General features: G+C 60.1%; 48 protein-coding genes, 2 tRNA genes, 1 pseudogene and 1 riboswitch (1 of these 52 running past the window's edge). Of the genes and pseudogenes, 19 read left to right on the forward strand and 32 right to left on the reverse strand.

Annotated features, from left to right (window positions below):
* From AC1RT4_RS14065 to ltaE, 6 genes are all read right to left on the reverse strand, one after another.
* Positions 1 to 73: transfer RNA gene (locus tag AC1RT4_RS14065), tRNA-Arg, on the reverse strand.
* A gap of 107 nt (positions 74 to 180) precedes the next feature.
* Positions 181 to 271 (reverse strand) — tRNA-Ser (locus tag AC1RT4_RS14070).
* A 62-nt stretch (positions 272 to 333) separates the two neighbouring features.
* Entirely contained in the window at positions 334 to 522 is a 189-nt protein-coding gene (csrA, locus tag AC1RT4_RS14075) for a carbon storage regulator CsrA (RefSeq protein ID WP_002554426.1), read from the reverse strand.
* Between the two features lie 187 nt (positions 523 to 709).
* On the reverse strand, positions 710 to 1,951 hold the full coding sequence (locus tag AC1RT4_RS14080) for an aspartate kinase (RefSeq protein ID WP_007951048.1): 1,242 nt from the start codon (positions 1,949 to 1,951) through the stop codon (positions 710 to 712).
* 90 nt (positions 1,952 to 2,041) lie between these two features.
* Positions 2,042 to 4,660 carry an alanine--tRNA ligase gene (alaS, locus tag AC1RT4_RS14085; RefSeq protein WP_493085789.1) on the reverse strand — a complete coding sequence of 873 codons (2,619 nt, stop codon included), beginning with the start codon at positions 4,658 to 4,660 and terminating at the stop codon, positions 2,042 to 2,044.
* Positions 4,661 to 4,806: 146 nt separating this feature from the next.
* Positions 4,807 to 5,811 (reverse strand): low-specificity L-threonine aldolase, encoded by a 1,005-nt coding sequence (gene ltaE, locus AC1RT4_RS14090; protein ID WP_493085791.1) that lies wholly within the window; start codon positions 5,809 to 5,811, stop codon positions 4,807 to 4,809.
* A gap of 198 nt (positions 5,812 to 6,009) precedes the next feature.
* Positions 6,010 to 6,181: riboswitch (FMN riboswitch) on the forward strand.
* A gap of 102 nt (positions 6,182 to 6,283) precedes the next feature.
* On the opposite strand from ltaE, the gene AC1RT4_RS14095 reads away from it, so the two are divergent.
* Positions 6,284 to 6,793 carry a 6,7-dimethyl-8-ribityllumazine synthase gene (locus tag AC1RT4_RS14095; protein WP_011335530.1) on the forward strand — a complete coding sequence of 170 codons (510 nt, stop codon included), beginning with the start codon at positions 6,284 to 6,286 and terminating at the stop codon, positions 6,791 to 6,793.
* Between the two features lie 45 nt (positions 6,794 to 6,838).
* Here the strand turns inward: AC1RT4_RS14095 and astE are convergent, their stop codons facing one another.
* From astE to AC1RT4_RS14130, 7 genes are all read right to left on the reverse strand, one after another.
* Positions 6,839 to 7,849 (reverse strand): succinylglutamate desuccinylase, encoded by a 1,011-nt coding sequence (gene astE / locus AC1RT4_RS14100; protein WP_007951052.1) that lies wholly within the window; start codon positions 7,847 to 7,849, stop codon positions 6,839 to 6,841.
* A gap of 12 nt (positions 7,850 to 7,861) precedes the next feature.
* Positions 7,862 to 8,152 carry a hypothetical protein gene (locus AC1RT4_RS14105; RefSeq protein ID WP_011335531.1) on the reverse strand — a complete coding sequence of 97 codons (291 nt, stop codon included), beginning with the start codon at positions 8,150 to 8,152 and terminating at the stop codon, positions 7,862 to 7,864.
* 59 nt (positions 8,153 to 8,211) lie between these two features.
* Entirely contained in the window at positions 8,212 to 9,558 is a 1,347-nt protein-coding gene (gene astB, locus AC1RT4_RS14110) for an N-succinylarginine dihydrolase (protein ID WP_085607454.1), read from the reverse strand.
* A gap of 73 nt (positions 9,559 to 9,631) precedes the next feature.
* The gene (gene astD, locus AC1RT4_RS14115; protein WP_173940195.1) at positions 9,632 to 11,101 is read right to left on the reverse strand and encodes a succinylglutamate-semialdehyde dehydrogenase; all 1,470 of its coding nucleotides are present in this window, start codon (positions 11,099 to 11,101) and stop codon (positions 9,632 to 9,634) included.
* Positions 11,098 to 12,123: an arginine N-succinyltransferase gene (gene astA, locus AC1RT4_RS14120; protein ID WP_493085794.1), complete on the reverse strand. Its 1,026-nt coding sequence runs from the start codon at positions 12,121 to 12,123 to the stop codon at positions 11,098 to 11,100. Before astA ends, astD begins: the two co-directional genes overlap by 4 nt.
* A 51-nt stretch (positions 12,124 to 12,174) precedes the next feature.
* Positions 12,175 to 13,194 (reverse strand): arginine/ornithine succinyltransferase subunit alpha, encoded by a 1,020-nt coding sequence (aruF, locus tag AC1RT4_RS14125; RefSeq protein ID WP_007951057.1) that lies wholly within the window; start codon positions 13,192 to 13,194, stop codon positions 12,175 to 12,177.
* Between the two features lie 131 nt (positions 13,195 to 13,325).
* Positions 13,326 to 14,546 carry an aspartate aminotransferase family protein gene (locus tag AC1RT4_RS14130; RefSeq protein ID WP_064598809.1) on the reverse strand — a complete coding sequence of 407 codons (1,221 nt, stop codon included), beginning with the start codon at positions 14,544 to 14,546 and terminating at the stop codon, positions 13,326 to 13,328.
* A 306-nt stretch (positions 14,547 to 14,852) separates the two neighbouring features.
* On the opposite strand from AC1RT4_RS14130, the gene AC1RT4_RS14135 reads away from it, so the two are divergent.
* Entirely contained in the window at positions 14,853 to 22,589 is a 7,737-nt protein-coding gene (locus AC1RT4_RS14135; protein ID WP_493085797.1) for a dermonecrotic toxin domain-containing protein, read from the forward strand.
* Positions 22,590 to 22,628: 39 nt separating this feature from the next.
* Here AC1RT4_RS14135 and argR read toward each other — a convergent pair whose 3' ends face one another.
* The 7 genes from argR to acs form a co-directional block, all read right to left on the reverse strand.
* A complete protein-coding gene (gene argR / locus AC1RT4_RS14140) occupies positions 22,629 to 23,609 on the reverse strand; it encodes a transcriptional regulator ArgR (RefSeq protein ID WP_493085799.1) in 981 nt (326 codons plus the stop codon).
* Positions 23,610 to 23,720: 111 nt separating this feature from the next.
* A complete protein-coding gene (locus AC1RT4_RS14145; RefSeq protein WP_003227281.1) occupies positions 23,721 to 24,485 on the reverse strand; it encodes an ABC transporter ATP-binding protein in 765 nt (254 codons plus the stop codon).
* A 23-nt stretch (positions 24,486 to 24,508) separates the two neighbouring features.
* On the reverse strand, positions 24,509 to 25,621 hold the full coding sequence (locus AC1RT4_RS14150; protein ID WP_493085801.1) for a succinylglutamate desuccinylase/aspartoacylase family protein: 1,113 nt from the start codon (positions 25,619 to 25,621) through the stop codon (positions 24,509 to 24,511).
* A gap of 1 nt (position 25,622) precedes the next feature.
* Positions 25,623 to 26,321: an ABC transporter permease gene (locus AC1RT4_RS14155; RefSeq protein ID WP_249482422.1), complete on the reverse strand. Its 699-nt coding sequence runs from the start codon at positions 26,319 to 26,321 to the stop codon at positions 25,623 to 25,625.
* A complete protein-coding gene (locus AC1RT4_RS14160; protein WP_007951063.1) occupies positions 26,318 to 27,007 on the reverse strand; it encodes an ABC transporter permease in 690 nt (229 codons plus the stop codon). Before AC1RT4_RS14160 ends, AC1RT4_RS14155 begins: the two co-directional genes overlap by 4 nt.
* A gap of 91 nt (positions 27,008 to 27,098) precedes the next feature.
* Positions 27,099 to 27,872: an ABC transporter substrate-binding protein gene (locus AC1RT4_RS14165; protein ID WP_011335541.1), complete on the reverse strand. Its 774-nt coding sequence runs from the start codon at positions 27,870 to 27,872 to the stop codon at positions 27,099 to 27,101.
* Between the two features lie 561 nt (positions 27,873 to 28,433).
* The gene (gene acs, locus AC1RT4_RS14170; RefSeq protein WP_207983697.1) at positions 28,434 to 30,389 is read right to left on the reverse strand and encodes an acetate--CoA ligase; all 1,956 of its coding nucleotides are present in this window, start codon (positions 30,387 to 30,389) and stop codon (positions 28,434 to 28,436) included.
* A 404-nt stretch (positions 30,390 to 30,793) separates the two neighbouring features.
* Here acs and AC1RT4_RS14175 point away from each other — a divergent pair, with 404 nt between their 5' ends.
* The 5 genes from AC1RT4_RS14175 (at position 30,794) to AC1RT4_RS14195 (ending at position 35,719) form a co-directional block, all read left to right on the forward strand.
* A complete protein-coding gene (locus AC1RT4_RS14175; protein WP_085709715.1) occupies positions 30,794 to 31,054 on the forward strand; it encodes a DUF2790 domain-containing protein in 261 nt (86 codons plus the stop codon).
* 553 nt (positions 31,055 to 31,607) lie between these two features.
* On the forward strand, positions 31,608 to 32,858 hold the full coding sequence (locus tag AC1RT4_RS14180; RefSeq protein WP_007951068.1) for a ribonucleotide-diphosphate reductase subunit beta: 1,251 nt from the start codon (positions 31,608 to 31,610) through the stop codon (positions 32,856 to 32,858).
* 347 nt (positions 32,859 to 33,205) lie between these two features.
* Positions 33,206 to 33,736, forward strand: coding sequence for a BRO-N domain-containing protein (locus AC1RT4_RS14185; protein ID WP_493086359.1), 531 nt, complete (start codon positions 33,206 to 33,208; stop codon positions 33,734 to 33,736).
* 114 nt (positions 33,737 to 33,850) lie between these two features.
* The gene (locus AC1RT4_RS14190; RefSeq protein ID WP_493085805.1) at positions 33,851 to 34,564 is read left to right on the forward strand and encodes an HNH endonuclease; all 714 of its coding nucleotides are present in this window, start codon (positions 33,851 to 33,853) and stop codon (positions 34,562 to 34,564) included.
* Between the two features lie 168 nt (positions 34,565 to 34,732).
* Entirely contained in the window at positions 34,733 to 35,719 is a 987-nt protein-coding gene (locus AC1RT4_RS14195) for a hypothetical protein (RefSeq protein ID WP_493086361.1), read from the forward strand.
* 3 nt (positions 35,720 to 35,722) lie between these two features.
* On the opposite strand, the gene AC1RT4_RS14200 is transcribed toward AC1RT4_RS14195, so the two are convergent.
* Entirely contained in the window at positions 35,723 to 36,919 is a 1,197-nt protein-coding gene (locus AC1RT4_RS14200) for a hypothetical protein (RefSeq protein WP_493085807.1), read from the reverse strand.
* Positions 36,920 to 36,982: 63 nt separating this feature from the next.
* Complete coding sequence (locus AC1RT4_RS14205) at positions 36,983 to 37,798, reverse strand: sulfite exporter TauE/SafE family protein (RefSeq protein WP_493085809.1); 816 nt, start codon at positions 37,796 to 37,798, stop codon at positions 36,983 to 36,985.
* Positions 37,799 to 37,910: 112 nt separating this feature from the next.
* On the opposite strand from AC1RT4_RS14205, the gene AC1RT4_RS14210 reads away from it, so the two are divergent.
* Positions 37,911 to 38,678: an AraC family transcriptional regulator gene (locus tag AC1RT4_RS14210; RefSeq protein ID WP_493085811.1), complete on the forward strand. Its 768-nt coding sequence runs from the start codon at positions 37,911 to 37,913 to the stop codon at positions 38,676 to 38,678.
* A 93-nt stretch (positions 38,679 to 38,771) separates the two neighbouring features.
* On the forward strand, positions 38,772 to 39,086 hold the full coding sequence (locus tag AC1RT4_RS14215; RefSeq protein ID WP_493085814.1) for a helix-turn-helix domain-containing protein: 315 nt from the start codon (positions 38,772 to 38,774) through the stop codon (positions 39,084 to 39,086).
* A 92-nt stretch (positions 39,087 to 39,178) separates the two neighbouring features.
* Here the strand turns inward: AC1RT4_RS14215 and AC1RT4_RS14220 are convergent, their stop codons facing one another.
* Together AC1RT4_RS14220 and AC1RT4_RS14225 are read right to left on the reverse strand one after the other, a co-directional pair.
* Entirely contained in the window at positions 39,179 to 40,696 is a 1,518-nt protein-coding gene (locus AC1RT4_RS14220; protein WP_493085816.1) for an amidase family protein, read from the reverse strand.
* Between the two features lie 112 nt (positions 40,697 to 40,808).
* Entirely contained in the window at positions 40,809 to 41,882 is a 1,074-nt protein-coding gene (locus tag AC1RT4_RS14225; RefSeq protein WP_493085818.1) for an MBL fold metallo-hydrolase, read from the reverse strand.
* A gap of 214 nt (positions 41,883 to 42,096) precedes the next feature.
* Between AC1RT4_RS14225 and AC1RT4_RS14230 the strand changes: the two genes are divergently transcribed.
* Positions 42,097 to 42,705, forward strand: coding sequence for a TetR/AcrR family transcriptional regulator (locus tag AC1RT4_RS14230; RefSeq protein WP_493085820.1), 609 nt, complete (start codon positions 42,097 to 42,099; stop codon positions 42,703 to 42,705).
* Positions 42,706 to 42,851: 146 nt separating this feature from the next.
* Positions 42,852 to 43,904, forward strand: a complete 1,053-nt coding sequence (locus tag AC1RT4_RS14235) for a diguanylate cyclase (protein WP_493086363.1) — start codon at positions 42,852 to 42,854, stop codon at positions 43,902 to 43,904.
* Between the two features lie 7 nt (positions 43,905 to 43,911).
* Here AC1RT4_RS14235 and AC1RT4_RS14240 read toward each other — a convergent pair whose 3' ends face one another.
* Positions 43,912 to 44,853: a LysR family transcriptional regulator gene (locus tag AC1RT4_RS14240; protein ID WP_493085822.1), complete on the reverse strand. Its 942-nt coding sequence runs from the start codon at positions 44,851 to 44,853 to the stop codon at positions 43,912 to 43,914.
* A 15-nt stretch (positions 44,854 to 44,868) separates the two neighbouring features.
* On the opposite strand from AC1RT4_RS14240, the gene AC1RT4_RS14245 reads away from it, so the two are divergent.
* The gene (locus tag AC1RT4_RS14245; protein ID WP_493085824.1) at positions 44,869 to 45,576 is read left to right on the forward strand and encodes a CTP synthase C-terminal region-related (seleno)protein; all 708 of its coding nucleotides are present in this window, start codon (positions 44,869 to 44,871) and stop codon (positions 45,574 to 45,576) included.
* Positions 45,573 to 45,893: an antibiotic biosynthesis monooxygenase family protein gene (locus AC1RT4_RS14250; protein ID WP_493085826.1), complete on the forward strand. Its 321-nt coding sequence runs from the start codon at positions 45,573 to 45,575 to the stop codon at positions 45,891 to 45,893. The genes AC1RT4_RS14245 and AC1RT4_RS14250 overlap by 4 nt, the downstream gene beginning before the upstream one ends.
* Here the strand turns inward: AC1RT4_RS14250 and AC1RT4_RS14255 are convergent, their stop codons facing one another.
* A complete protein-coding gene (locus AC1RT4_RS14255) occupies positions 45,894 to 46,220 on the reverse strand; it encodes a DUF2025 family protein (protein WP_493085828.1) in 327 nt (108 codons plus the stop codon).
* A 215-nt stretch (positions 46,221 to 46,435) separates the two neighbouring features.
* Between AC1RT4_RS14255 and AC1RT4_RS14260 the strand changes: the two genes are divergently transcribed.
* Both AC1RT4_RS14260 and AC1RT4_RS14265 read left to right on the forward strand, forming a co-directional pair.
* Positions 46,436 to 47,563: a glycerophosphodiester phosphodiesterase gene (locus tag AC1RT4_RS14260; RefSeq protein ID WP_493085830.1), complete on the forward strand. Its 1,128-nt coding sequence runs from the start codon at positions 46,436 to 46,438 to the stop codon at positions 47,561 to 47,563.
* Positions 47,563 to 48,246: a helix-turn-helix transcriptional regulator gene (locus AC1RT4_RS14265; RefSeq protein WP_493085832.1), complete on the forward strand. Its 684-nt coding sequence runs from the start codon at positions 47,563 to 47,565 to the stop codon at positions 48,244 to 48,246. Before AC1RT4_RS14260 ends, AC1RT4_RS14265 begins: the two co-directional genes overlap by 1 nt.
* A gap of 1 nt (position 48,247) precedes the next feature.
* On the opposite strand, the gene AC1RT4_RS14270 is transcribed toward AC1RT4_RS14265, so the two are convergent.
* Positions 48,248 to 49,126 (reverse strand): sterol desaturase family protein, encoded by an 879-nt coding sequence (locus AC1RT4_RS14270; RefSeq protein WP_493085833.1) that lies wholly within the window; start codon positions 49,124 to 49,126, stop codon positions 48,248 to 48,250.
* A 152-nt stretch (positions 49,127 to 49,278) separates the two neighbouring features.
* On the opposite strand from AC1RT4_RS14270, the gene AC1RT4_RS14275 reads away from it, so the two are divergent.
* Positions 49,279 to 49,584, forward strand: a complete 306-nt coding sequence (locus AC1RT4_RS14275; RefSeq protein WP_007951089.1) for a PepSY domain-containing protein — start codon at positions 49,279 to 49,281, stop codon at positions 49,582 to 49,584.
* Positions 49,585 to 49,644: 60 nt separating this feature from the next.
* Here the strand turns inward: AC1RT4_RS14275 and AC1RT4_RS14280 are convergent, their stop codons facing one another.
* The 3 genes and pseudogenes from AC1RT4_RS14280 to AC1RT4_RS14290 all read right to left on the reverse strand — a co-directional run.
* Positions 49,645 to 50,088, reverse strand: a complete 444-nt coding sequence (locus AC1RT4_RS14280) for a hypothetical protein (protein ID WP_493085835.1) — start codon at positions 50,086 to 50,088, stop codon at positions 49,645 to 49,647.
* A 112-nt stretch (positions 50,089 to 50,200) separates the two neighbouring features.
* Positions 50,201 to 50,968, reverse strand: coding sequence for a methyl-accepting chemotaxis protein (locus AC1RT4_RS14285; RefSeq protein ID WP_371924007.1), 768 nt, complete (start codon positions 50,966 to 50,968; stop codon positions 50,201 to 50,203).
* Between the two features lie 165 nt (positions 50,969 to 51,133).
* Positions 51,134 to 51,823, reverse strand: a pseudogene (locus AC1RT4_RS14290) (methyl-accepting chemotaxis protein); the annotation flags it as partial.
* A 275-nt stretch (positions 51,824 to 52,098) separates the two neighbouring features.
* On the opposite strand from AC1RT4_RS14290, the gene AC1RT4_RS14295 reads away from it, so the two are divergent.
* Positions 52,099 to 53,121, forward strand: coding sequence for a transporter (locus AC1RT4_RS14295; RefSeq protein ID WP_085606510.1), 1,023 nt, complete (start codon positions 52,099 to 52,101; stop codon positions 53,119 to 53,121).
* Between the two features lie 108 nt (positions 53,122 to 53,229).
* Positions 53,230 to 54,843, forward strand: a complete 1,614-nt coding sequence (locus AC1RT4_RS14300; RefSeq protein WP_258712217.1) for an inorganic phosphate transporter — start codon at positions 53,230 to 53,232, stop codon at positions 54,841 to 54,843.
* Positions 54,844 to 54,896: 53 nt separating this feature from the next.
* Here AC1RT4_RS14300 and AC1RT4_RS14305 read toward each other — a convergent pair whose 3' ends face one another.
* Complete coding sequence (locus AC1RT4_RS14305) at positions 54,897 to 55,793, reverse strand: LysR family transcriptional regulator (protein ID WP_493085838.1); 897 nt, start codon at positions 55,791 to 55,793, stop codon at positions 54,897 to 54,899.
* A 120-nt stretch (positions 55,794 to 55,913) separates the two neighbouring features.
* Between AC1RT4_RS14305 and AC1RT4_RS14310 the strand changes: the two genes are divergently transcribed.
* Positions 55,914 to 56,669, forward strand: coding sequence for an SDR family NAD(P)-dependent oxidoreductase (locus tag AC1RT4_RS14310; protein WP_493085840.1), 756 nt, complete (start codon positions 55,914 to 55,916; stop codon positions 56,667 to 56,669).
* A gap of 61 nt (positions 56,670 to 56,730) precedes the next feature.
* Here the strand turns inward: AC1RT4_RS14310 and AC1RT4_RS14315 are convergent, their stop codons facing one another.
* A protein-coding gene (locus AC1RT4_RS14315; protein WP_011335569.1) for a multidrug/biocide efflux PACE transporter crosses the window boundary here: on the reverse strand, positions 56,731 to 57,129 show its 3' portion. The gene runs 39 nt beyond the window's last position; only the last 399 of its 438 coding nucleotides appear in the window; the start codon falls outside the window, past its right edge; the stop codon is at positions 56,731 to 56,733.

The raw sequence follows: 57,129 nt of genomic DNA on the forward strand, positions 1-57,129 counted from the left end.
GCACTCGACAGGATTCGAACCTGTGACCGCTCGGTTCGTAGCCGAGTACTCTATCCAGCTGAGCTACGAGTGCATTTGTTGCGCCGCATTATAGCCCGTCTAATCTCTATTCCAACCACTTTTTCTATAAATTTCAACAACTTACAGAAAAAGCCAGATTACAACGTACTAAGCAAATAATGGCGGAGAACGGGGGATTCGAACCCCCGACACCCTTTTGAGGTGTACTCCCTTAGCAGGGGAGCGCCTTCGGCCACTCGGCCAGCTCTCCGCAACACGGGGCGTATATTAACCACCTTCTTCCCCGTTTGCAAACATAAAAATCGATAAAAATTAATGGCTTGGTTCTTCGTCCTTCTCTTTCTTTATACGCAGATAGATTTCTTCACGGTGCACGGCCACCTCTTTCGGGGCGTTGACGCCGATACGCACTTGATTTCCTTTAACGCCGAGCACGGTCACGGTGATTTCGCCATCACCGATAATCAGGCTTTCTGCGCACCGACGAGTCAGAATCAGCATACCTTTCTCCTCACGCGAATCATTTCAGGGACAACAGTCTGCAAAAAAAAGGCACCCGACCTACAACCGGAGCGATCGTAGCCCTACATGCCTGAGTATTGACCAGCGCGAGCAAAAGAACAGTTCAGGGCTCGCGCCATTCAAAAAATAAAGGGCGCGGTCAGACCGCGCCCTTCATTGACCAGGATTACTCGCCCTGACGGGCCGGAGCGTCCAGTTCGAAAGCCGTGTGCAGGGCGCGCACGGCCAGTTCCAGGTACTTCTCTTCGATCACCACGGAAACCTTGATTTCCGAGGTCGAGATCATCTGGATGTTGATGCTTTCTTTCGCCAGGGATTCGAACATGCGGCTGGCCACGCCCGCGTGGGAGCGCATGCCGACGCCGACGATCGAAACCTTGGCAATCTTGGTGTCGCCAACCACTTCACGGGCACCGATCTCGCGAGCGGTGTTTTCCAGCACGGTTTGCGCGGACTGGTAGTCGTTGCGGTGCACGGTGAAGGTGAAGTCGGTGGTGTTATCGTGCGCGACGTTCTGCACGATCATGTCGACTTCGATGTTCGCGGCACTGATCGGGCCGAGAATCTTGAACGCCACGCCCGGGGTGTCTGGCACGCCACGGATGGTCAGCTTGGCTTCATCGCGGTTGAAAGCGATGCCGGAAATGATCGGCTGTTCCATGGTTTCCTCTTCATCAATAGTAATGAGGGTGCCCGGACCCTCCTTGAAGCTGTGCAGTACGCGCAGCGGAACGTTGTACTTGCCGGCGAACTCCACCGCGCGGATCTGCAGCACCTTGGAACCGAGGCTGGCCATTTCCAGCATCTCTTCGAAGGTGATCTTGTCCAGACGCTGAGCAACCGATACCACACGCGGGTCAGTGGTGTAGACACCATCGACGTCGGTGTAGATCTGGCATTCGTCAGCCTTCAGCGCAGCGGCCAGCGCCACACCAGTGGTGTCGGAACCGCCACGACCCAGGGTCGTGATGTTGCCGTGCTCGTCGACGCCCTGGAAACCGGCGACCACAACCACGCGACCTGCTTTCAGGTCACCGCGAATCTTCTGGTCATCAATCTGCAAGATACGCGCTTTATTGTGCGCGCTGTCCGTCAGGATCCGCACCTGGTTGCCGGTGTACGACACCGCCGGCACACCGCGCTTGATCAGCGCCATGGCCAACAGGGCGATCGTCACCTGCTCACCGGTGGAAACGATCACGTCCAGTTCACGCGGAACCGGTTGATCTTCGCCACTGATTTGCTTGGCCAGATCGATCAGACGGTTGGTTTCGCCGCTCATTGCAGACAGCACAACCACCAGGTCATCGCCGGCATCGCGGAATTTCTTAACCTTGTCGGCGACCTGCTCGATTCTCTCGACAGTGCCGACCGAGGTGCCTCCAAATTTCTGTACGATCAAAGCCATTTCAAAGCCGCCTCTGCCCATGAAGGGCGCCCAATAATCACTCAAACAGCCGCCGGGCCCGCCACTAGACTGCGGGCCCGACGGGCCGTCTTATAAACCCTGCTCGACGAATGGAACGGTCAGCGCCAGTGCGCCATCCAGTGCGCCGGCGTCGACACCGCCGCCCTGCGCCATGTCCGGACGACCACCGCCCTTCCCGCCCACTGCCGCAGCAGCCTGTTTCATCAAATCACCGGCTTTGAGTTGGCCAGTCAGGTCCTTGGTTACGCCTGCAACCAGTACGACCTTTTCCTCATGGACACTGCCGAGCAGGATCACTGCGCGGCCGAGTTTGTTTTTCAGCTGATCGACCAGCGCCAGCAGCGCCTTGCCGTCCTGACCATCCAGACGCACGGCCAGCACTTTCACGCCCTTGACGTCCACGGCCGAGGCCGACAGATCGTCGCCTGCGGCAGCAGCGGCCTTGGCCTGCAACTGCTCGAGCTGCTTTTCAAGCGCACGGTTGCGCTCCAGCACAGCCGACAGCTTGTCGATCAGGTTGTCGCGGCTGCCCTTGACCAGGCTGGCCGCTTCCTTGAGTTGTTCTTCAGCAGCGTTCAAGTAGGCCAGCGCCGCAGCGCCGGTGACCGCTTCGATACGACGCACACCCGATGCCACACCGCCTTCGCTGATGATTTTCAGCAGGCCGATGTCGCCGGTACGGTTGGCGTGGATACCGCCGCACAGCTCGACGGAGAAATCACCGCCCATGCTCAGCACGCGCACGTTGTCGCCGTACTTCTCGCCAAACAGCGCCATCGCGCCCTTCTGCTTGGCGGTTTCGATGTCTGTTTCTTCGGTTTCAACGGCGGAGTTCTTGCGAATCTCGGCGTTGACGATGTCTTCCAGCGCCTTGATCTGCTCAGGCTTGATCGCTTCAAAGTGGCTGAAGTCGAAACGCAGACGCTGGCTATCAACCAACGAACCCTTCTGTTGAACATGCTCACCCAGCACCTGACGCAATGCAGCGTGCAGCAAGTGGGTGGCCGAGTGATTCAACGAAGTCGCATGACGCACTTCAGCATCGACATGCGTTTCAACCGGTGCAGCAATAGTCAGGCTGCCGGACGCCAGCACGCCGTGGTGCAGGAACGCGCCGCCGGTCTTGGTGGTGTCGCGCACGTCGAAACGGCTGTTGCCGGCCTGCAGGTAACCGCAGTCGCCCACCTGGCCGCCGGATTCAGCGTAGAACGGCGTCTGATTCAGAACGATCACCGCCTCTTCGCCTTCATTCAAGACGTCGACCGACTGGCCATCTTTATAGATAGCGACAATTTTCGCCGAACCGCTGGTGTCGGTGTAACCGGTGAACTCGGTGGCCACATCAACCTTGACCAGCGTGTTGTAGTCCAGACCGAACGAACTGGCCGAACGTGCACGAACACGCTGGGCTTCCATCTCGCGTTCGAAACCGACTTCGTCGATGGTCAGGCTGCGCTCGCGGGCGATGTCCGCGGTCAGGTCCATCGGGAAACCGTAGGTGTCGTAGAGTTTGAACACCACGTCGCCTGGCACCACGGTGCCTTTGAGTTCCAGCAGATCCTGCTCGAGGATCTTCAGGCCGTGATCCAGGGTCTTGGAGAATTGTTCCTCTTCGGCCTTGAGCACGCGCTCGATGTTGGATTGCTGCTTCTTCAGTTCCGGGAACGCTTCGCCCATCTCGGCGACCAGTGCCGCAACGATCTTGTAGAAGAAGCTGCCGGTGGCGCCCAGCTTGTTACCGTGACGGCAGGCACGACGGATGATCCGGCGCAGCACGTAGCCACGGCCTTCGTTGGACGGCAGCACGCCGTCGGCGATCAGGAAACCGCACGAACGGATGTGGTCGGATACCACTTTCAGGGACGACTGATCGCCATTTTCGCAGCCGATTGCATCAGCCGAAGCTTTCAGCAAGTTCTTGAACAGGTCGATGTCGTAGTTGGAGTTGACGTGTTGCATCACCGCACTGATCCGCTCCAGGCCCATGCCGGTATCCACCGACGGCGCTGGCAACGGATGCAACACGCCGTCGGCGGTGCGGTTGAACTGCATGAACACGTTGTTCCAGATCTCGATGTAACGGTCGCCGTCTTCTTCCGGCGAACCCGGAGGGCCGCCCCAGATGTGGTCGCCGTGATCGTAGAAAATCTCGGTGCATGGGCCGCACGGGCCGGTATCGCCCATGGTCCAGAAGTTGTCGGACGCGTAAGGCGCGCCTTTGTTGTCGCCGATGCGGATCATGCGCTCGACCGGCACACCGACTTGTTGGGTCCAGATGTCATACGCTTCGTCGTCGGAGGCGTAGACGGTGACCCAGAGCTTTTCCTTCGGCAGCTTCAGGACACCGGTCAGGAACGTCCAGGCGAAGGTAATCGCGTCGTGCTTGAAATAGTCACCGAAGCTGAAGTTGCCCAGCATTTCGAAGAAGGTGTGGTGACGGGCGGTATAACCGACGTTTTCCAGGTCGCTGTTCTTGCCACCGGCACGCACGCATTTCTGGCTGCTGGTCGCACGGGTGTACGCGCGCTTTTCCTGGCCCAGGAAGCAGTCCTTGAACTGGTTCATCCCCGCGTTGGTGAACAGCAGGGTGGGGTCGTTGCCCGGAATCAAAGAGCTGGAGGCTACACGGGTGTGGCCTTGCTCTTCGAAGAAGCGAAGGAAGGCTTCACGGATTTCTGCGCTTTTCATTAGGTTCTTCCACGGAGGCTGCGGCCAAAGGCCTGTACGAAACGTCAACAGACGAAACGACGGCAAAGGGCCGCATTATATCGGCCCTGCGCGCGGGGTACAGCGTGTTTATACGATAGAAACGGTCAATTGGGTGGCTAACGCTGTCACTTGCGCGAAAACTCGACGAATGTCGCGACCACTTGCTCGATTTGCGAGCGATTGACGTCCATGTGCGTGACCATCCGCAGGCGGGCGGCAGCGCTCAATTTGATCCCGCGCTCGGCAGCGAAAGCCTTGATCGCCTCGGCGCGGTCGCCCATCTGCACGTAAACCATGTTGGTCTGCACCGGCTCGACACTGAAACCGGCCTCGCGCAGGCCCTCGGCCAGCAACTGCGCATTGACATGGTCATCCGCCAGGCGCTCGACGTTGTGATCCAGCGCATACAGCCCCGCCGCCGCCAGCAATCCGGCCTGACGCATGCCGCCACCGACCATTTTGCGCAGGCGCCGGGCCTTTGCAATCAACGCCGACGAACCGCACAGCACCGAACCGACCGGCGCGCCGAGGCCTTTGGACAGGCACACCGAGACCGAATCGAAATATTGGGTGATTTCCCGGGCATCGACCCCGAGCTTGACTGCCGCGTTGTACAGCCGCGCGCCGTCCAGATGCAGCTGAAGGCCGTTGTTCTGTGTGAACTGACGAGCCCGGGCCAGATACTCCAGCGGCAGCACTTTGCCCTGCATGGTGTTTTCCAGCGCCAGCAGACGGGTACGGGCGAAGTGGAAATCGTCAGGCTTGATCGCTGCTGCCACCTGATCCAGGTCCAGCGAGCCATCGGCCTGCACTTCCAGCGGCTGTGGCTGAATCGAACCGAGTACCGCTGCGCCACCGCCCTCGTACTTATAGGTGTGAGCCTGTTGACCGACGATGTACTCGTCACCACGCTCGCAGTGCGCCATCAGGCCCAGCAGGTTGCTCATGGTGCCTGTCGGGACGAACAGCGCGGCAGAGAAACCCAGCCGTTTTGCCAGTTCGGCCTCCAGACGATTGACCGTCGGATCTTCGCCATATACGTCATCGCCTGTGTCGGCGCGGGTCATCGCGTCGAGCATGGCGGGAGTCGGTTGAGTGACGGTGTCGCTGCGAAGATCGATAACGCTCATGAACCTGGCCTCAAGTCAGCAGGGGAAATCCCTTTACGAAGAGGAATTACTGCGGGCATGACGCGGATTAATCAACCCTCGCGCAAGGAAAAGTCGTTTCCTGTGCTTCGAAAAATCCGATGGCAATCATCACAAAGGCGCAATGCACAGTCCGGCAATCTGTGTTAAAAACGCTGCGCCGCCCGATAAAGGGCGGCGAAACGTTCTCAGGGCGGGGTGCAATTCCCCACCGGCGGTAATTGCGCGCAATGCGCATAGCCCGCGAGCGCTTGGTGACGAACACGGCAAAAAACGTGAGCGGCGGCAAGGTCAGCAGACCCGGTGTGATTCCGGGGCCGACGGTCATAGTCCGGATGAAGAGAGAACGGGATTGACGCCAAAGGGCCGTCCGCCGTGTTCGCGCGAGCGTGCGTACCCTTGAATCCCTTTCGATTCATAACGCCCTGTTTTTCACACAAACAGGAGTCAGAACATGCAACCCACCGCTATCGACAGCAAAAGCAAACACACCCACGGCGAGCGCGTCGCGTTCATCCAGGCCTGCTGGCACAAGGAAATCGTCGACCAGAGCCGTAAAGGCTTCCTCGCCGAAATGATCGCTCAGGGTTATCAGGAATCGGACATCGATTTCTTCGAAGTCGGCGGCGCCTTTGAAATGCCTCTGCACGCCAAGCTGCTGGCCAAGACCGGCCGTTATGCCGGTATCGTTGCCGCCGCCCTGGTGGTGGACGGCGGGATCTACCGTCACGAATTCGTCGCCCAGTCGGTCGTCAGCGGCCTGATGCAGGTTCAGCTGGAAACCGAAGTGCCGGTGTTCTCGGTGTCGCTGACCCCGCACCACTTCCATGCCGGCGAAGAACACCAGAAGTTCTTCTTCGAGCATTTCGTGCACAAGGGTCAGGAAGCGGCGAAGACCTGCGCCGATACGTTGCAGAAAGTGCGTGCGTTGCGCCGCACCGAGCCGCGTGCTGTAGCGGTCTGATGCAATAACGATCTCCCCCGCGCGCGGCGTGGGGGAGGTTCAGATTCAGGCGAGATTTTCGTCAGTGGTCGGCACGATCAGAATGCCCGCCCGAAGGCCGTTCTTGACCTTGGGATTGGGGAAGATGATCCGCGCGCCCTGCTCTTCGATGATCCAGCGGGTATTGGCCAGGTCTTCGGCCAGCACATAACCCACATCCAGTTCCGAAAAGTTTTCGATGTCCGCCGGCAGGTTCAGGCGGAACGCATCGCTGTGCTTGATGATTTCCCGGGCCACGCTGAACAGTTGCAGACCGTCCAGGCCCTGCTCGGCCATCTCTGGCTCGGTGCCTTCGATGATCTGCTTCAGACGGGTTTCCAGCAGCGACACATTGACCCCGGCGTTTTGCCCGAACGGCCGCGCCTTGCCCAGTTCCAGGGTGAAGGACTCGGCCCCCAGCTTGTCGTAGGTGTAGGAGCTGAACACGATCGACGGTTTGTTCTGCAACAGCACCGCTTCCATGCCGGCGGCGCGCAGGCGGGCCAGTTCAAGACGGGAATGCTGGCGACCTTCCTTCCACGGATACAAAGCGAACTGCTCGATCTTCGAACCGCGAATCGCGGTGTGCAGGTCGTAGTGCAGGCGCTGACGATCAGGAAGACTGAAGAAACTTGCCGCCAGACGTTCCAGCTCGCAGGCGCGCAGGGCTTCGGAGCCACTGCTTTGTTCGTGACGGCCGTTGAACAGCCGATTGACGTCCTGCTCGACGAAACGCTCGCCCTTGCGAATCGCTTCCGGGTTGCCGAACAGGAACAGAATGCGTGCGCGCGGCTTCAGATCGCCGCGAGCGATGTCATGCAGCAGCCGGTCGAGCAATTCGATCGGTGCCGTTTCATTGCCGTGGATGCCTGCCGACAGCAGCAGGTCCAGGCCATTGTCGCGCGCTTCGGGTGGCCGGACTTCCAGCGCACCCTCGCTCAACCAGCGCATGCGCACGCCTTCGACAGTCAGTTGAGTCTTCTCCGCCGGTTCGCGGCCGGCGAGGGTCAGTTCAAGCAGTTTGCCGAGGGCGAGCATAGAGCGGTTTCCTTAGTGGTCGTGATTGCAATCCGGGCCGTGCACGTGGCCGTCATCGTCGCCGAGGTCAGCCGGTTCCATCTCCAGTTGCAGACTTACCAGATTAGTCGCCAATGGGCGCAACAGCAGGTTGGCGTACTCTTCGTCGCCCTCTTCGACGTCCACGCCGATCAACAGTTGGCCGCGGCCGTCCTGCTGGATCCACAGCTCTTTGCCTTGCCACATGACCGCGACGCGGGTGCAGGAAGTTTGCAGTTGCGTGCCGTCAGTGTCTTCAAGGATCAGCTGCAGGGAATCGCTCATGTTTTACGCTCTCTTGGGGAGATGGAACCGTGCACCGCAATGAAGCTGCGCACCGGTCATCAATTGATCTGGAATGGATAAACCGCGCCCAGTTTAAGGATTTGCGTCAGTTCATCCAGTGCCGTCCGGCATTCAAGCAGCAATTGCGGATCCGCCAGATCACTTTCGGTCAGGCGGTCGCGATAGTGCTTTTCAACCCATGCGGTCAACGAACCGTACAACGGGGCGGTCATGATAACCCCTGGGTTGACGGCCGCCAGCTCGGTTTCGTTGAGCGCGACGCGCAGTCGCAGGCACGCCGGGCCACCGCCGTTCTGCATGCTTTGCTTGAGGTCGAAGACTTTCACTTCACGGATCAGGCCGCCGGAGCTGGTCAGGCCTTGCAGGTAGTTCCACACACGCTCGTTGCCACGGCACTCTTCCGGCACGATCAGCAGCATCGAACCGTCAGGACGCGACAGCAACTGGCTGTTGAACAGGTAGGAACGCACCGCGTCATCCACGGTAACCGCCGAACGCGGCACGCAGACCGACTGGAAGTTGCCGCCGACCTTGGCCAGTTTGGCTTGCAGTTCGGCCAGCATCTGATCGGTGTCGAGGAACGCGTCCTCGTGATAGAACAGCACCTCGCCGTTGCCCACCGCGATCACGTCGTTGTGGAACACGCCCTGATCGATCACCGCCGGGTTCTGCTGCGCGTAGACCACGCCGTCGTCACGCAGGCCGTGCAAACGAGCGACCGCTTGCGACGCTTCGAGGGTCTGGCGCGCCGGGTATTTTTGCGGTGCCGGGTAGCGGGTGTCGAACGCACTGCGACCGAACACGAAGAACTCGACGCCGGCCTCGCCGTACTCACGGCAGAAACGCGTGTGGTTGGCTGCGCCTTCGTCGCCAAACTGCGCCACTGCCGGCAATGCGGCGTGGTGAGCGAAGTGCTGCTGGTTGGCGAACATCGCGCCCAGCACGCGACTGGTGGTCGGGTGCTCGATGCTGCGGTGGTATTTGCAGTTCAGGTTGGCGGCGGTGAAGTGCACGCGACCGTCAGCGGTGTCGGCACTCGGGCTGACCGTGGCGGCGTTGGCCACCCACATGCTCGACGCCGAGCAGCTGGCGACCAGTAGTGGCATCGCTTCTTTGGCGGCGCGCTCGATCACCTGAGCGTCGGTGCCGCTGAAACCCAGACGGCGCAACGCAGCTACGTCCGGACGCTCCTGCGGTGCGAGAACCCCCTGTTGAAAGCCCATTTCCATCAGCGCTTTCATTTTCGCCAAGCCTTGCAGCGCCGCTTCCTTCGGGTTCGAGGATTGCTGGCTGTTGCTCTGGGACGCAACGTTGCCGTAAGACAGACCACCGTAGTTATGGGTCGGCCCCACTAGACCGTCAAAATTGACTTCATAGGATTTCATCAGCGAGGCTCCACGAGAATCTGTTTTTATAGGCATCAAATAACAATCGAGTGCAATCGAGGCGCAACGCGCCTCACGCCATCTTCACGCCAGGCGTCAGGGCCGCCGGCAACACCAGGCTTGGAGTTTCCAGCGAGGCCACCGGGTACGCGCAGTAATCCGCCGCGTAGTAGGCGCTGGCGCGGTGGTTGCCCGAAGCGCCGACACCGCCGAACGGTGCGCTGCTCGCAGCACCCGTCAGCTGTTTGTTCCAGTTGACGATCCCGGCACGGCTTTCCAGCCAGAACTGCTGGTAGCGCTCTTCGGAATCCGACAGCAAGCCAGCGGCCAGACCAAAAGCAGTGTCGTTGGCTTCGGCAATCGCCGCCGCGAAATCGGCGTAGCGGATCACTTGCAGCAACGGGCCGAACAGTTCTTCGTCGGAGCGATCGGCAACTGCCGTCACATCAACGATGCCCGGGGTCAGCAGCGCCGACTGCGCCTGTGGCTGAGTCATCGCCAGCAGCGACACTGCACCGTTGGCCAGCAGATGCGCTTGGGCATCCATCAGCGCTTTTGCCGCGCCGAGGGAAACCACCGAGCCCATGAATGGCGCCGGTTGCTGATCGAACGCGCCGACCTCGATGGTCGAGCTGACTTCCACCAGACGCTTGAGCAGGCTGTCGCCCCACGCGCCTTCCGGTACCAGCAAACGGCGGGCACAGGTGCAACGCTGACCGGCGGAAATGAATGCAGATTGAATAATCGTGTACACCGCTGCGTCGAGGTCAGCGACCTGATCGACCACCAGCGGGTTGTTGCCGCCCATTTCCAGCGCGAGGATCTTGTCCGGACGACCGGCGAACTGCTGGTGCAGGTGATTGCCGGTACGGCTCGAACCGGTAAAGAACAGACCGTCGATGCCCGGGTTCGCCGCCAGAGCGATCCCGGTTTCGCGGGCGCCTTGCAGCAGGTTCAGGACACCGGCCGGCAGACCGGCTTCGATCCAGCACTTCACTGTCAGCTCGGCGACTTTCGGGGTCAGCTCGCTTGGTTTGAACAGCACGCTGTTACCGGCCAGCAGCGCCGGCACGATGTGGCCGTTCGGCAAATGGCCTGGGAAGTTGTAAGGGCCGAACACCGCGACCACGCCGTGGGGCTTGTGGCGCAACACGGCGGTGGCGTCGCCCAACGGGCCGCTCTTCTCGCCGGTACGTTCGCGGTAGCTCTGCACCGAGATTGCGATCTTGTTGACCATGCTGGTGACTTCGGTCGCGGCTTCCCACAGCGGTTTGCCGGTTTCCTCACCGATGGTGCGGGCCAGCTCATCAGCGTGGTTTTTCAGCGCGGCGGCGAACGCTTCGAGCACGCTGATGCGATCTTCCAGGGTACGACGGGCCCAGCTCGGGAACGCCTGACGCGCAGCCTGCACGGCCGACTCGACCTGAGCGGCGGTGGCGCCCTCCCCCGACCACAGCACTTGCTGGGTCACCGGGTTCAGCGATTGAAAGGCCTCGCCCTGACCGGCCAGCCACTCACCTGCGATGTATAGCGAATTCATTATTTCGACTCCCGGGCAGCGGACAACGCCACGGCGCGAACCTGATCGCCAGCGTTGAGTTGAAGACGTTTGGCGGTCAGCGGATCGACCACCAGGGTGCCGGCGGCCAGACGGGCCGGCGCAGCCGTGATGCGGCAGTCTTCGCGTTTGCGGTTATGGATGATGAACGGCGTGGCGTCGTCGCCCGGCGTGCCGATGGCCAGCACCAGCGCTTCGCTGTCACGCACCGCGCGGATCTTGCTGGTCTCGCACTCGATGGCCGGGCCGGCGTCGAAGATGTCGACGTAACCCTGGTAGCTGAAACCTTCGCTCTTGAGCATCGCCAGCGCCGGCTCGGTGTCCGGGTGCACCTGGCCGATAACGTTGCGCGCGTCCGGCGACAGGAAGCAGGTGTACAGCGGGAATTTCGGCATCAGTTCGGCGATGAACGCCTTGTTGCCGACACCGGTCAGGTAATCGGCCTGGCTGAATTCCATCTTGAAGAAGTGACGGCCCAGGCTTTCCCAGAACGGCGAACGACCGGCGTCATCCGACACGCCGCGCATCTCGGCGATGATCTTGTTGCCGAACAGTTGCGGGAATTCGGCGATGAACAGCATCCGCGCCTTGGACAACATGCGGCCGTTGAGACCGGTGCGGTAATCGGCATGCAGGAACAGCGAGCACAGCTCGGAGTTGCCGGTCAGATCGTTGGCCAGGAACAGCGTCGGGATCTCGCGATAGATGTTCAATTCCTGCGAGGCGCTGACGGTCAGGCCGACGCGGAAGTTGTACCAAGGCTCGCGCAGACCGACGGCGCCGGCGATGGCGGAAATCCCCACCACGCGACCGTTGTCGTCTTCGAGCACGAACAGGTAGTCCGCGTCGCCACGGCTGGCTTCACCGCGAAAGGTCTTCTCGGCCCAGCCGACCCGGTGGGTCAGGCGCTCTTCGTTGGCCGGCAAGGTAGTCAGGCCGGTGCCGGTGCTGCGGGCCAGGTCGATCAGAGCGGACAAATCGCTGCTGCGTACGGGACGAACAATCATGCTATCTCCTCAAACGGGCCGCCGTGGCCACCCGTGAAACTCGCTAAGGCGTTAAACCGCCACCAGGCGCACGCTGGCACCTTCACCGACGCCCAGGGCTTCGGCCGCTTCCAGATCCAGGGTCACCGGTTTGCCCGGCGCGTAATCCAGTTCAAGCAATACCGCGCGGTAATCCTGCAACTGGGCGTTGGCCACCAGGTACTGGCGACCGGCGCCTTTGACCGGCTCACCGATCTTCACCGGCACCACGCGGCTCTGGGCGATCGAACGGATTCCCGAAACGCGCGCATGCAGGGTCGGGCCACCGTCAAAGATGTCGATGTAGTGATCGGTCTCGAAGCCTTCGCGCATCAGGATGTCGAAGGTGATCTGCGCACGCGGGTGCACCTGGCCCATCGCTTCCTGAGCGGAATCCGGCAGCAGCGGCACGTAGATCGGGTAATGCGGCATCAGCTCGGCGAGGAACGTGCGGCTTTTCAGGCCACACAGACGCTCGGCCTCGGCGTAGTTCAGGTCGAAGAAGTTGCGACCGATCGCGTCCCAGAACGGCGAGTCGCCGTTCTCGTCGCTGTAACCGACGATCTCGGTCACCACCGAATCGGCGAAACGCTCCGGGTGGCTGGCGACGAAAAGCAGACGGCCACGGGAGTTGAGTTCAGACCACGGCGAACCCACCAGCTCGCGCTGCACGTAGAAACTGGTCAGCAAGCTGTTGCCGGTCAGGTCGTGGCACTGCGAGAGCACGTGGATCTTGTTGTGGATCTTCAGCTCGCGGGAGGCGTGCACGAAGGTCTCGTTGCGAAAGCTGTAGAACGGCTCGGAATAACCGGCCGACGCGACGATCGCCGAGCAGCCCACCAGTTTGCCGGTGGCGGTGTCTTCGAGGACGAAGAAATAACTCTCTTCGCCGTTGAAGCTCACTTCGGCGGCAAACGAGGCTTCGCTCGCAGCGATCTTGTCGCTCAGGCGTTCAACGTCATCCGGCAAGGAAGTGACACCAATCGGGCTGTCCGCAGCCAGACGCTGTACCTCGCCCAGATCAGCCATTTGCGCGGGGCGCATCACCAGCATGGTGTCACTCCTTTCTCTACTTCAGGTCGGCGAAAGCGCCGACTCGGGAAAAAAATGCCGGGCAGGCCCGGCACAGGAAAATGGTCCCGGCGCCTGTCGATCACGACAGACGCCGGGCGGTCTTGCATGAATCAGGCTTGGGTCAGTTTCGCCGCAGCGCGTTCGAAGCGATCCAGACCGGCGTCGATGTCCGCGTCTTCAACCACCAGGCTCGGGGCGAAACGGATCACGTCCGGGCCAGCTTGCAGAATCATCAGGCCTTCTTGCTCAGCGGCGTTGAAGATGTCCTTGGCCTTGCCTTTCCAGGCATCGCTCAGCACGCAACCGATCAGCAGACCGAGACCGCGCACCTGGGTGAACAGGCCGTACTTCTCGCCGATCTGTTGCAGGCGGGTCTTGAACTTGTCGTGCTTGGCGTTGACGCCGTTCAGCACCTCAGGGGTGTTGATCACGTCGATCACCGCTTCGGCCACGGCGCACGCCAGCGGGTTGCCGCCGTAGGTGGTGCCGTGCGTGCCGACGACCAGATGCTTGGCCAGCGCTTCGGTGGTCAGCATCGCAGCGATCGGGAAACCGCCGCCCAGGCTCTTGGCGCTGGTCAGGATGTCCGGAACCACACCGAAATGCTGGTAGGCGAACAGGTTGCCGGTGCGGCCCATGCCGGTCTGCACTTCGTCGAACACCAGCAGCGCGTTGTTCGCGTCGCACAGTTCACGGGCGCCTTGCAGGTAGGCCAGCTCGGCCGGCAGCACGCCGCCTTCACCCTGGATCGGTTCCAGAACGACCGCGCAGGTCTTGTCCGAAACAGCAGCTTTCAGTGCCGCCAGATCGTTGTACGGCACGTGGGTGATGCCGGTGATTTTCGGGCCGAAACCGTCGGAGTACTTCGACTGGCCACCGACGTTCACGGTGAACAGCGTACGGCCGTGGAAGCTGTTGAGCGCGGCGATGATTTCGTACTTCTCGGTGCCGAAACGGTCGAACGCGACGCGACGGGCCAGCTTGAACGCGGCCTCGTTGGCTTCGGCGCCGGAGTTGCAGAAGAACACGCGCTCGGCAAAGGTGGCGTCGATCAGCTTGTGCGCCAGGCGCAGGGCCGGCTCGTTGGTGAACACGTTGGACACGTGCCACAGCTTGTTCGCTTGCTCGGTCAAGGCACCGACCAGCGCCGGGTGCGCATGGCCCAATACGTTGACGGCGATGCCGCCGGCGAAGTCGATCAGCTCGCGGCCGGCCTGATCCCAGACGCGGGAACCGGCGCCACGCACCGGAATGAAAGCGGCAGGCGCGTAGTTGGGAACCATAACCTGGTCGAAATCGGCGCGTTGTACCGCAGCGTGCTCAACGGACATCGGAGTCTCCTGATGAGGGCCACCCGCCTGAAACTGGCGAGCGATGGGGGGATTGTAAGGACAGTTTTCAGCCCGGCCTTGTCGCCAAGCGACAACTTCTTATAGCGCAAACCCCGGATTTTCCCGGGTTTACGGCAATGCGACATATAGCGTCGCAAAGGCGCAGTTTAAACTGCCGCCAGCCATTTCAGCAGGCCTGCGAGCATATCAATTGCGAACGGCTGGCCTGTCATACATATGTACCACCTGACACGGGATGCATTTTGCTCTGCTTGAGCTCTTTTTCGACGCTCAAGGACGCCAACGATGCCTTCCACCACCGGGCAGCCGCCCGCCAGTTCGCCCACGCCCGGTGCGACCGCGCAAAACCCCGCTTCCCACTATGAACCGCTGGTGAACGCGATCCCCGAATGGCTGGGCAAGGCGTCGCTCGCCCGTCGCATTGCTTTGAAGAACAGTCGTGGCACCCTGCCCGATCCGGTCAAGTCAGCACCCGCGGCGCAGCATCAGGCGCTCAGAAGTGCCATAACGCAGCACATGAGCGCGCAGAATGCCGTCGATCAAATGCTCCAACGGGTACAGAACGCCAGCGCCTTTGCCGAGCCGATATTGGCCGAGGCGCTGAAGTCGCGCTTCGACCTGGAACTGAACGTCAAGGAAACCTTCCTGCAGCTGTACATCCCGGTGAAGGCAGCAGGCATTACCACCGGCACGCGCACGTGGACGGTGTCTCTGCTGGACGCGGCCCTGCACAACTTCGAAGCCGGCGAAACGACATCGACCGCCTACGCCAGCGGCTCCTCGTTCATCACCCGCCCCGGCGAGACTGGACAATTCGAAACGCTGGCACCACTCAATGCGAAACCCGGCATCCCGGCTTTTACCGGTCTGTGCCGGGAACTGGACATCGGCGCCCGCTACAAGAACTATCTGGAAGACAACCTCGCACTCGCCAACCCGGTGGCTTCATCCGTGCTGCGGCACAAAGTCAACACGGCGCAAAAAACCGCATTGCGCGCCGCGCTGAAGATGGCGCGGATGAATGGCGATATCGGTGAAGCCAATCTGCATTCGATTGAAAGCTTCCTCGATGGCGCATCCACTGCGCAGATGAACGGTCAGCCATTGCTGTGCCACGACCTGACGCTGATGTCGGTCGCCCTGACTGGCATCGTGATATTTGCCCCAGACCTCGAACACGCGAAAAACGCCGTCAACATGGTGGCCTACTTACCGGATGACCCGGAGCATCCGATCAAGGAATACCGCTCCAGCGGCGACCTCGCAAAAGAACTGATCCGACAATTGCGCGGTGTGGAATATCAGCGGTTCTTCAGCCGCTTCGTCGCCCATGCACAGCGTGGACAATTCTTCGGCCAGCTCAACCAGCGCCTGAGCCAGGTGAAATGGCATCCACCGCAGCCCGGCATTCAACTTCCGCCGTGGCGCGAGACGCCCATCGAAAAGCCCGACCTGCAATTGGCGGCCACCCCCATTGCCAGCGAACTTTGGGAACATCTTTACCAGGGCAAGCTGAACAAGATCCTCAACGATGCGGCAGTCATTGCAGTCCCGACGGCGATGGTCGATCGCAACGCGCGCTGGAGGCGCTGGGATTCGTTTGTCGGTATCGCAGCGTCGATCCTGGAAATCGCCACCTTCGTCGTCCTGCCGTTCGTGCCGTTTCTGGGCGAAATGATGATGGCGTACATCACTTACCAACTACTCGACGAGGTCTTCGAATCGGTCATCGATTGGGCTGAAGGCCAGACGACCGAAGCCTGCGAACATTTCTTTGCTGCGCTCGAATCACTGATCCAGCTCGGCGCTTTCGGCATCGGTACCGGTATTGCCATGGCCGAGCTGCCCAAGGTGTTGCCGGCCGAGGTGGTGGCGTTCATGGATCGCTTCCAGTCGGTGAAACTGCGCAACGGCCAAACCCTGTACTGGAAACCGGACTTGAAGCCTTATGCGCGTGACCTGCCCCCCTCACCGGGCACCCGTGCCGACGCGCAAGGGACGTACCTGCATGATGGAAAAAGGCTGGTGCCCATCGAAGACACGCACTATGCCGTCAACGATCACGAACACCCCGGCAAGCTGCATATCGAACACCCGACTCGCCCGAACGCGTATGAGCCCCTCATGCGGCATAACGGCGAAGGCGCGTTTCACACCGAACTGGAGAATCCGTTGCAATGGGATACCGACACCCTTTTACGGCGAATCGGCCACCGCATGGAGCCGTTCACCGCAGCCCGCCGCAAACGGATTCTCAAGGTCAGCGGTTGCTCGGAAAACACACTGCGCAAAATGCATGTCAACCAGGAGCGTCTGCCACCGCTACTGGCCGAAACCATCCAGCGCTTCAAGATCGATCAGGATCTGGGCGAACTCATCCAGCAACTCTCCAGCGATGATCCGGCGGTTTACCTGAAAGCCGATCCGGTGACCCAGTTGCAATTGCTCGAGGAACAAACACTGTGGTCGGCCAGCAAGGGGCTGCGCCTGATCGATCAGCGCGGCAGAACGGTATGGGAGTCTTCGAGTGAGGCGCAACGACCCTTCACCGAAATCCATCAGGACAGATTGACGGAAGGCGACCTGCTCAAGACGTTGTTGCAAACCCTCGATGAAGCGCAAATCAATACGCTGCTCGAAGAAGACTTTGGGCAAATGTTCGCCCTTGATGTGCGCGCCCGAAACTTGCGTACCCGGCTTGCGAACATCGCCATCCGGCAGCGTTCGACACTCTTCGAGCAGCGCTACAAGGCGTCGCAGCACAGCTCTCCCCTTGCCATGAAAATCGCCCGGCACGAACCGCAACTGCCCGCTCGCATCATCCACGAATTGCTGCTGACCGCCACCGGCATGGAAATCGAACAGATCAACGCAGGCCGGTGGCCTGAACGTCAACAGCAACTCTCGCAATGGGCACTGCACGAATTACGCATAACCCGGGCCTACGAAGGCCTGGAGATCGACTCTGTGCACAACCCCGACGCTGAAACCCTGGCACTCCACAGCCTGCCGCTGTTGCCAGGCTGGTCAGACACCATAAGCCTGGAAGTGCGCGACCTGTCATTCGCCGGGAACAGGCTCGACACCACCGGCCCTGCAGGTGCAGCGATCGAGAAAATCCTGGTGCGCCGGGCTGACGGCACCTGGCAGCCGTTCGACCAGGCCGGACTGGAACTGCACGGCCCGACGGATTTTTACACCAGCGTGCTGCAAGCCTTGCCCGACACCCAGCGCCAGGCGCTAAACCTGCAGATCGACGAAGGACTGAAACTTCGGCAACTCGTTCGCGACAATCCCCTGCCGCGCGCCAACCTGCGCCAGACACTGACGGGCGCTCCCGTAACGGCATCGGACGTCGATACCCTGCGTCTGGTGGGCACTGACGGTTACTCACGCAATCAGCCTCCCGACGACTCACCACCCTCACTGGAAGCGCGAGTACGCGAAGTTTTTCCCGGCATCACGCAAGAAGGCCTGCAAGCAATGGTGCTGCACCTGCAAAGCCATCTGGAGAATCCGATTGCCGAGCTCTCGCGCCTGCGCCTCGAGTACGCACGCCTGGAAAACGATCTTGACCAATGGCGGCTCCGGGAGATCCTGGTCGATCCGGCAACCGGGCGGGAACTGTCCATCGCCCGACGCGCTGCCGCAGGACGTGATCGACAGATGTTCGCCCGCACGCTGCTCAGTTGCTGGCGTCGAGAAACCCCGGAGCGTTTTGGCTACCGCATGCGCTTCAACGAACCGCTGCTGGGCGACTTGCCAGTGCTGACGGCCGACTTCAGCCATGTCATCAGCCTGGAACTGAGCGGCAGCGGAACGTCGGCAGGCGTCGAAAACTTCATCGGCCACTTCCCTCGATTGTCCCGTCTCGACCTGCAGAACTTTGACCTTCGCAGCCTGCCGCAAGGCCTCTCTACCCTGCCCGCCCTGCGCCAATTACGGCTGCGCAAATGCGCAATCATTCTGACCCCGGAAAACCAGGCGCTGCTGACGTCACTCAACGAGCTGGTGGAGCTGGACCTGAAGGACAACCCGCTGGGGGGGAGCCTTGACTTGAACTCGATGTCCTCGCTGATCTATCTCAACCTGTCCCGTACCGGGATTGCCGAAGTGCCCGTCGGTTTGATCGATCACCCGCAACTCAGGAGCGCATGGCTGACCGACAACCAGATCACCACGCTGCCGGCGACGCTTTTCGAGCTCTCGCCTGCCGCAGGTGCCGGGTATGACTTCTCCGGCAACCCACTTTCCGCTGCCGCGCGCGAACGGGTGAAAACCTGTTTCACTCGCACCGGCGTCAATTTCGGCATTCGCGCCGAACAGGCCGATATCGTTCGTACCAGAGCGCTGTTTCCGGATCTCGACGAGGGCCAGGCCAGCGGCCTGATTTATCGCTTGCCCGGTTCACTGGTTCAGGGCCGCTTGCAACTGACGGTGTGGGAAACCGAGTTGGCCACGCTGAGTACCGAGCTGACTCGCTGGGCCAGGGACATTCCCGACCGCGACCCGAACAGCGGCGTGATGCTGGAGGCCAACGAACGGTTTACCGAACAGGATGCGCGCGAGACCTTCGCCGGCAAGCTGTTGCGCCTGTGGCGTCACCGCTCGAAAATCCATCCTCACGCCAGAGCCGATGTCTTCACTGCCGAAGCTACGTTTATCGGCGATCTGCCGCAAATGAGCGCCGACTTCCACCACCTCACTGCGCTGACCCTCAACGGCAACAAAGACCTTCGCGGCAATGCATCCTTCCTCAAAAGTTTTCCCCGGCTCAAGCGGTTGTTTCTGCGCAATGGTGCACTCGATCAATTGACCCAAATCCTCACCGGGCTGCCGATGCTGGAGGTATTGGTACTGGACAACTGCGGCGTGAGTTTCACCGCCGAGTCACTGACAGCGCTGGCCGCGATGCCCAGACTCGAATCACTGGAACTGCCACGAAATCCGTTGGATCTGGTGCCCGACCTGCAAACCCTGAGTTCTCTGAGCTACCTTGATCTGTCGCGCACGGGACTGCTGGAAATCCCGCCAGGCCTGATCGGCCACCCGACCCTCAAGACCGCAATCCTCAGCGAAAACCAGATCACCGAGTTACCCGAAGCCTTGTTCGAGCTATCGGCCCCGGCCGGTGACGGCTACGACCTGTCGAACAACCCGTTGACCCTCGCCACGCGGGAACGGATCAAACAGTACTGCCGTGAAACCGGCCAGGATTTCGCCGTCCTCGCCGACGCGTCGGATATCGAAATCACCCAGCAGCTGTTCCACGACCTCGACGCGCAGGACGCCAGCGATGTGTTCTACAGTTTGCCGGGTTCACTGGAGCATGGCCGCAGCCAACTGCGGCATTGGCAGACGGAAATCCGTCAACTGAACGCCGACCTCGCGCAATGGGCAACGACAGGACCGAATGTTCATCCAGGCACAGGACAGCTGCTCAATCCCCGACAAATGTTCGTGATGCAGACGAACAGAAGACTGTTCGCTCAACGAATCGAAGAGCTGTGGCGCTTCCGGTTTGCCGAGAAACCCACAGAAAGGGGCAATGTGCTGATCGCGGACCTGCCCTTCATCGGCGAGCTTCCCGATCTGTCGGCAGATTTCAGCCATATTGCAGAATTGACCCTGGACGGCAATCCGACTCTGAGTAATGTCGATGGCTTTCTTTCCTCCTTTACCGGCCTGCGCCATCTGGAACTGCATGAATTCAAACTGGAGCACTTGCCCCAGGCTTGTGAGCACATGCCGTCGCTCGAGCGTCTGGTGCTGGAGTACTGCGAGTTGACCCTGACGCCATCAACCCAGGTCCGCCTGTCATCGATGACCCGGTTGCAGCTTCTCAACCTGAGCCACAACCCGCTGGGCGCCACACCGGAGCTGACGGCGTTGCCGGCACTGACCCACGTACGCTTGATCGACACCGGCATCACCCACCTGCCGGAAGGTCTGGTCGAGCATCCGACACTGATCATGGCCAACTTCGAGCACAACCGGATCAGCGAACTGCCCGACAGCCTGTTCGAACGCCCAGTGCTTTCGCCCAACCAATTCATTCTCGGTGAAAACCCGCTGTCCCCCGCTACGCGCGAGCGGATCAAGGCCAGCTACCAGCGCAACCGACAGAATTTCGGGGTATCGATGCCTCAGGCGGACATCGACCGGGCGCTTGCACTGTTTCCTGCACTGGACGCGAAGCAAGCCAATCGAATGCTGTATCTGTTGCCGGGAACGCTTGATCACGGTCGTCTTCAGATCGGTCAGTGGGAAACGGAATGGGAGCAACTGGATGCGACGCTTAACCAATGGGTCGGCGAGATACCGGCACAACACCCGTCCACCAGCGTTGCGCTCACGGAAGAGGAGAAAGTCGTCGAATATTCAGGCCGCGATCAGTTTTGCCGTGATCTGCAAGCGTTCTGGCGCACCCGATCAGCAACCCATCCCGAAGCGCGATCAGCCAGGCTGATCCTCAACCTCCCTTTCATCGGTGACTTGCCGGCACTGAGCGCAGACTTCAGCCACGTCACCACTCTGTCGATCACCGGCAATGCCCAGTTACGCGCGCGCGATGATTTCTTCGGCGCGTTCACAGGTCTGAAAACCCTGGAACTGCGCGACCTCGGCCTGCAGCAGATACCGGATACGTTCAAGCGCATGCCGAATTTGGAAAGTCTGGTACTGAGCAATTGCGCGGTGGTGCTGGACGCAGAGGGTCGCGCCACACTTGCTTCGCTGACACGCTTGAAAAAACTTGATCTTTACAATAATCCGCTGAGTCTGACGCCGGACATCCGCTCCCTGCCGGCACTGGATTTCCTCGACCTGACCGGCACCGCGATCACCGAAACTCCCGATGGAGTGATCAACCATCCCGAGCTTCAAATCGTCATCCTCAACAACAACCGTATCAGTGAGATTCCCGAGGAGATTTTCAGCTTGCCGGCGGAAATCGGTAACGGTTACGACTTCGGCAACAACCCCCTGAGTCCCGCGACTCGCGAACGGGTCAAGTCCTACTTCCGGCGCACGGGCGGTGATCTCGGCGTGCTTGCCGAAGAGGCGGATCGCGCGCGGGTACAAACGCTGTACCCCGCGCTGGACAACGATCAGGCCAGCACCTTCATCTATCGCCTGAGCGGAACGTTGGCCGACGGTCGCCAGGAAGTGGCACGTCGGGAAATGGCGCTGAGCGATCTCACCCGCAGCCTCGCCCGCTGGAGCGACGACATTCCTGTGGATCCGCTCAATGGCCAGCCACTGTCGCCAACCGCACGATTGCGTGAGGAGCAACTGCGTTCACGGTTCGCCGAAGCGCTGTTGACCTGCTGGCGCAAGATCCCGATGGAGGATTCAAGTCTCGACAGTTACGGCTTCAGCCATACCGTGAGCTTCATCGGCGAACTGCCGACGCTCGGCGCCCCTTTCCCCTACGTGCCGGATCTGTTCCTGGTGGGTGTCGGCCACTCATCACGGCTCGGGCGCTTCCTTGAAGCCTTTCCCGGCCTGGACAGCCTGGCCATTCGCGAATGCAATCTGGGCGATATTCCCAAGGATGTTTTCACCATGGACCGACTGACGGCGCTGAGCCTGCCGGACTGCGAAATCCGCCTGACACACGAGTCAGTAGCGGCACTGGCGGGCATGGACAAACTCGAAGTGCTCAACCTGTGCGACAACCCGCTGGGGCTGACGCCGGACGTCAGCAACCTGCACACCCTGACCGATCTGGATTTGAGCGATACCGGGATCACCGAGATACCAAAAGGGACGCTGGAAAACCTGCACTGGAACGAGCTTGACCTGTCCGACAATGCCATCACTGACATACCGGAAGAAATAATGGATGTGCCCGCAACAGTCGGTGACCGCTACGACTTGCGCAACAATCCGCTGTCACCCCGAAGCCTGGCCCGGGTTCGAGCCTACTATCAGGAAACGGGTAACAGCCTGAACGTTGCCGGCATCGACGGTATGCCGAGACCACCGCAAATGAGGCCTGATCTGGAAATCGAAGACTGAACGAGACAGCGCCAATGACATGGCGTCATTGGCAGCGGATCAACCGCGCTCTGGCGGCACCGACGACAGTTCGAACGGACTGCTGCTGCGCCGCTGGTTGCGGTCTTCCCGCGGCGTGGCGCCGAAGAAGTTGCGGTAGGCGCTGGAGAAATGCGGCCCCGAGGAGAAACCGCAGGACAGGCCGATCTGGATGATCGACTTGCTGGTCTGCATCAACATCTGCCGGGCCTTGTTCAGGCGCAGTTCCAGGTAGTACTGGCTCGGCACGCGGTTGAGGTATTGCTTGAAGATCCGCTCCAGCTGGCGACGGGACACGCACACGTGCTGGGCGATTTCGTCGGTGGTCAGCGGCTCTTCGATGTTGGCTTCCATCAGCAGCACCGCCTGGGTGAGCTTCGGATGGCTGGAGCCGAGACGGTTCTGCAATGGAATGCGCTGACGCTCGCCGCCTTCGCGGATGCGTTCGACCACCAGTTCTTCGGAGACGGCACCGGCCAGTTCCGCACCGTGATCTCGGGCCAGCACCGCCAGCAGCAAATCGAGTACCGACATACCACCGCACGCGGTCAGGCGATCGCGATCCCAATCGAACAAATGACTGGTGGCGATGACTTTCGGGAAGCGCTCGGCGAAATCGTCCTGCCAGCGCCAGTGCACCGCCGCGCGGTAACCGTCGAGCAAACCGAGTTGCGCCAGCGGGTACACACCGGCCGAGAGACCGCCGATCACACAACCGGCACGCACCAGTTGTTTCAGCGCGCTGCTGAGCGCCGGCGCCAACGTGGTCGGTGGCTCGTCAGCGAGCAGGAACAGTTTCTGGAAGTTTTCGAGTTTGCCCGCCCAGGGTTCGCCGGGCAGTTGCCATTCACCTTCGGTCGGTGCTTCGGCCTGCAGGAACGACAACTCGTAAACCACTTCCGGATGCACACGCTGGGCAACACGCAAGGCCTCCTCTGCCAGCGCCAAAGTCAGAGCTTTAGTGCTGGGCCAAATCAGGAAACCAATTCGATGGGCAGTCATGGCGGGCGATCCGAAACGTAAACAGAGGGAAAAACCGAAATCGGCTGCAACCAAATTAGACCATCTGGCGCGCTGCGCAGCATGACCTAATTTGGTGCATAACGGGAGCGATTACTTGAGGCTGCCCGAGAGGAATTGTTGCAAACGTTCCGATTGCGGATTGACCAGCACTTCACGCGGGTTGCCGCTTTCTTCGACGACGCCTTTGTGCAGGAACACCAGCTGGTTCGACACTTCACGGGCGAAGCCCATTTCGTGGGTCACCACCACCATGGTGCGGCCTTCCTGAGCGAGGGCCTGCATAACTTTCAGCACATCGCCGACCAATTCCGGGTCGAGGGCCGAAGTCGGCTCGTCGAACAGCATTACTTCCGGTTCCATCGCCAGCGCACGGGCGATTGCCACGCGCTGCTGCTCGCCACCGGACATGTGCCCCGGGAACGCGTCCTTACGATGAGCCACGCCGACCTTGTTCAGGTAGTGCTCGGCTTTCTCGCGGGCCTCGGCCTTGGAAACGCCAAGGACGTGAACCGGCGCTTCCATGATGTTTTCCAGCGCGGTCATGTGCGACCACAGGTTGAAGTGCTGGAACACCATCGACAGGCGCGAACGCATGCGTTGCAGCTGTTTCGGATCAGCGGCTTTCAGCGCGCCGTCCTTGTTCGCGACCAGCTTCAACTCTTCGTTGTTGAGCAGGATCTTGCCCGCGTGCGGCTGCTCGAGCAGGTTGATGCAGCGCAGGAAAGTACTTTTGCCGGAGCCACTGGAGCCGATGATGCTGATCACATCGCCGGCGGCCGCTTTCAGGGAAACGCCCTTGAGCACTTCGTGACTGCCATAGCGTTTATGCAGGTCTTGGACTTCAAGTTTGTACATGCGGTCGGTTCTCACAAAAACAGTCAGTCGTTGAGCAAAGGGCCGTCGCGCAGCGCATCGCGCCCCGCCACTTTGGCCAGCCAGAAACCGGGTTGGGCGTAACGCAGCCGCTCAATGGCAAACAGCACCCCGGACGTACCAGCACACACCGTGCTGACCCGATCCGACAGCGGATCGATCACTTCGAAAATCTTGTCACCGGCTTCAACCCACTCGCCGGGCTTGCGCAGAAAACTCACCACGCCCGGATGCGGCGGCAGGAGCAATTCAGTGCCCTCGAACGGCATGCCTTCGCACGGTTCGTGTGCCGCGCTCGGCCATTCGCCACGGATCAGGCCCTGCTCGGCGAGGAACGCCAGAATGCCTGCTGCCCAGGCTTCGGCTTGCGCCGGCGTGGTGTCAGCCTGACCGCCGAGTTCAACGGTGGTTGCCAGGCACGCCAGTGGAATCTGCGCGTCCGGGAACAGCCGCGACAGACGCAGCCACGGCAGCGAACAGGCTTCGTCGAACGAGCTGCCGCCAGAATCTTCCGCCAGCAGGCCGACTTTCACATCCAGGTGCGCGGCGAGCGAACGCCACTGCGGCCAATGCTGCGGCAAGGCGTACATGTGCAGCGCGGCTTCGCAGTCGCAATGCAAGTCCAGCACGACATCGGCGGTGGCGGCATGTTGCAGCAGGATGCGCTGCATGCCTTGCAACTGGCTGCTGGCCTCAGGCAGTGCGGCCAGGTGATCGGCCATTGCTTGACGGATCAGGCGGATGTTGGCGTGCGGATCATCACCGAGTTGTCCTTCCAGCTTGGCGGCCACCGGCGCGCTGAGCTCGACGAAATCACGGTTGAAATTCTTGCCGCTGCCGGCCTCGAAACGACCCTGATGGTTGCCTTGCAGCAACTGGCCTAGACCCAGCGGGTTGGCCACGGGCACCAGTTCGATGACGCCGTTGAGCAGGCCCTTGGCTTCGAGTTCGCCAAGGCGTTTTTTCAGTTCCCAGGCGGTGCGCATGCCGGGCAGTTCGTCAGCGTGGAGGCTGGCCTGGATGTAGGCCTTGCGCTCACCGCTGCCGAAGCGAAATACCGAAATCCGGCGCTCGCTGCCCAGGTGGCTCCACGGCAGAACGTGGTCGATGCGTTCCATATCAGTGCTTCCTCGGGGCCAGGTAGCTCAGCCAGCGACGCTCGGCCAGCTTGAACAGGCGCACCAGAATGAAGGTCAGGCACAGGTAGAACACGCCGGCGGTGATGTACGCCTCGAACGGCAGGTAGAACTGCGCGTTGACGGTACGGGCCGCGCCGGTGATGTCGATCAGGGTCACGATGGACGCCAGACTGGTGGTCTGCAGCATCATGATCACTTCGTTGCTGTACTGCGGCAGCGCCCGGCGCAGGGCCGATGGCAGCAGGATGCGCTGGTACATCTTGAAGCGCGACATGCCCATGGCCTTGGCCGCTTCAATCTCGCCGTTCGGCGTGGCCTTGAGGCTGCCGGCGATGATTTCGGCGGTGTAGGCGCTGGTGTTGATCGCGAACGCCAGGCACGCACAGAACGTTGCGCTGGACAGCCACGGCCAGAGGAAGCTTTCACGTACCGCTTCGAACTGGGCCAGACCGTAGTAGATCAGGAACAGTTGAACCAGCATCGGCGTGCCGCGAATCACGTAAGTGAAGAGCCACGCCGCGCCGTTGACCACGGCGTTCTTGGACACACGCATCAGCCCCAGCGGCAGGGCCGCAAGCAGACCGAAGAACAGCGACAGCGCGAGCAACTTGAGGGTGGTGACCAGACCGCCGAGGTACAGCGGCAGGGCCTCCCAAATGACGTTGTAGTCGAAGATCATAGATCAGCCGCCCTTACGCCTACCGAGTAGCGCTTCTCAAGGTGACGCAGTGCCAGCAACGAGACACTGGTGATCACCAGGTACATCGCCGCCACTGCGAGGAAGAAGGTGAAAGGCTCGCGGGTGGCGTCGGCCGCCTGCTTGGCCTTGAACATCATGTCTTGCAGACCGACCACGGAAATCAGCGCGGTAGCCTTGGTCAGCACCAGCCAGTTGTTGGTGAAGCCCGGAATCGCCAGACGAATCATCTGCGGCACCAGCACGCGGAAGAACACCTGGAAGCTGCTCATGCCGTACGCCATGCCGGCTTCGGCCTGACCTTTGGGGATCGCCATGAACGCGCCGCGGAAGGTTTCCGACAGGTACGCACCGAAGATGAAGCCGAGGGTGCCGATACCGGCGGCCAGCGGGTTCAGGTCGATGTAGTCGTCATAGCCGAGCATCGGTGCGACGCGGTTGAGCAGGTCCTGACCGCCGTAGAAGATCAGCAGGATCAGCACCAGGTCGGGAATCCCGCGAATCACCGTGGAATACAGATCGCCCAGCCACGCCAGCCAGCGCACCGGCGACAGGCGCAACGCGACGCCGATCAGCCCGAGAACGATGGCCAGGGCCATGGACGACAAGGCGAGCTGAAGCGTCAGCCAAGCGCCATCGAGGATGACAGCCCCGTAGCCTTTCAACATGATTCAGGTCCTCGAAAGTTGGGATGAAAAAATGGCGCAAACCGCAGAGATCCTGTTGCTTGCGCCATTTCGGACGGGTCGAGCGACGTCTTTACTTGCCGTAAATGTCGAAGTCGAAGTACTTGTCCTGGATTGCCTTGTACTTGCCGTTCTCGCGGATGGCCGCGATGGCGGTGTTGATCTTGTCTTTCAGGGCGTCGCCCTTGCGTACTGCGATGCCTACGCCGTCGCCGAAGTATTTGACGTCGGTGAACGCCGGGCCCACGAACGCGAAGCCTTTGCCGGCGTCGGTTTTCAGGAAGCCGTCATTCAACAGCGTAGCGTCCGCCACGGTGCCGTCGAGGCGGCCGGCGGCCACGTCGAGGTAGATTTCGTTCTGCGAGCCATACGGCTTGATCTCGGCACCCAGCGGGGCCAGGACTTCGCGGGCGAAGCGCTCGTGGATCGAACCACGCTGCACGCCGATGTTCTTGCCTTTCAGCTCAGCCAGACCTTCGCTGACCTGAGTGCCTTCCTTCATCACGAGGCGGGCCGGGGTGTTGTAGTACTTGTTGGTGAAGTCCACGGACTTCTTGCGGTCGTCAGTGATGGACATGGACGACAGGATCGCGTCGATCTTGCGCACTTTCAGTGCCGGGATCAGACCGTCGAACTCTTGCTCGACCCACTGGCACTTGACCTTCATTTCTTCGCACAGCGCGTTGCCGATGTCGTAGTCGAAACCGACGATGCTGCCGTCCGGCGCTTTGGAGGCGAATGGAGGGTAAGCCGCTTCGATACCGATTTTCAGAGGCTTTTCATCGGCGAATGTCGGCAGGGACAGCACGGACAGTGCCAGGGCGCCAAGCAGCACAAGTTTCTTCATCTTGGGACTCCATCGGTAAAGGGCAAAAACGGCAGAGTGAGCGACAGCCCAATATGCGAATGGGTGAAACAGAAAAGCGGTGCTGCATCCGTGGGAAATTTCCCATTGAAACCGTTAGCGATTTCAACACGAGCCACGACGAGCGAGTGATCGGCATTCTAACGACAGGCCCGAAGCCGATATTTCTTCAATGCGACAACTAATTACAGATGCACCGAGAAACCCGCTTGAGCACATTGACAGCCCCGCAATTTCATGCAAGAGCGAAAGACAGTGAACCGATCTATGCTGCAAATTGCGGGCCTATTATTCGCAAACCCTTCTAATCCGGCAAGCGCGGGGTTATGTCTTATTTTTCACCGGGGGTTTTGAGGCCCGAAAGCGGGGCAATGCGTTTCCGGACGCCCCGTTGCGGAGCAGGCGGTTACACATTCAGTTACTTGAAGGCTGACGGGTAACAGTGGGAATGCTCTGACAGGTGAAACCGATAATTATTGGAAAACAAAAAAGCCCCGCCCGGCGCAATGCCGGACGGGGCTTTTCTTTATCCAGACCCGCCGCTTACGCGACGTTCATGGTCTTGTGCGTATCGATCAGATGCTGCACCACACCCGGATCGGCCAGGGTGGAGATGTCGCCCAACCCTTCGTATTCGGCGGTCGCGATCTTGCGCAGGATACGGCGCATGATCTTGCCCGAACGAGTCTTCGGCAGCCCCGGCGCCCACTGGATCACGTCCGGCGAAGCAATCGGCCCGATCTCCTTGCGCACCCAGTTCTTCAGTTCCAGGCGCAGTTGCTCGCTCGGCTCTTCGCCATTTTTCAGAGTGACGTAGACATAAATGCCCTGCCCCTTGATGTCGTGCGGCACACCGACCACCGCCGCTTCGGCGACTTTCGGGTGAGCGACCATTGCGCTTTCGATCTCGGCAGTACCCATGCGGTGACCGGACACGTTGAGCACGTCGTCCACGCGACCGGTGATCCAGTAGTAACCATCGGCATCGCGACGAGCGCCGTCACCGGTGAAGTACATGCCACGGAAGGTCTTGAAGTAGGTGTCGACGAAACGGTCATGGTCACCGTACAGGGTGCGCGCCTGACCTGGCCACGAATCGAGAATCACCAGATTGCCTTCGGCCTCGCCCTCGATGATGTTGCCGAGGTTGTCCACCAGCGCCGGCACCACACCAAAGAACGGACGCGCGGCCGAACCCGGTTTCAGCCCATGAGCGCCCGGCAGCGGACTCATCATGTTGCCGCCGGTTTCGGTCTGCCACCAGGTATCGACGATCGGGCAACGGGACTTGCCGACGTTCTTGTAGTACCAGTCCCAGGCTTCCGGGTTGATCGGCTCGCCGACCGAACCGAGCAGACGCAGGCTGCTGCCGTCCGCGCCTTCAACAGCAGCGGTGCCGGAGGCCATCATCGCGCGGATCGCGGTCGGCGCGGTGTAGAGGATGTTGACCTTATGCTTGTCGACGATCTTCGCCACCCGGGTGATGTCCGGATAGTTCGGCACGCCTTCGAACAGCAGCGTGGTCGCGCCGTTGGCCAGCGGGCCGTAGACGATGTAGGAATGGCCGGTGACCCAGCCGACGTCGGCGGTGCACCAGTAGATTTCGCCCGGACGGTAGTCGAACACGCGCTCGTGGGTCATCGCCGCATACAACAGATAACCGCCGGTGGTGTGCTGCACGCCCTTCGGCTTGCCGGTAGAGCCGGAGGTATAAAGGATGAACAGCGCTTCTTCGGCGCCCATCTCTTTCGGCGCGCAGACAGTGCCCGCCACTTTCATCAGGTCTTCGTACCAGATGTCGCGATGCTGGTTCCACTTGATGTCGCCGCCGGTGCGCTTGCACACGATGACTTTCTGGATGCTGCTGGTTTCCGGGTTGGTCAGGGCGTCGTCGACGTTGGCCTTGAGGGAAATCTTCTTGCCGGCGCGGATGCCTTCGTCAGCGGTGATCACCACTTTCGAGCGGCAGTCGATGATGCGACCGGCCAGGGCTTCCGGCGAGAAACCGCCGAACACCACCGAGTGAATCGCGCCGATCCGGGTGCAGGCCAGCATGGCGACCACGGCTTCGGGGATCATCGGCATATAAATGGTCACCACGTCGCCGCGGTGCACGTCCTGGCCACGCAGGGCGTTGGCGAGTTTGCACACTTGTTCGTGCAGTTCGCGGTAGGTGATGTTGCGGCTTTCGGAAGGATCGTCGCCTTCCCAGATGATGGCGACCTGATCGCCGCGCTCGGCCAGATGACGGTCGAGGCAGTTGTAGGAAACGTTCAGGGTGCCGTCGGCAAACCACTTGATGTCGACATGGTGATCGTCGAACGAAGTCTGTTTCACCGTGGTGAAAGGCTTGATCCAGTCGAGGCGCTTGGCTTGTTCGCGCCAGAAGCCGTCAGGGTTGACGACCGACTGTTGGTACATGGCTTTGTAGGTCGCCTCGTCGGTCAGCGTATTGGCCAGAACCTCGGGACGAACGGGATACAGGGAAGCCGCACTCATCTTTCCTACCTCGGTGTAATAGTTGTTTTTGTATGACCCTGTTGTAGCCGGGGCGCCCGTATAGAACCATTCGACGATGGTAGTAACAAGCCCCTACAAAATGTGGCGATTGCCGCGAATCCCGTCGGCCACGGCCTTTCAGGCATTGGCCCGGGCCGGGATATTTTGATTTTCGGCGGATTGTTACCAAATCTGCCAAAGGTGTTTATCAAAACCGGGTCTGTTTACCCCTACCCCGCCTCCCTAAAATTCACCTCGCCGACAAGGCAAAGCGATTAACAACGTTACAGCCCCCACGAAGGCCGTTAATCCAGCTCTGAAGTAACAAACCAAACGATGAAGTTCCACACGCAACCCCAAAAAGGTTGCGTGACCCCACTCGACCTCAAGAAGGTAAATTTCAAATGAAAGCTTTATTGGTTCTGGCCCTCAGCAGTCTGTGCGCAACCGCCATGGCAGACGAGGTCCCGACTGATGTCGCACAGCAACAACCGGCCATCGAGGAATACACTTACTCCACTCACCTGGACATCGCCAAAGTTGTATCGATGAGCGAAGTTCCAAATGTCTGCGAAGTAGTACCGATGAAAATGGAGTACGACGACTCCACCGGCCAGCGCCACATCCTGCGTTACAGCGTGATGGGTAACGGCTGCACCAATTGATGGTTTGAGACTGCACCGAATCGGATCACTCAACGCAACATCGAGGGTCGATTCCAGCCCGGCTTCGGTCGGGCTCAGTTGTGTTTGAAGCGACGTAAAAGGGTTGCAAAACACAAGATATAGTGAAAAACGCGGTTTTTTGCTCGTTTTTTGAGCAATCAATCACACGCAGAAAAATTAATGAAAAAAAATTCTCCGGGACCAATCCCGGCGAAAGCCCTGTAAACCCTCGCTCCAATCGAAATCACCCGCGCGATCGACCACCCTGCGCTGTTTCGCCCTCCCCCACGCCCGTGTTTTTTCCCTATAATGCCGCCCAATCGGGTCAGCAATATTCCCTTACAGGGATCAAAGCCATTCTGAAGCCCCGCAGCAGCGACAACGCTGACCTGCGCCCGTCAGAGGCTCTCGGAAACCCGTAAAAATTTTCTGTTTATTGCCTGCGTAGCACCGCTGCAAAAAACGACATCCAACGCGGCCTGTACGGCCGTGTGAAAAACCAACCAATCAGTTTTCACACGGGCACAGGCCCTCACGCAGGAGACGACACGTCATGCTGAGCTGGGACGAATTCGACAAAGAAGACAGTGAAGTAGCAGCAGTGAAAGGCGCCAACGCCGGCCACGCTAGCGAAGCCAACATGGACCGCCTCGACAGCGCCGGCGGTGCCGCCGCCCTCGAAGCCCGCGCCGTGACCGCCGAAGACTCGGCCGCCGTGGCCCGCGCCAAGGCTGCACTGGATTCCCTCGACGTTGCCGAAGGCCTCGCCGAACTCGAAGGCTCCGCCGCCCGTGTCGCCGTTGACGAAAAGCGCATGATCAACTGCCGCGCCGACCTCAACCAGCTCGTACCATTCAAGTACGACTGGGCCTGGCAGAAATACCTGGACGGCTGCGCAAACCACTGGATGCCGCAAGAAGTCAACATGACCGCCGACATCGCCCTCTGGAAAAACCCGGAAGGCCTGACCGACGACGAGCGCCGCATCGTGATGCGCAACCTCGGCTTCTTCTCCACCGCCGACTCCCTGGTTGCCAACAACCTGGCCCTGGCCGTGTACCGCCTGATCACCAACCCGGAATGCCGCCAGTACATCCTGCGCCAGGCATTCGAAGAGGCGATCCACACCCACGCCTACCAGTACTGCATCGAATCGCTGGGCATGGATGAAGGCGAGATCTTCAACATGTACCACGAGATCCCGTCGGTCGCGAAAAAAGCCGCCTGGGGCCTGAAATACACCCGCGCCATCTCCGACCCGGAATTCAACACCGGCACCGTCGAAACCGACAAAGAACTGCTGCGCAACCTGATCGCCTACTACTGCGTTCTGGAAGGCATCTTCTTCTACTGCGGCTTCACCCAGATCCTCTCCATGGGCCGCCGCAACAAAATGACCGGCGTCGCCGAGCAGTTCCAGTACATCCTGCGCGACGAATCCATGCACCTGAACTTCGGCATCGACGTGATCAACCAGATCAAAATCGAAAACCCACACCTGTGGGATGCCGAAATGAAGGAAGAAGCTTCGCAGATGATCCTGCAGGGCACCCAGCTGGAAATCGAATACGCCCGCGACACCATGCCTCGCGGCGTACTGGGCATGAACGCGGCGATGATGGAGGACTACCTGAAGTTCATCGCTAACCGTCGCCTGTCGCAGATCGGTTTGAAGGAAGAGTACCCAGGGACGACTAACCCGTTCCCTTGGATGAGCGAGATCATGGACTTGAAGAAAGAGAAGAATTTCTTTGAGACTCGTGTGATCGAATACCAAACTGGTGGTGCGTTGAGCTGGGACTGATAGTCTCGCTCGCCACGATTTGATGACTGCTGCTTGAGTCGTCGAATTGAGAAAACAAAAAGCCCCGATTTTATCGGGGCTTTTTTATGGGCGACTGATTGTCCATTTCCGTCCCAACGTTGCAGTGCTCAATCTCCTACAGCACTTACAGCCGCTTCGCATTGAAGCCAACTGCAAGCACCTCTAAGCTCAATTGCAGGTGCCTAAGAAACACCCAACGTAGAAAGCTTGATCAGTCACACAGACGCGTATGCCGTCGGTGGAGCTGCCTCGCTCGTTGGGATTTCTTAAATCCACTCTACGTTGGGGTCAGGCCCTCCAAAAATCTAAACGTAGAGGTAATGGATATGCCCGATCCTTTTTCTGTAACAGTCTTCTCGCGTCACAACCTCGCGCTACACACCCTTCTGCTCGAAAACCAAGCGTGGTTCTGCGCCCGCGATGTGGGTCGTTTGATGGGTGTCCATCTGTGCGAACGCATGGTCAACAAACTAGATAAGGACCAACGTCGCGTTTTGTGGATTGAGTATTTTCGGCAACCCGAAAAGCAGCTGATGCTCAGTGAGTCCGGTGTGTATGCGCTGCTGGTGTATCACTATGTCCCGGGGAACCGGTTGTTAAGGGAATGGTTAACTCTGCAGGTGGTACCGGCCTTGCGTGATGCAGAACACTCGGGACATTCAGATCGGCCGAAGTTGAGTTTGTTGGATTGGCCGGAGATGTCGTTGAGCCTGCTGCATTGGCAGGATGAAGGCTGGATTCGGCTGCGGGACATGCCTTATCTGCTGAACGATCAGACACAACGACGGACACCGGGGAAGCCTTGGTGGAGAAAGGTTCCGCAGGTGTTTCAGTCTTCGAGGCATTCCATGGGCTAGTGATGGTGGTTGTAGGACTTCGCGAGATCCGTCGTTATTTTCTGTAGGAATTTTCGTAGACATCTGTAATGGCCACTCAGTATCGTCCGAGGGTTTTCAACCCTCGGCGATTGTATGGATACGGAAAAAACTAATAGCGATTGGAGTGATGTAGAGATTCAGGCTGCGGTCGATGCCTACCTCAAGATGCTGGCGCGTGAGCAGAGCGGCCAAAAATTCGTCAAGACTGAGGAAAATCGCATTCTGCGTGAAGGCCCACTCGCCGGCCGGACGAAGGGTTCTGTCGAATTTCGGATGCAGAACATTTCTACCGTGTTGGTAGAAATGGGTCGAAAGCGAATTGAAGGCTACAAACCTGCCAAGAATGTTGGTGCGAATGTAGCGCGTAGCATCCGTAAAGCACTTGATGATTCCACCGTTCTGACGCTTGAAGATTCTGATCCAACTGCGGACGAAGCGATACTAGAACAACGCGCAGACAAATTTGAGCGAACGCAATTTGATTACGTCCCCAAAGGGATAAAGACACCACTCCAAACGACGTCCACCAGAAAGGTTTACTTTCGTGATCCCGAATTGAGGGGCTGGGTTCGTCAGGAAGCCAATGGGAAGTGCGAAGGTTGTGGCGAAGAAGCGCCATTTAAGAAGAATGGAAAACCATTTCTTGAAGTTCATCACGTAAAGCATATGTCGCAAGAAGGATCGGACCAGCCTTCGAATGTCGTGGCGCTGTGCCCCAACTGTCACCAACGTTGCCACCATTCGGATGACAGAGAGGCTTTCACTGCTTGGCTGTATAACAACGTTGGAAGACTCGAAAGGGAATAATCGCGGTTTATCTGACTAATCGCGTTTGCTGATTTTTGGGCTGCTCCGCAGCCCAACGGGAGCTGGCTCACGCACACAGACTTTGCATCATCCCGAAAACAATCAGTGCAACCCACCCCACCACTCGCTATTAATACCCCTCCCCCACTCAAGGACCCGAGCCCCACCATGAAATTCGATCTCGCCTACTGCCTCAGCCTCGACGACAAGTTGTCGATCTATGACGTTCGCGATCTCAATTTCGATGAGACGGTGGCGTTCGATTCTGCGAAGGAACACTTCCAGTGCCCCAACGACGCCTGTCGTTCGGCGTTCGATGTGTCCAACGAATTGGGCACGTTCAACGCCAAGAACGTGAATTACGTGCGCACGCCGCACTTCAAGAATCTGCCCGGGACGCAGCATGTGGCGGGTTGTCCGTATGTGAGTTTGAAGACGTCGGCGTCGGGGGTTGAGGCGGCGGATGGGGAATTGGATGACGGTCGGGAGGAATATTTCCCGTCGGAGTTGTTGCTGACGCGCCGTGAGTATGTGCGCAAGCCTGCCGCGCTTGCGGGGGCGGCGGATGTGTTGCGGGATGATCCGGTGCGGGTGGCGGCTCCCCCCTCAAAAGAATCGCCGAGTCGTGAGACGGCGCCGGACAAGACCAGTGTCTTCGCTCATCCCGTGGAGTGTTTTGTGTCGAACTTCGCGGACAAGGATTTGCTCAAGCGCATGCCGTTGAAGATTGGCGAGCATACGGCGCCGTACAGTTCGTTCTTCAAGAAGATCGAGTATTTGATGGACAACAAGGGGCTGATTTACTGGGGCCGGATCAAGAAGATCGAGGATTTTCACAGCGCCAGTTTCCGGATCGATTTCGAGGACAAGGTCTGGTTCAAGAAACCGGATGACAGCAAGAAGAAGCCTTATCCGGTCAGTGTCTATCTCAACAAAAAGCTGATCGACAACTACCGCAAGCGCAAAGCGTTTCTGGAAGAGATCAAGCACGCGATCGACAGTGATAAGGAGTTGTTCTGCTTCTTCTATGGTGTGACGCCGGAGTTGAAGCAGGTGCCGGGCAAGAAGAACCCCGAAAAGCCTTTCGAGGTCTTCAATGCCAATATCGAGAACCTGGATCACTTCATTATTCGTGAAGCGCCGGGTCTGGCGTGATGGTTAACCCTGGGGCAGTTGCAGTTTGACGGCGCCGGGGTGTTGTTTGATGAGGGAGTACGGCAGGACTGACCAGTCCGGTGCATCGCAGGCGCGGGCGACGCGAGCGAAGTAGGCGCCCAGGTACAGGCCTTTCGGGGTGAAGTGCCAGGACGGATAACCCCAGATGCTTTCATCGGTGTAGTCGCAACTGTCCTCATCGCCCTCCGCCGGTTTCTTCATTTCATCTGGGTAGAGCGCGGTGAGTTGTTTGATCAGCCACGGCACCAGCACTTCGCGCTGGTAAGTCGAGCGCGCTGCACTTTCTTTTTCGTTCAGCGGCTGATCGCCCAGGCTGTCGCGCTCGGCGTGCAGCAAAGGTTTGCCCTGGCCTACCCACAGCACATCTTCCAGCGACAACGGATGACCGGTGTTCACGTCGATGTTGAGCGGCGAATCGCCGAAGTCCGGATGTGCGCCGCCGCAGTAATAACTGGTCGAGATGTTCAGGCTGACCACAGCCGGCGAGATCAATTGCGGTTGTGCCTGCTGCATGAACTCGACGTTTTCTCCGCCCTGCAACTGGCAGCCGTGATAGCTGATGACCTCGCTCCACAAGCGCCCGAGCAACTGTTGGTTGACCCGCTGCAGGTCATCTTTCGGCAGGCCGGATTCCACGGTAAACAACGCAATTTTCGACTCGGGCTCCGTCCACCATTGTAGGGTGTAGCCCATGAAGTTTTCTTTCTTCGTGGCTTTGAGCTTGAGCCCCTGTAGCCGCAGATATTCGTACGGCTCGCTGGCGGGCAGCGTGGCGATGAAGGGCAACGTGGCGGAGGTCGGCGCCGCGAGTTTGGCTTCGAAGAGTTGCACGGCAAGTTTTTTGCCCTGAGGGCTTTGCCATTCGCCCTGCCAGCCGTTGGCGGTTTCTTCCAACTTGAGAGTCGGCAAAGGCTTGTCATCGCCGTAACGATTGTTGCCCTCGACCAGCGTCAGCGTGCTGTCCTGCAACGCGCCACTGAGGGGCAAGTCGCGGTGATACTTCTCGTAGAAGTAACGACCAGTCACTTCGTCCTGCTGCTGGGTGTTGAGTTCAACCACAATCGGCGTCTTGCCCAGCGTGCCGGTAAACACACGTCTGCCGTCATCAGCCTGAGCGGTGGAAAGCATTGAAAACAGCACGGCGGTGTATGGCGCCAGGCGCAACAGTCCCTTGAGCATGGATCGATCCCTGAGTGAATAAGGCTGCGGAGTATGCAGAGGATGCGCGCAGGAATCGAGGTGCTACTTCAGTGTCATGCCCAGCATCACGATGATGAGTAGCGCGATATACACCCAAGCATGCACCCGATCCGGTATCCGCCCGATCCACGGCGTGGCCAGTCGAATCCCCAGCATCGAGCCCAGCGTCAACACCGCAAACGCCAGCAGATCCACATATCCGATAAACCATGGCCCGAGGTCTGTCTCGCTGTATCCCGCCAACATCATGTACGTCAGGGTTCCCGCCAGCGCCACTGGCACGCTTAACGGATTGGCCATCGACGTCGCCTGCGACATGCTCAACCCGCAACGCCGCAATAACGGCACGGTCATGACGCTTCCTCCTACACCGAGAAAGGTTGCGATGGCGCCAATGCCTACACCGCCGCCGGACGTTTCCAGTGTTCTCAATCGACGTGGGATGGTGCCTTCGGACTGTGTGAGAAATCCGCGTCGCAGCAGGCAATCAACAATCGTCACGCCGAGGTAGGCGATGAAGGCATAACGAATGACTTCGCCGCTGACCCACACCGCTGCGATTGCGCCAACGACCGCGCCCAAACCAATGAACCCGCCCAAGGGCCACAGGTAATCACGAATGAGGTTGCCAGCACGGCGATGTTTGCCGGTGGCGACCAGGGCGTTGACGATCATCACGCAGGTCGAGGTGGCGACGGCGATGTGCATGGCGGATTGGCTGATCGGGTCGTCGGCGCCGTGGCTGGCGGTGAGCATGCGATACAGCAGTGGCACGACGACGAAGCCGCCGCCGAAGCCGAAGAGCACGGCGGTGACGCCGGTCAGGCAGCCGAAAAGTGTCAGCAGGAGGTAGAACATGGCGCGTCGTCCGTCGTTTGGGAGGACTCGAAGATAGAGCGTCGGTGCTTGGCCTGCTTCAGCAAGTCAGCCAATAATATTTGCGTTTACGCCAATCGCTGGATGCCGCTCGATGCGCAATGTTTCGATCAATCTGCTGGATGACACACCGCGCCCGGTGGTGGCGATCGGTACGGATTATTCCCACGGCTATCTATTGCCACGTCATACACATCGGCGGGCGCAATTGTTGTACGGCGCGACCGGGGTGATGCAGGTCAGCACGAACGACGGCAACTGGGTGGTGCCGCCGCAGCGGGCGGTGTGGATTCCGCCGGGGGTGGCGCATGAGGTGTTGATGCTCGGGGTCAGCACTCGCAGTTTGTATATCGAGCCGGGCGTGGTGGATCTGGGTGAGCGCTGTCAGGTGATCAGTGTGTCGCCGTTGATGCGGCATTTGCTGATGGAGGCGGTGGAGCTGCCGCTGACCTATGACCTGGCCGGGCGTGACGGCGTGCTGATCGATTTGTTGCTGCATGAATTGGTGCGCAGTGCACCGTTGCCGTTGCATATCCCGCTGCCGTCTGACGGAAGACTGCTCGAACTGTGTCAGATCTTTCTGTATCAGCCGAATGCCCACCAATCACCCCAGCATTGGGCCGATCAGCTGCACGTAAGCTTACGCACCTTCAACAGACTGTTTCGTCAGCAGACCGGCCTGAGTTTCAGTCAATGGCGCCAGCGCGCCTGCGTGGTACTGGCGCTGGCACGCCTGGCGACGGGTGAAGCGGTGACGCGGATTGCCCTGGATTTCGGCTATGACAGCCCGGCGGCGTTCTCGACGATGTTCCGCCGGATCCTCGGTCAGGCACCGTCCGTCTGGTTGGAGGCGGCGAACTAGGGCAAATCAAAAAATGCGTTTGATCCCGGCCGAAAACAACTGTACAAAAACACAGTACATTTTCCATCAGCACTCTCGAGCCCGGAGCACACCATGGCCTCTTCAGCGATGAACCTCATCCTCGAACGTATCGCCCTTTTCCAGTTCACCCCGACCCACTGCGCCCAGGCCCGAGGGATGTTGGGCTGGAGCATTGAACAGTTGTCGCGAGAGGCCAAGGTTTCAGCAGACGACATTCAGCGGTTCGAAGCGCAGCAGGACGTGGCGGATGCGGTGCGGCTGGCGTTGACCTATCGGTTTGAGGCGCAGGGGCTGGTGTTCTTTCCGGGGTTTGCACCGGGGCGTGGGGGGAACATGAGGGGAACTGGCTCTGTTGAAATACGCGGTGAACTGGCAATGGCCGAATAACTCACCGCGCATAATTGCCGGGATGTGATTATTGCTTTGGTTTGATTTCGAAGGCTCCATTGCCATTTGCAAGGGAGCCCTCGTTGGTCTGATTACTCCTTGAACCCCGGATGACGCAGTTCCATCGAAGCCTGTTCGTAGCTGTACGCCATCGCAAACAACTGTGGCTCGCTCCACTGCTGGCCGTAAAAGAACACGGAGGTCGGCGTGTCGTCATCGCTCATGCCCGAGGGCAAGGTGATTGCCGGGTAGCCTGCGGTGGCGGCGGAGAACTGGGAAAAGCCATCCGACTCGGCGAACAGGGCATCCAGATTGTGTTCACGCACCTGCTCATCGATGGCTTCCTTGAAGTTCTGGCTGATGGTGGTAATCAGTGCGCTCGCCTCCTCATGGGAAAGTGCCGACGCGTTGATGGCCTCCAGCATCTGCTGGCCGTGTTGCTCCTCACCGGGGTTGGCCTGGTTGAAGTCGATCAGCGCCTGCAATGAATCGATCAACAGTCCCTGGCGGCTGGCGAGATATTCGGGCAGCTCATGCTTCATGCCGCCCATCAGGCCGTCAACGTAGTCATCGATGTCTGGCAGACGCACAGTCAGCGGGACCAGCGTAGCGCCCTGCTCTTCCAGGGTGGCCATAGCGGCAAGCATCTCCGGACTCGGGGTCAGCTCTGTAGCGTGGGATCCTTTGTACGCAATCGGATAACCGATCCGTTTGCCTTGCAAGGCTTCACTGGAAAGCAGTGCGGTGTAGTCAACGCCAGTTGGGGCATCGGCAGTCGCGCTGTCCGAGGCGTCAATCCCTTGCATGACGTTGAACAGCAGCGCGGCATCTCGCACGGTGCGGGTGAGCGTGCCCGGCGTGTCCTGCAGGCGGGTGATCGGCACGACGCCTGAACGGCTGAACAACCCCAGCGTCGGTTTGACGCCAACCACTCCGGTGGCCGACGCCGGGCAACTGATCGAACCATTGGTTTCAGTCCCCAACGCCAGCGGTGTGAAACCGGCGGCGACTGCTGCTGCCGGGCCGGAGCTGGAACCACAAGTGCTTTCACTCAGCACATGAGGATTTTTCCCCTGACCGCCGCGCCCGCTCCACCCCAAGGGCAGGGCCATGTCACGCATGCCCGACCACTCGCTCATGTTGGCCTTGCCCAACAGAATGGCGCCGGCATCGCGCAGTTGTTTAACCATAAACGCATCTTCAGCCGCCGGTTGCCCGACCATGGCCATTGAACCGGCACTGGTTTGCATACCGTCTGCGGTATCGAAGTTGTCCTTCAACAGAACAGGAATGCCATGCAGCGGGCCACGGAGTTTGCCTTGCGCACGCTCTTCATCCATCGCGGTCGCGATGTCGAGAGCCTGAGGGTTCATTTCGATGATGGCGTTGAGGGTCGGGCCTTGCTTGTCCAGATCCGCAATGCGCGTGATCAGATGTTGAACCAGTGCGACCGAGGTCAGCTCGTTGCTGACCATCATTGCACTCAGCTCGCTGGCGCTGGCGTATTCAAGTGCTGCACTGGAGGGCGCCGCGAAAGCGGCGCTGCTGGTCAGCGTAAGCAGGATGGCCTGCGCCAGCGTGTTCGCGCTGCGTTTAAAGCAGAATTTCATTTTCTAATCCTTGTTTAAGCCAATCACGAGTGAGTCATTTCACTCGCGACCAAGCCTACCGAAGCCGCAGGAAACGGCTGTCAGCAACAAGAATCAGTGCCGGTAGGAAAACTCACCCAGCCTTGTAGCCGCTACAAGCAACGCGCACTTTTTCTGACATCTCCTGTTCCATTTCCAACCACCACGCGTCCCCACGTTGCGGTTGCATCAGGTTGAATGCCTCGCCCATTTTCGGCGTGGTGATCGACACGCTGCGCTCCCAAGCCAAAGCAAGAATGCGGTCGAACGGCTCATGCCACGCGTGCATCGCGAGGTCGAACGTGCCGTTGTGGATCGGGAACAGCCAACGCCCCTTGAGGTCGATGTGGGCTTGCAGGGTTTCTTCGGGTTGCATGTGCACGTAAGGCCACTCGACGTTGTAGGCCCCCGTCTCCATCAGGGTCAGATCGAAGGGGCCGTACTGTTCGCCGATGCGTTTAAAACCGTCGAAGTAGCCACTGTCACCGCTGAAGAAAATTCGCGTGTCGCCGTCGATGATCACCCAGGAAGCCCACAGGGTCTGGTTGCCATCGAACAGGCCACGTCCGGAGAAGTGCTGAGACGGGGTGGCGATGAAGCGGATGCCGGCGACTTCGGTGCCCTGCCACCAGTCGAACTGGCGAACCTTGTTGGCATCGATGCCCCATTTGACCAGGGTGTCGCCGACGCCCAGCGGGGTCAGGAACACGTTGACCTTGTCGGCCAGTTTCAACACCGCTTCGTAGTCGAGGTGGTCGTAGTGGTTGTGCGACAGGATCACCGCTTCGATCGGCGGCAATTCGTCGATGCTGATCGGTGGCTGGTGAAAGCGTTTCGGACCGGCCCATTGCACCGGCGAGGCACGCTCGGCGAACACCGGGTCGGTGATCCAGAATTTATCGTGCAGTTTGAGCAGCAAGGTCGAGTGACCGAGGCGATAAACGCTGTGGTTGGGCGCCGCTATCAGGTCCGCGCGGGTCAGTGGCTGCACCGGAATGGCCGCCGCCGGCCGGGTGTTGCGCGGTTTGTGGAAGATCATGTTCCACATGATCCGCAGCATTTTGCGCACACCTTCGCGCTGCACCGGCGCGTGGTTGCGGAATACACCTTCGGCCTGACGCGAAGGTTCAGGGGTTTGACTGCCCGCAGAAGCAATGGATTTGGCCATGACTGAATGACTCCGGAAACACCGCGTAATTCACGGCTTTCCACGGTGGGACGATAAATGGCCAAGGCACGCACGCATCAGCCGGACATCTGGTTTTAGGGTGCACCGATTAACGCAACGTTACACTGATCGGTGTAGTTTCTAGGTTGCATCAAACCTGATGACAAGTAAACTGCCGAGTGTAATTTCACCTTTTTCCTGCCGAATCGAATTTATGACAGCTCCCCTGCGCCTCACCGACCGTAAACGCGAAGCCATCATCCAGGCCGCGATCGCTGAATTCCGTACCAACGGTTTCGAGGTCACCAGCATGGACAAGATCGCGGCCACGGCCGGGGTGTCGAAGCGCACGGTGTACAACCATTTCCCCAGCAAGGAAGAGCTGTTCGCCGAAATTCTCAACCAGTTGTGGGCACGGATCAGCACCGAGCAAGCCGTGTCGTACCAGCCCGATCAGCCTTTACGCGATCAATTGCGAACGATGCTGCTGGCCAAACTGCAGATGATGGCGGACGACAATTTCATGAATCTGGCCCGTGTCGCCATCGCGGCCGCGATTCATTCGCCGGAGCGCGCGCAGAACATGGTGGCGCGCATGGGCGAACGCGAGGAAAGCGTGACCGTGTGGATTCGCGCAGCTCAGGCAGACGGTCGGTTGAAACCGGTCGATCCGGAGTTCGCCGCGCATCAGGTGCAGGGGCTGCTGAAGACGTTTGCCTTCTGGCCGCAGATCTCCATGGGCCAGCCCTCGCTCGACAGCACCACGCAAAATGCCGTGGTCGATTCTGCACTCGATATGTTTCTGGCCTGCTATCAGCTCTAGACAAGGCCTGCGCCACGGTAAATGGCTCACAAGGACACTGAATTTTCCCGCTGGAATAAATGACAATGTCTGTCATTGGCCGATGAACGGTCTGTCTGAAGTATTACACTGCAAAGTGTTTCAGAATGAATCTGGCGCAGAACATCATGGAAAACCAACGCGGCAAAGGCTTGTCATTCGCCAGACGCATTTACTTGCCACGGGCCATCGGATTGGGCATCGGTTTCTTCAGTGTCGGTGCCGCGCTATATCCGTTGAACATGCCGGCCTGGCTCTGGGCATTGTTGCTGTTCAACGGTTTTCTCTGGCCGCACGTGGCCTATCAATGCTCGACCCGCTCGGCTTTCCCCTATCGCGCCGAACGCCGCAACCTGCTCTATGACTCGGTGTACGGCGGTTTCTGGACCGCGTGTTTCCAGTTCAATCCACTGACCACCGTGACCATCCTGTCGATGATGACCATGAACAACGTGGCCGCCGGCGGCCAGCGTCTGTTCCTGCTCGGCGCCCTCGCCCAGGTGATCGGCGTGCTGCTGGGCTGGTCGGTGTTCGGCGTCAATTTCACCCTGACGGCCACGCAAACTCAGGTCTGGGCCTGCCTGCCGATGCTGACCCTTTATCCACTGGCGCTGGGCATGGTCTGTTACCGGTTGGCGATAAAACTCGCCGAACACAAACGCACCCTGAGCGCCCTGAGCCGCACCGACAGCCTGACCGGCCTGCTCAACCACGGTGCCTGGAAAGACCTGCTGCACCTCAAGTTCCAGCAGTGCCGGCAGCACAATTCCCAAGCCATTCTGGCGCTGATCGACATCGATCATTTCAAGTCGATCAACGACAGTTATGGCCACATCGTCGGCGATGCGGTGCTGCGGCGATTGAGTCGCGAGCTGAAGTTCGTGCTCGACGAAAGCGAGCTGGCCGGGCGTTACGGCGGCGACGAATTCTGCGTGATCCTGCCCAACCTGCCACTGAACAAGGCCGAAGCGCTGATGGAGCAATTGCGTGAAGGAATGGATCGATACCGTCATCCCGACGTCCCCGAACTGCGCGTCAGCCTGAGCATCGGCCTCGCCCGCTATCAATCCGTCTACGCCGACGCCCTTGAGTGGTTCGACGATTCCGACAAGGCGCTGTACAGCGCCAAACACGCGGGACGTAACACGATCAGCGTGGCGTTGAGCCGCTCTACCGCCTGAAGCGCACTCACGCCAGACGCAGCGCCCGTCCCAGTTCATCGAACAGCGTGACCACCGAGCGCAACGCACGGCAGTCCGGGCGGGTCAGCAGCCACAACGCGGTGTCGTAGCCGTGCAAGGGTTCGCTCAGGGCCTGCAGCCCTTCATTGATGAGAAAGTCCGGTAACGCCGCCACGCCCAGTCCGGCGCGGACCAACTCCGTGACAGACAGCATGCTGTTGCAGCGATAGCTCGGCGTCACACCCGGCAACTGCTGGCGGCGCCAGGCGACGGTCGGGTGATCAGGCAGAAAGTCGTCCGGGGCGATCCACGTCAGCGCCGCCAGATCGGCCGCTTCAACATTTTGTAGATAACGCTGACTGGCGCAGACCCGGTAGGAAATCTTCGCCAGCTCCCGTCCGACCAGATGCTCCGGCGGTGTACGCGTCAGGCGCAGGGCGATATCGGCATCGCGGCGGCTGAGGTTGGCGAAATCGTTGGAGGTGCTCAGTTCGATGGTCAGCGCCGGATAGTTCGGCATGAACTGCGCCAGCGCCGGCAGCAGCAGACCTTGCAGCACCGAGTCGGTGCAGGTCAGGCGCACCGTGCCGCTGACCACTTCCCCACCCTGCTCCACACCGATTCGCGCCGCTTCCAGAGCTTGTTCAGCACGTTCGGCTTGCTCGGACAGGGTCTGCGCGAGGCTGGTGGGCAGATAACCGGCGCGGCTTTTTTCGAACAGTTGCTGACCGAGCGCAGCTTCCAGTCGGCGCACGGCGCGAAACACCGTCGACACATCGACCTTCAATAGCTGCGCGGCCCGGGCCAGAGAGCCGCCGCGTACTAAAGCGAGGATCAGGGCCAGATCCGGGAAATCCAGTTGGTATTGCGTGGCTGCATTGATCACTTGGGCAAACGCCAATTTAGAGTGCGTGAACGCCAATCTATAGTGAGCTTCATCCCTCAACAAGCACAGCGAGTACTCATGGAATCCAGAGCCCTGCGCATCGCCCTGATCGGTGATTTCGATCCGCAAGTCACCGCCCACCAGTCCATCCCGGTCGCCCTCGGAATGACGGCGGAACACCTTCGCCGTCCGGTCGAATTCGAATGGTTGGCCACCGACCGAATCCTGCCCGAGACGCCGCTTGAACCATTCGACGGCTTCTGGTGTGTACCGGCCAGCCCCTACAAAAGCGAAGACGGTGCCCTGCGAGCCATCCGCTTTGCCCGCGAGCAGCAGCGCCCTTTCCTCGGCACCTGTGGCGGTTTTCAGCATGCGGTGCTGGAGTTTTCCCGCAACGTGCTGGGCTGGGCCGACGCCGAGCATGGCGAAACCTCGCCCGACTCCAATCGCGCCTTGCTCACGCCGCTGACGTGTTCATTGGTGGAAGCGGTGGACAGCATCCATCTGGTGCCCGGTTCGTTGATCGCCAAGGCGTACGAAACGTCGGAGATTCGCGAAGGCTATCGCTGCCGCTACGGTGTGAATCCGCAATTCGAACGGGAGCTGCTGACCCATGAACTACACGCCGTGGGTCACGATTCGGCAGGCGATCTGCGCGCCATCGAACTGCAAAACCATGTGTTCTTTGTCGCCACATTGTTCCAGCCGGAACGTGCAGCGCTCAAGGGGCAATTGCCACCACTGGTGCGGGCATTTGTTGAAGCCTGTGAGGAGGCGCGGGCATGATCGCCGAAACACCGAAAGCGCCCTACTACGCAGTGATCTTCACTTCAAACCGCACCGATGGCGATCAGGGCTACGCTGAAGCCGCCGAACGCATGCTCGAACTGGCGCGCGAGCAACCGGGTTTTCTCGGTGTCGAGTCGGCTCGCGGCGCGGACGGGCTCGGAATCACGATTTCGTATTGGCAAAGTGAAGCGGCGATCCTGGCGTGGAAACATCATCCCGAGCACCAGGCGATTCGTGAACGAGGACGTTCGACCTGGTACTCGGGTTTTCAAACGCGGGTGTGCAAGGTGGAGCGCGATTATCGATTCGGATGATCAGCCCTTCACCAGACTACGCACCGCCTCAATCTCCGGCACTTCGCGTTTATTCATATAAACGCGCAACGGCTCGGTGATGTTGATCCGGTCATCGATATTCTGGTCCAGCAGCAAATGGATCAGTTCGCGCTTGAGAGTCATGGTCTGTTCGGTGGTCGGCGCCCAGACGAATTCGCTGCACGGGATGATGCCGTCATCGGCCACGTCCATGCCGAACGAGTCCTCACTGAAGCGCACGATGTACTGGCCGGTCTTGCGGTTGAGGCCGACGAAGCCCTTTAGGTCGTCGGCGGCCTGGCAGATGAGTTGCGATGTGATGCGCATGGTAAACCTCACAAGAGTGATCGAAGGTTTACACGCAGGGCATTGAGGCACACCCTCTGCCGGGGCGGTTGCCGTGGCCAAGCGTACTGCAAACAAACGCACAAAAGTGCGGAAATTTTCGCTTTCAGTACGTTTATGTCGGTCTCGCGATAGCACGTTTTCGTTTGAGTTGCTAAAAGGTACATCTTCGAAAATACCTGCGAAAGGACCTCGACATGCCCGCCACGTTCACCAAAAGCGCTCTGCTGCTGAGCCTGATGCTCGGCCTCGGCCAGGCCCACGCTGCCGCCCAGCCAAGCCCTGTTGCGCTCGCTGCCTCCGAGGGCATTCCGCACCCGGCGGTGATCGCCCACCGTGGCGCGTCCTTCGATGCCCCGGAATCCACCGCCGCGTCCTACAAACTGGCGCGCGACCTGGGCGCCGATTACCTGGAAATGGACTTGCAGCGCAGCAAGGACGGCGTGCTGTTCGCCCTGCACGACGACAACCTGCAGCGCACCACCGACGTTGCCACCAAGTTCCCGGAGCGCAAGGACAGCCCCGCCAATGCCTTCACCATGGCCGAACTGAAAACCCTCGACGCCGGCAGCTGGTACAACGCCAAGTATCCGGACCGCGCACGCCCGTCCTACGTCGGCCTGAAGATTCTGACCCTCGACGAAATCATCGACATCGCCCAAGCCAATCCGAAGCACAAGCCGGGCCTGTACATCGAAACCAAGGAGCCGAAGCTGTTCCCGGGCATCGAGCATGACCTGAAGGAAAAACTCCAGGCCCGCGGCTGGCTGATCCCGGCCGGCGCCAAACCGGCTAAAAACGTCGCCAGCGTCGGCGAGAGCAACGGCAAGGTGATCCTGCAGACGTTCGAGAAGAGCAGCCTTGAAATGCTGCAAAAGGAAATGCCGCAGGTGCCGAAGATCCTGTTGCTGTGGGTGGGCGAAGGCAGCATCGAGCCGAAATCCAAAGTGTCCTTTGCCGAATCCGGCGAGAAGGACAAGAACGCGTTCTACGGCAAGCAGGAGCCGAAATCCGAAGCCGAGTTCAAGCAGTGGATCGACTACGCCAAGGCCCAGGGTGCAATTGGCACCGGCCCTTCGGCGAAGCTGACCCACGGCGGCGATCAGAGCTATTCGGATCTGGTGCAGCCATGGATGAACAAGTACACCCACGACAAGGGTCTGCTGGTCCACGTCTACACCGTGGATGAGCCGGTGGACTTCGAAAAAGTCATGGCCTCTGGTGTCGACGGCATCTTCACCAACCGCGCCAGCGAACTGCTGAAATTCTACAAACGCCCGGCCGCCGCCAGTGTGGATCAGGTGTTGAAGAACAACGGCTTCTGATGCAACCGGACACCCCGTGGACAGGCCGCCTCTGGCTGGGGCACGACCATGGCCTGATCCACGGGATGTCGGGGCGCACCGCGCCCCACTCTCACTATGCGCACCAACTGATTCTTGCCCCTGACCGCCCGGTGACGGTGCTGGTCGAGGACAACACCGTCACCACTTCCCGCCTGCTGATTGCCTCGCAGACTCGGCATGCGATTGTCGAAGCGCCGGATCCTGTGTTCACCGTGTACGCCGAACCGTTGCGGTTTGATGCCGAGACATTGCGCGATGCGCTGTTCGATAGCGAGTGGTCGCTGCCGGCGCTGGATCTCGCCATCAGCCAATGCCCGCGTCGCCCTCTGAATGACCCGCGAATCGAACGGGCCCTCGCCAATGTCGATGCCTCGCTGTCGAGCAAAGTCGCCGCCAGCGCCGTGGCCGATTCCGCCCATGTGTCGCTGAGCCAGTTGCAGCGGTTGTTCGTCAGCCAGGTCGGTTTGCCGGTGCGACGGCTGGTGCTGTGGCGGCGATTACGGCTGGCGATGGCGGCGATTCTGGCGGGCAGCCCGGTGACCGATGCTGCCCACGCCGCCGGTTTTGCCGATTCGGCGCACTTCTCCCGCAGCCTGAAAAAACTCTTCGGCGTGACGGCGCGTCAGGCGTTGCAGCACATCAAATTGCGTTTGCTGGACTGACTCAACGTCTCAAGCCATCCGGCACTTTCGGTTCCTTGCCCAGCGCTGCCGGTTCGAATGGATCGAGCAACTGCGCCACGTAGTCACGGGGAAAATCCGGACGACTACCGATACCCAGATCACCCTCGCCGATCCGGTAATCCTCGGTATAAAAACCGGTCCCCAACAGCCAGTCCCACAGGGTAAAGAACAGCCCGAAATTAACGTCACCGGCGCGCCCGTACTTCATGTGATGAAACCGGTGCAGCGGCGCCCAGGCGAAGACCCAGCGCAGCGGGCCAATACGCATGTCGACATTCGAATGCTGCAACAACAGCTGGATCGCAATGGCGAACGCCAGCAACACCGCAACCTCGGACGGAATGTCCAACACCAGCAACGGCAACAGCCCCGCCGTCGCCTCCAGCAGTTGATGCAGTGGATGCTTCATCAAACCGTTGAACCCGTAGAGTCGCTCCACACTGTGATGAATCGCGTGCAGCCGCCACATCCACGGCACGCGATGGCTGGCGTAATGCATCAGGCTCACGCCCGCATCGGCGATGAAAATCGCCAGCGCCACTTGCAGCCACAGCGGCCAGCTCGACGGCCACGCACCGTCAATTGCCAGCAGCGCCACCAGCCCCGGCAATGCCAGCAGGCCGATGGCATTCAGCGCTTCGTTGACCAGCGCATGCAGGATGTCGCGCCGACGGTCACCGGCGGGACGGTTCCAGTTCACTTCATACGGCAACAGCCATTCGCCCGCGAACGACACCGCCAGCGCTAAAACAAAAAGCGGCAACAACCACAGCAGGGAATACCCCGCCAGCCCTATTGCGCCGCCAATAAATCCAACCCAGAACAACGGCGCGTACAGCCACGAAAAGATGCGTTTCATGTCCACCTCCATTTATCGAAGGCTGAGCATGAAAGTTTGCGCAGAACCGCAATTGAACAAACGACGCAAACCGGTCGGGTGTTTTTAAGGGTGAGTTAAGTTGCGGCGATTAACCTGAACTCACTTAAACGAATCACCCAAAGGAATAACCGATGAAAACCCTGACTGCCCTGTTTACCGCTGCCGCCCTGACCCTCACCGCCGGCCTGGCCCAGGCTGACGTTCGCGTTGACCAGATCCCGCAACTGGTCAAGGAAGGCAAGATCAAGTCGCTGGAGTCGATGAACGAACAAGCGCTGAAACTGCATCCGGGTGCGACCATTACCGACACGGATCTGGATAACCACTTCAATGGTTATGAGTATGAAGTTGAATTGCGTACTGCCGATGGCAAAGAGTTCGATGTGGACTTCGACGCAACGACCGGCAAGGTGCTGACCAACAAGCAAGACACTTGATTGGCTGATAAAACAAAGCCGCACGATTATTGGATCGTGCGGCTTTTTTGTGTCCGAAATTTATGCGGAAGTACTGACCAGCGAGCCGGACGTACTCGAATCCGAATCCTGCAACGCCGCCAACAACGCCGCCGTCGCCGTCTGCAATGAAGCCGATGTCGTAGCAATCTGCGACTGCGCCGCCGCAACATCCGCAGCCTTGGCATCCTGACTTTCCTGCTTCGCCTGAGCCGCTTGCAACGCCTGCTGCTCTTCCTGCAATTGCTTCTGCAACTCGGCAATCTGCTTGCGCAGTTCTTTCACCGTATCCGATTCATCGCTGCTGGAACTGCTGTCCTCCGCCGGCGCCGCCCCACCGCCCGCTGCGACTTTGCTGGTGTCGGCTTTCACGCCGGTGCTGGCCGCCGCGGTGGTCGAGGTGTCATCACCGGTGTCGGCAATCGAGGTTTTGCTGGTGGGAGTGCTGACGGTCTGATTGATCGAAACAGACGTGATGCTGACCATGGGAAATCTCCAATGCCGGTTATAGATAACCGGGCATCGGCGGCGGTCTGCACGAATTGAGATCGACTGTGTACCGACTCGGTAACCGAACCGGTACACAGTCACTGACCGGTCAGACGCTCAGGCGAGCGGTGACGTCGTTCAGTTGGCCGGACAGGCCGTGCAGGTTCTGGCTGGCGCTTTCGGTGCGCTGCACGTTGTCGAGGTTGGTGCTGGCGATCGAGGTGATCTCGGTCAGGTTGCGCGAGATGTCTTCGGCCACCGAAGTCTGCTCTTCAGCTGCCGTAGCGATCTGGCGGTTCATGTCGCGAATCGCTTCCACCGCGTGGGTGATGCGCTCGAGCATGGCCCCGGCCTGGGTCACTTGCTCGACGCTTTCATCGCTGCGGGTCTGGCCGCTGTCGATGGCCTGGGCTGCATCCACCGCGCCGGTCTGCACGCTGTGGATGATCTGGTTGATCTCGATGATCGACTCCGCCGTACGCTGCGCGAGGTTGCGCACTTCATCGGCAACCACCGCAAAACCACGCCCCGCTTCACCGGCACGGGCCGCTTCGATGGCGGCGTTGAGTGCCAGCAGATTGGTCTGCTCGGCGATCCCGCGAATCACTTCCAGCACCTTGCCGATGCGACCGCTGTCGGCTTCCAGACGACGGATGACCGTGGCGGTGTTGGCGATTTCGCCGCGCATCTGGGTGATGCTGTGGATGGTGCTCTGCATGACCTTCTCGCCCTGTTGCGCGGACTGGTCGGCATCGTCGGCAGCACGCGCCGCATCGGCCGCGTGGCGGGCGACTTCCTGGGCAGTGGCGGACATTTCGTTCATCGCCGTGGCCACCTGATCGGTGCGGTTGAACTGCTCGTTGGTGCCGCCGGCCATCAGCGTGGCGATAGCGTTCAACTCGCCGCTGGCGCTGTCGAGATCCTTGGCGCTGCGTTGCAGATGATTGAAGGTTTCGGCGAGGAAATCGCGCAGGGTGTTGGCCGCGGCGGCCAGGTTACCCAGCTCGTCCTGACGGTCACTGGCCACGCGCTCGACCAGACGGCCCTTGCTCAACTGGGTGACGTAGTCGATGAGTTTGCGGATCGGCTCGACCAGGTTGCGGTTGACCAGCCACAGGCTGAGCAAACCGATCAACAGACCGGACGCGAGCATCACCAGCAGCCCCAACCACACGGTGCGGTCAGCACTGGCGCTGATCTGCGCCGATTGCTCGGTGCCCTGCTTGCGCAGCTCGGCGACCAGCTCGCTCATCTGATCGCTGGCAGCTCGGTCGACGCCTTTGACGGCAGCGTCGCCCGCAGTCGGATCGGCACCGGCGGCCACGTAGGCATCGCGGCCCTTCTGGTACGCAGCGCCCAGCAGACGATGTTCTTCGCGCAGACGTTCGATGCGGGTTTTCAGCGCAGGCTCGAGGCCCTTCTGATTGGCCAGCTCACCGAGGATGCCCTGCACATCGCGCTGACGGTCTTCGAACTGGCCCCAGTACTTGGCCAGATCCGCCGGTTGCTTGCCGCGCAGCAGAACGTTTTTCCACTCCTGGACCTGCACCTTGAATTGCAGGTTGGCTTCGTCGATCAGTTGCGAGGTGTGCAAGGGGCCGGCGATCAACTGGCTGTAACTCTGCACGCCGTTGGACAGGAAGTGAAAGCAGGCCAGCGCGATCAACAGCATCGCCAGCAGGCTGCCGCTCAGCAGGGCGAGAATTTGCGCTCTCAGGGATTTTTGCAGCATCGCAGGTACTCGGGACAGGGATGAGGCACGTCCGGTAAGACGTGATTTTTTGGCCGGACATCCGTGTCGGCGGACCTTGGCTCTTGGCCGAAGGCGCGCAACCTAACTCATGCGTGATCGGCGTGCCAGAGGCCTTCTTGAGAAAAATCCGACCGTCGGTAACGCGTTGATTTGACGTCATTTTGCTGTCACACAACCGTCATGTGACATTGCGATGATGCGGCTCAGGTGAATCTGCAAATCCCGCGACAGACGCCTCCTCGCAGCGAGCCTTCATGAACCACAGCCTCGATATCAGTCATCGTGATCCTGACCTGTTCGGCCTGCTTTACGGCTTTCGTTTTCGCCCCGGCGAACGCGGGCGCGAGGTGGATTCGGCGACCGCCCTGCGCTGCCTGCAGGACGACAGCGAGGGCGATGAATTTCTCTGGCTGCACCTGAACCTGGCCCACGCCGCGTGCGAGCGCTGGATGAAAAGCCATCTGCAATTGCCCGAAGAGTTTTTCGAAGCGTTGCACGAAGGTTCGCGCTCGACCCGCATCGAGCATGTCGATTCGGCGTTGCTGGCGGTGGTCAACGACGTAGTGTTCAACCTCAGCAGCATGGTGTCGTCGGACGTGTCGACGCTGTGGGTCTGCGTGCGCAGCAAACTGATCGTCAGCGCACGCCTGCAACCGCTGCACTCGGTGGACAAGCTGCGGTCGTCGGTGAAGTCCGGCGAGTGTTTTCGTTCGCCGCTGGAACTGCTGGTGCACCTGCTGCGCGATCAGGGCGAAGTGCTGACACAGATCGTGCGCAAGACCAGCATGAGCGTCGATCAGGTCGAGGACGAATTGCTCTCCTCACGACTGTCGACCAACCGCGCCGAACTCGGCGCCAACCGACGAGTGCTGGTGCGCCTGCAACGGCTGCTGGCGCTGGAGCCGGGTTCGCTGCTGCGTCTGCTCAACCGCCCGCCGCCGTGGTTGCAGAAGGAAGACGTGAAGGAGCTGCGCAAATCCACCGAGGAGTTCGCGCTGATCATCAACGACCTCACCGCCCTCGGCGAGCGGATCAAGCTGTTGCAGGAAGAGATCGCCGCCAACCTCAACGAACAGAGCAACCGTACGCTGTTCACCCTGACCGTGGTGACGGTGCTGGCGCTGCCGATCAACATCATTGCCGGTTTCTTCGGCATGAACGTCGGCGGCGTGCCGCTGGCCACCGATCCAGAGGGTTTCTGGATTCTGGTGGCGCTGGTGGCGACGTTCACCGTGATTGCCGGGCGCTGGGCGTTTCGCAAGCGGCGGGATTATTAAGACCGGCGGCGCGGCTAATCCGCCAAACACTGATCTGTCGCAGCCTCTCTGTAATATTTAGCAACGATCATGGGCGACACTCCTTCCCCCGCTCAGGATTGTCCTCCCATGGCTACTCCCTCCCTGACCGCCAGCCCGGCCCCCGCTGCCAGTGGCAGGCCGGCCCTCGACAAGAAAACCGGCCCGTTCACCTACGTAGTGTTTTTCGCGGTGCTGGCGATGGGGCTGCTGTTCACCGCCTACAGCCTGATGCACGACATGCACGAACTCGGCACGGTGGTCACCACCTGGACGCCGTTTCTGCTGCTCGGCGTGGCGCTGTTGATTGCGCTGGGCTTCGAGTTCGTCAACGGTTTCCACGACACCGCCAACGCCGTCGCCACGGTGATTTACACCCATTCGCTGCCGCCGCATTTCGCGGTGGTCTGGTCGGGGTTCTTCAACTTCCTCGGCGTACTGCTGTCGAGCGGTGCGGTGGCGTTCGGCATCATCGCGTTGTTGCCGGTGGAACTGATTCTGCAGGTCGGCTCGTCCGCCGGTTTCGCGATGATCTTCGCCCTGCTGATCGCGGCGATCCTGTGGAACCTCGGCACCTGGTGGCTGGGCCTGCCGGCCTCGTCGTCGCATACGCTGATCGGTTCGATCATCGGCGTCGGCGTAGCGAATGCCCTGATGCACGGCCGCGACGGCACCAGCGGTGTGGACTGGGCCCAGGCGACCAAGATCGGTTACGCATTGCTGCTGTCGCCGCTGGTGGGCTTCGGTTGTGCGGCGCTGTTGCTGCTGGCGCTGCGCGCGTTCGTGAAGAACCGTTCGCTGTACAAGGCGCCGGAAGGCAACACCCCGCCGCCGTGGTGGATTCGCGGTCTGCTGATTTTGACCTGCACCGGCGTGTCCTTCGCCCACGGCTCCAACGACGGCCAGAAAGGCATGGGCCTGATCATGCTGATTCTGGTCGGCACCCTGCCGATGGCTTATGCGCTGAACCGCACCATGCCGGAAGAACAGTCGCTGCAATTCGCCGCCGTCGCCCAAGTGACCCAGCAAGCGCTGGTGAAAAGTGCGCCACTGCCGGCACCGGCCGACCCACGCGCCGTGCTCTCCGACTACGTGCGCAGCAAGGAAGCCACGCCGCAACTGATTCCGGCCCTCGCCTCCCTGACCGGGCACATCGGTGAAGAAGTGAAGGGCTACGGCTCGCTGGCGAAAGTCCCGGCCGAGGCCATGGGCAACGTGCGTAACGACATGTACCTGGCCAGCGAAACCATTCGCCTGATGGACAAGAATAAGGTCGGCACCTTCGACGCCGACACCACCGGCAAGCTGCAACTGTTCAAACAACAGATCGATAACGCCACGCGGTTTATTCCGTTGTGGGTGAAGATCGCCGTGGCGATTGCGTTGGGGCTGGGCACCATGGTCGGCTGGAAGCGGATCGTGGTCACGGTTGGCGAGAAGATCGGCAAGACCCACCTGACCTACGCCCAGGGCGCCTCGGCGGAAACGGTAGCGATGCTGACCATTGGCGCCGCCGACATGTTCGGCCTGCCGGTGTCGACTACTCACGTGTTGTCCTCGGGCGTGGCCGGGACCATGGTCGCCAACGGTGGTGGCCTGCAGATGAAGACCATCCGCAATCTGCTGATGGCGTGGGTGCTGACCTTGCCGGCGGCGATTCTGCTGTCGGGCAGCCTGTATTGGCTGTTTACCCAGATTTTCTGATCCAGCCGAATCCCTGTGAGAGCCGTTGCTCCCACGGGGATTTGCGGCAGAAATCAGAGCGTCGAACGAATCAAATCCCCCAACCAGTCCATGAATACCCGCACCCGCAACGGCAAATGTCGCTGCCTCGCGTACAGCAGTGAAATGCCCATCGCCGGCGCGGTGTGTTGCGGCAACACCGTCACCACCTCTCCGGTATCCAGGTAGGTGTTCATGCCGGTACGCGGCACCTGAATCAGACCGAATCCACCCAGGCACGCCGACTCGTAAGCATCGGTGCTGTTGACCGTCACGCTGCCGGCCATCGGCACGCGATGAACCTGCCCGTCCTGCTCGTAAACAAATCCTTCGGAACGCGAACCCAGCACACCGACGTAGTGCACCAGCCGATGCTGCGCCAGATCCTCAAGCGTTTGCGGCACGCCGTAGCGCTCGAGATACGCGGGGCTGGCGCAGTTGATCATGCTGAAATCCCCCAGGTGCCGCGCCACCACCGACTGATCGGGCTGCGCGCCGATGCGCACCACGCAATCGAAACCTTCGGCGAGCAGGTCGACCCGGCGATCGGTGCTGCTGATTTCCAGCTCCAGATTCGGATGGCGTGCCATGAATTCCGGCAGCTTCGGCATGATCAGCCGCCGCGACAGAATGTTCGGCATATCGACCCGGATCCGCCCGGTCAGCGACGCTTCGTCCTGACGGAACAGGTTCTCGATTTCGTCCATGTGCGACAGCAGATCCTTGCTTCGCTCGTACAGCGCAAGGCCGTCCTGAGTCGCCTGGACCTTGCGCGTGGTGCGTTGCAACAGACGCGTGCCAAGCAGGCTTTCCAGCGCCTGCACCTGTTCGGACACCGTCGAGCGCGGCAGCCCGAGACTCTCCCCCGCCATTGTGAAACTCGACAACTCGCTGACCCGGACGAAGGTGCGCAGCAGTTCCAGTTTGTTCATGGGCCACCCATTGATTGTTCGGACAATCCGACCAGTGATTCCGGTTTCAGTCTGTTTATCACCTCACGGCGGATAAATAAACTGAGCTCCATCAACCGTCACTGCCTTCGAGGAAGACCCATGAACCGCAAAATCGCATTGATCACCGGTGCCAGCCGTGGCCTCGGCAAGAACGCCGCCCTGCACCTCGCCGCGCAAGGCGTGGACATCATCGGCACCTACAACAGCCGCGCCGATGAAGCCCAGGCGCTGGTGCAGGAACTGGAAACCCTCGGCGCCCAAGCCGTGATGCTGCAACTGGATGTCGGCCGCAGCGAAGGCTTTGCCGAGTTCGCTGTGCGGGTCGAGCAAGCGCTGCAACAGCTTGATCGGCCGCGCTTCGATTTCCTGATCAACAACGCCGGCATTGGTGTGCATGCCTCCTTCGCCGACACCACGCCGGAGCAGTTCGACCTGCTGATGAACGTGCAGCTGAAAGGGCCGTTCTTCCTGACTCAGCAATTGCTGCCACTGATCAACGATGGCGGGCGGATCATCAACATCTCCAGCGGTCTATCCCGCTTCACCCTGCCGGGTTATGCCGCCTACGCGGCGATGAAAGGTGCGATGGAAGTGCTGACCCGCTATCAGGCCAAGGAGCTGGGCGCGCGGCAGATTGCGGTGAATATCCTGGCACCGGGCGCCATCGAAACCGACTTCGGCGGCGGCGCGGTGCGCGACAATTCGGCGTTGAACGCGATGGTCGCCAGCAACACCGCGCTGGGCCGTGCCGGGCAGCCGGATGACATTGGCGGTGCGCTGGCGCTGCTGCTGTCGCCGGGGGCGCAGTGGATCAATGGTCAGCGGATTGAAGCGTCGGGCGGGATGTTTCTCTGAACCCTGCAAAAATCCCGGACAAAAAAAATCGCAGCCCTCACAGGCGGCGATTTTTTTGTTTTCAGCTCTGGCAAACGCTGCGCATCACCAGCCGCTCGCGCACCACGTCATAACCCCAGTGATAAACGTAGGTGTACGGCAGGAAGAACAGCAGCACGCCGATGTCGAGCAGGAACGCCTGCCACAGGCTGACCGACAGCCACCAGGCAATCAGCGGCACGCCCATCACGATCAAGCCGCCCTCGAACAACAGCGCGTGCGCCACTCGCACCCAGGCGTTGTGAGCGATGTTCCAGCGCTTGAGCATGCGGTCGAAGAAGCCGTTGAACACCACGTTCCAGCCCAGGGCCAGCATCGCGATGGCGATAGTGACGGCGCCCATTTCGACCAGCGGTTTGCCCATGATCCACGCCAGCAGCGGGGTACAGATCAGGATCGCCAGCAGTTCGAAACCGATGGC

Source organism: Pseudomonas sp. GW821-FHT11D10 (assembly GCF_058808435.1).

Excerpts from the sequence above, each read along its gene's own strand:
- csrA (WP_002554426.1), bottom strand. The coding sequence starts at position 522 with ATGCTGATTCTGACTCGTCGGTGCGCAGAAAGCCTGATTATCGGTGAT.
- AC1RT4_RS14080 (WP_007951048.1), bottom strand. The coding sequence starts at position 1,951 with ATGGCTTTGATCGTACAGAAATTTGGAGGCACCTCGGTCGGCACTGTC.
- alaS (WP_493085789.1), bottom strand. The coding sequence starts at position 4,660 with ATGAAAAGCGCAGAAATCCGTGAAGCCTTCCTTCGCTTCTTCGAAGAG.
- ltaE (WP_493085791.1), bottom strand. The coding sequence starts at position 5,811 with ATGAGCGTTATCGATCTTCGCAGCGACACCGTCACTCAACCGACTCCC.
- AC1RT4_RS14095 (WP_011335530.1), top strand. The coding sequence starts at position 6,284 with ATGCAACCCACCGCTATCGACAGCAAAAGCAAACACACCCACGGCGAG.
- astE (WP_007951052.1), bottom strand. The coding sequence starts at position 7,849 with ATGCTCGCCCTCGGCAAACTGCTTGAACTGACCCTCGCCGGCCGCGAA.
- AC1RT4_RS14105 (WP_011335531.1), bottom strand. The coding sequence starts at position 8,152 with ATGAGCGATTCCCTGCAGCTGATCCTTGAAGACACTGACGGCACGCAA.
- astB (WP_085607454.1), bottom strand. The coding sequence starts at position 9,558 with ATGAAATCCTATGAAGTCAATTTTGACGGTCTAGTGGGGCCGACCCAT.
- astA (WP_493085794.1), bottom strand. The coding sequence starts at position 12,123 with ATGATTGTTCGTCCCGTACGCAGCAGCGATTTGTCCGCTCTGATCGAC.
- aruF (WP_007951057.1), bottom strand. The coding sequence starts at position 13,194 with ATGCTGGTGATGCGCCCCGCGCAAATGGCTGATCTGGGCGAGGTACAG.
- AC1RT4_RS14130 (WP_064598809.1), bottom strand. The coding sequence starts at position 14,546 with ATGTCCGTTGAGCACGCTGCGGTACAACGCGCCGATTTCGACCAGGTT.
- AC1RT4_RS14135 (WP_493085797.1), top strand. The coding sequence starts at position 14,853 with ATGCCTTCCACCACCGGGCAGCCGCCCGCCAGTTCGCCCACGCCCGGT.
- argR (WP_493085799.1), bottom strand. The coding sequence starts at position 23,609 with ATGACTGCCCATCGAATTGGTTTCCTGATTTGGCCCAGCACTAAAGCT.
- AC1RT4_RS14145 (WP_003227281.1), bottom strand. The coding sequence starts at position 24,485 with ATGTACAAACTTGAAGTCCAAGACCTGCATAAACGCTATGGCAGTCAC.
- AC1RT4_RS14150 (WP_493085801.1), bottom strand. The coding sequence starts at position 25,621 with ATGGAACGCATCGACCACGTTCTGCCGTGGAGCCACCTGGGCAGCGAG.
- AC1RT4_RS14155 (WP_249482422.1), bottom strand. The coding sequence starts at position 26,321 with ATGATCTTCGACTACAACGTCATTTGGGAGGCCCTGCCGCTGTACCTC.
- AC1RT4_RS14160 (WP_007951063.1), bottom strand. The coding sequence starts at position 27,007 with ATGTTGAAAGGCTACGGGGCTGTCATCCTCGATGGCGCTTGGCTGACG.
- AC1RT4_RS14165 (WP_011335541.1), bottom strand. The coding sequence starts at position 27,872 with ATGAAGAAACTTGTGCTGCTTGGCGCCCTGGCACTGTCCGTGCTGTCC.
- acs (WP_207983697.1), bottom strand. The coding sequence starts at position 30,389 with ATGAGTGCGGCTTCCCTGTATCCCGTTCGTCCCGAGGTTCTGGCCAAT.
- AC1RT4_RS14175 (WP_085709715.1), top strand. The coding sequence starts at position 30,794 with ATGAAAGCTTTATTGGTTCTGGCCCTCAGCAGTCTGTGCGCAACCGCC.
- AC1RT4_RS14180 (WP_007951068.1), top strand. The coding sequence starts at position 31,608 with ATGCTGAGCTGGGACGAATTCGACAAAGAAGACAGTGAAGTAGCAGCA.
- AC1RT4_RS14185 (WP_493086359.1), top strand. The coding sequence starts at position 33,206 with ATGCCCGATCCTTTTTCTGTAACAGTCTTCTCGCGTCACAACCTCGCG.
- AC1RT4_RS14190 (WP_493085805.1), top strand. The coding sequence starts at position 33,851 with ATGGATACGGAAAAAACTAATAGCGATTGGAGTGATGTAGAGATTCAG.
- AC1RT4_RS14195 (WP_493086361.1), top strand. The coding sequence starts at position 34,733 with ATGAAATTCGATCTCGCCTACTGCCTCAGCCTCGACGACAAGTTGTCG.
- AC1RT4_RS14200 (WP_493085807.1), bottom strand. The coding sequence starts at position 36,919 with ATGCTCAAGGGACTGTTGCGCCTGGCGCCATACACCGCCGTGCTGTTT.
- AC1RT4_RS14205 (WP_493085809.1), bottom strand. The coding sequence starts at position 37,798 with ATGTTCTACCTCCTGCTGACACTTTTCGGCTGCCTGACCGGCGTCACC.
- AC1RT4_RS14210 (WP_493085811.1), top strand. The coding sequence starts at position 37,911 with ATGCGCAATGTTTCGATCAATCTGCTGGATGACACACCGCGCCCGGTG.
- AC1RT4_RS14215 (WP_493085814.1), top strand. The coding sequence starts at position 38,772 with ATGGCCTCTTCAGCGATGAACCTCATCCTCGAACGTATCGCCCTTTTC.
- AC1RT4_RS14220 (WP_493085816.1), bottom strand. The coding sequence starts at position 40,696 with ATGAAATTCTGCTTTAAACGCAGCGCGAACACGCTGGCGCAGGCCATC.
- AC1RT4_RS14225 (WP_493085818.1), bottom strand. The coding sequence starts at position 41,882 with ATGGCCAAATCCATTGCTTCTGCGGGCAGTCAAACCCCTGAACCTTCG.
- AC1RT4_RS14230 (WP_493085820.1), top strand. The coding sequence starts at position 42,097 with ATGACAGCTCCCCTGCGCCTCACCGACCGTAAACGCGAAGCCATCATC.
- AC1RT4_RS14235 (WP_493086363.1), top strand. The coding sequence starts at position 42,852 with ATGGAAAACCAACGCGGCAAAGGCTTGTCATTCGCCAGACGCATTTAC.
- AC1RT4_RS14245 (WP_493085824.1), top strand. The coding sequence starts at position 44,869 with ATGGAATCCAGAGCCCTGCGCATCGCCCTGATCGGTGATTTCGATCCG.
- AC1RT4_RS14250 (WP_493085826.1), top strand. The coding sequence starts at position 45,573 with ATGATCGCCGAAACACCGAAAGCGCCCTACTACGCAGTGATCTTCACT.
- AC1RT4_RS14255 (WP_493085828.1), bottom strand. The coding sequence starts at position 46,220 with ATGCGCATCACATCGCAACTCATCTGCCAGGCCGCCGACGACCTAAAG.
- AC1RT4_RS14260 (WP_493085830.1), top strand. The coding sequence starts at position 46,436 with ATGCCCGCCACGTTCACCAAAAGCGCTCTGCTGCTGAGCCTGATGCTC.
- AC1RT4_RS14265 (WP_493085832.1), top strand. The coding sequence starts at position 47,563 with ATGCAACCGGACACCCCGTGGACAGGCCGCCTCTGGCTGGGGCACGAC.
- AC1RT4_RS14270 (WP_493085833.1), bottom strand. The coding sequence starts at position 49,126 with ATGAAACGCATCTTTTCGTGGCTGTACGCGCCGTTGTTCTGGGTTGGA.
- AC1RT4_RS14275 (WP_007951089.1), top strand. The coding sequence starts at position 49,279 with ATGAAAACCCTGACTGCCCTGTTTACCGCTGCCGCCCTGACCCTCACC.
- AC1RT4_RS14280 (WP_493085835.1), bottom strand. The coding sequence starts at position 50,088 with ATGGTCAGCATCACGTCTGTTTCGATCAATCAGACCGTCAGCACTCCC.
- AC1RT4_RS14285 (WP_371924007.1), bottom strand. The coding sequence starts at position 50,968 with ATGGCCGGCGGCACCAACGAGCAGTTCAACCGCACCGATCAGGTGGCC.
- AC1RT4_RS14295 (WP_085606510.1), top strand. The coding sequence starts at position 52,099 with ATGAACCACAGCCTCGATATCAGTCATCGTGATCCTGACCTGTTCGGC.
- AC1RT4_RS14300 (WP_258712217.1), top strand. The coding sequence starts at position 53,230 with ATGGCTACTCCCTCCCTGACCGCCAGCCCGGCCCCCGCTGCCAGTGGC.
- AC1RT4_RS14305 (WP_493085838.1), bottom strand. The coding sequence starts at position 55,793 with ATGAACAAACTGGAACTGCTGCGCACCTTCGTCCGGGTCAGCGAGTTG.
- AC1RT4_RS14310 (WP_493085840.1), top strand. The coding sequence starts at position 55,914 with ATGAACCGCAAAATCGCATTGATCACCGGTGCCAGCCGTGGCCTCGGC.